Below are 56,774 nucleotides of genomic sequence, written 5' to 3'. Positions count from 1 at the left end.
ATGCAGGAAGCCGTTCGGCGCGAAGCGTTCGCGCAGGCGGCGGATCAGCGTGTCGGCTTTTTCACGCTTGGTCGGACCGACGGCGGCTGTGTTCCATTCGTCGGACTGGAAGTCGTCGATCGACACGAAGGTCGGCTCGCCGCCCATGGTCAGGCGTACGTCGTCTTCCTTGAGGATTGCATCGACCTTCTCGCCAAGCGCGTTCAAGGCATCCCAGCTTTCGTCGGAGAAAGGCTTGGTGATGCGCGGATGCTCGGCAACGCGGGCGACCTTCATGTCGAAGTCGAATTCGGTCTTGGCTTCGCCGAAATAGCCGCCCGAGATCGGCGCGGCATTGCGGTAATGCGGCGTGGCGGCAAGCGGAATATGGCTCTCCCCCGTCAGAAGACCCGAGGTCGGATCGAGGCCGACCCAGCCGGCGCCGGGAAGATAGACTTCTGCCCAGGCATGCAGGTCAGTGAAATCGACTTCGGTGCCGGAGGGGCCGTCAAGGGCCTTCAGGTCGGGTGTGAGCTGGATGAGATAGCCGGAGACGAAGCGGGCGGCAAGGCCGAGATGGCGCAGAACCTGAACGAGCAGCCAGCTCGTATCGCGACAGGAGCCTTTCGCCTTTTCCAATGTTTCCTCAGGCGTCTGGACGCCGGCTTCCATGCGGATGACATAGCCGATTTCCTGCTGCAGGCGCGTATTGAGGCCGACGACCATGTCGACGGTCTTCTGCTCCGAGCGGTCGAGCGTGGCTAGGAAGGCTTTCAACCTGGGGCCGGGTTCTTCCGGCTTCATGTAGATCGACAGATCCTCGCGGATGGTCTCGGGATAGTCGAAGGGCCATTTGGTGGCTTCCTCTTCGACGAAGAAGTCGAAGGGATTGTAGACCGTCATGTCAGCGATGAGATCGACCTCTATCTTCAGCTCGGTGACCGGATCGGGAAAGACGAAGCGGGCGAGATAGTTGCCGTAGGGGTCTTGCTGCAGATTGACGAAATGGTTTGACGGCGTGACTTTCAGCGAATGGCTGAGCACGCGCGTCTTGGAATGCGAGGCGGGTTTCAGGCGGATGATCTGGGGGCCGAGGCGGACCGGATTGTCGTATTTGTAATGGGTGAGATGATAGATGCTCGCCTTGATCGCCATATGTCTCTTCGCCTAGCCCGCATCGTTGTGCGGTGATTGCTGTTCCCTTGGGGCAGTGTGTGCAATGCAGCGAAAGAAAGCAAGGTGTCTCCCGGCGCTTCGGAAAGTCCTGCCGTGTAATGCCAAAACAAAACGGCGAGCTTTCGCCCGCCGCTCTGAAATCGCGATCCTGCTGCTTGCAATCAGCTTCTGCCGAACTCGTCGACGAGACGGATGATGTCGTCTTCGCCGAGATAGGATCCGGTCTGCACTTCGATGAGCTCCAGCAGGATCTTGCCCGGGTTGGCCAGGCGATGCACTTCGCCGAGCGGGATATAGATCGATTCGTTTTCGCGCAGCATCTGCACGTTTTCGCCGACCGTCACTTCGGCCGTGCCCTTGACGACGATCCAGTGCTCGGAGCGGTGGTGATGCTTCTGCAGCGACAGCTTCTTGCCCGGCAGCACGAAGATGCGCTTGACCTGGAAACGCTCGCCGTTCAGCACCGAGGTATAGCCGCCCCAGGGGCGGTACGAGGTGGGGTGCGTCTCGGTGAGCTTGGCCGTCTTCTTCTCGCTTGCGAGCATCTTGACGAGCTTGCCGACTTCCTGGCTATCCTTGAGATGGCCGACATAGACGGCGTCCTCGCTGGCGATGACGGCGACATCCTCAAGGCCCTGCACGGCGACGTGGAGGCTGTGCGACATGACGAGCGAATTCTTGGTGTTGACCAGCGTCGTGGCACCCGTCGACACGTTGCCGCTTTCGTCACGGCTGCCGACTTTCCAGACCGCATCCCAGCTGCCGAGATCGGACCAGGTGAAAGGCGAGGGAACGACGGCGGCATTGGCCGTCTTTTCCATCAGCGCGTAGTCGATGGAGATGTCCGGGCTCTTGGAAAAATTGTCGGCGTCGAGGCGGGTAAAATCGAGATCGCGCGTCGACTTGGACAGGGCCTTGCTGGCAGCCTTTTCTACATCAGGCGCAAATTCCTTCATTTCGGCGAGAAGCTGGGCCGCCGAGAACATGAACATGCCGGAGTTCCAGTAGAAGCTGCCGCTTGCCACCATCTCCTTTGCCTTTTCCAGGACAGGCTTCTCAACGAAACGCTTGACGGCATGGGCGCCGGTTGCGAGCGCCTTGCCGGTTTCTATATAGCCGTAGCCGGTCGCCGGCTCGGTCGGCTTGATGCCGAAGGTAACGAGCTTGCCCTGCAGCGCGGTATCGCGGGCCAGGCGCACGCAATCATAATACGTAGTATTGGCATCGATCTCATAATCGGAGCCGAGGACATGCATGATCGCCTCCTTGCCGAAGAGCTCGGTGACGAGCGCAGCGGCGGCGGCAACGGCAGCGGCAGTATTGCGGGCGATGGGCTCCAACAGCACGGCGGCCAGCTTCAGGTCGAGTTCGCGGGCCTGCTCTGCGACGAGGAAACGGAACTCCTCGTTGGTGAGAACGATCGGCGCTTCGTAGAGCTCGGGGTCGGCCACCCGCTCCAAAGTGTTCTGAAACAGCGTCCTGTCGCCGATGAACTGGATGAATTGCTTCGGAGCGGATGCGCGCGACAGCGGCCAAAGCCGCGTGCCCTTGCCCCCTGCCATAATCACCGGAACGATCTTTGCTGCCATATTCTGCCTCTCCTGGACACTTCAACCGAGAGCCGACCGTCAAGAGCGCAACCGTTGCGCTCTCCGCCATGCTCCTTCGACAACCTCAATCGCCATTGCGATATTTTTTGGCAAAACGCTAGCGCTAATATGCCAGCAGCGTAAACATTCGGCGATCTCGGCTCGGAAATCCCGATGAAAGTCCGCTGTGCGCGCCTTTCCGAAAGGGGGGCGAGGCAGAATCGATAAGTACGATCCTGCCCTCAGGATCCGCCATAGGCCAGCGGGCTATGGCGATGATCGTCATTATGTCGGAGGTCAAGCTTCCGCCCTGTCGTGCTCTTCATCGTGCACCGCCGCATGGTGGAGACCATTGCGCCTGTTGTACCGGATCGAGGACCAGAGCGAGATGCCGATCAGGGCCGCGCCGCCCAGACCGGTGATGACTTCCGGGATATGCGTCAGCGTCTGCACGTACATGATCACCGAAAGGATCAGTATGGCGTAGAAGGCGCCATGTTCGAGGTAGCGATAGTGGGCGAGCGTGCCTTTTTCCACCAGCATGATCGTCATGGACCGGACGTACATGGCGCCGATGCCGAGGCCGATCGCGATGATGAAGAGGTTCTGGGTAAGAGCGAAGGCGCCGATGACGCCGTCGAAGGAGAAGCTGGCGTCGAGGATTTCGAGATAGAGGAAAGCGCCAAATCCACCCTTTGCCGCCGCGCTCATCGTTCTTTGCGAGGCATCCAGAAAGCCAGCCAGAACCTCTACGAGCAGGAAGGTGAGGAGGCCGTAGATCGAGGCGTGCAGGAAGGTCGTGGCGTCGTCACCGTCGAGCACGGAGGTGAAGATGAGGACCATGATCAGCACGAAGGCGATCTCCACGCCCTTGACGGTGGCGAAATGCGCCATCCGCTTCTCGATGAAGCTTATCCAGTGCACGTCCTTTTCGTGATTGAAGAAATAGGTCAGGCCCACCATCATCAGGAAGGTGCCGCCGAAGGCGGCGATCGGCAGATGTGCCGCCTGCATGATCTCTGCATATTGCTCAGGCCTGGTGGCGGCGAGTTGCAAGGCTTCCCATGGACTGATCCAGGCGGCGATGGCGACGATCGCCAGCGGAAAGACGATCCGCATGCCGAAGACGGCGATGATGATGCCCCAGGTCAGGAAACGATGCTGCCAGACCGGCGTCATCTCCTTCAGCTTGTTGGCATTGACGATGGCATTGTCGAAGGAAAGCGAGATTTCGAGCACGGCGAGGACGGCACAGATGAAGAAGGCCGTGGCAAGACCGCTGAAGGTGCCGGTGGTGTTCCAGCCCAGCAGGGCACCGAGGGCAAGGCCGCCGACTGTAACGGCAAAAGCCCAGCCGAAATAGCCAAGTGCGGATTTTGAAGCGGTGCGCGAGCTCATGTGCGCGCCTCGCCGCAAAGGGAGTGAATCTGTCCGGATTGCGCGCATAGCCGCATACCGAAGACGGCATGCGGGTGAGGCATGGTCAAGCTGATCATGGAAACGAAGTCCGCCGGCTCATCTGCAGGCGGTACCGACATCGCGAGAGCGCCGTGAAAACTCTCGCCAGAGGGGCCCGGCACCAAAGTTCAATCCGTCGCCGATGTCAGGGAGGCGCGGAGATACTTCATAGTTAGTGAAGTTGCGATGCAGGTCAAGAGTTGAAATCGTGGCGGCAGCAACTGCCCTTGATAATTTAAAATTCGAGGAACCAAACAGGGAGGGCCGCGTTTGCCCGTCAAGCGGTCTTGTGCCGCCCCGCCGCTTCAAAACCTCAGGCGGATCGTTATCCCGACAACAGCGACAGACAGGAGAAGTTCCGATGAGCCCGACACCCATCCACCCCAAGTCGCAAACGCAAAAACCGGAACTGACGGAACGGCAGAAAAAGGCACGGCCGAATACGCTACGCCAAGCTCAGGTCCTGCCGCCGCATCAGGTGGATCTGACGTTGCATCCCGCCACCCACGAGGATGTGCACGTTCCTGCACACGTCAACGGCGCAGACCTGTCGCGCGAGGCGCCGGCCGATGCCAATCATGGTCGGAAGCAAAAGACCACGCCGCGGCATTAATTCGAGTGTTGGAGCTCGGATGGTGGCAGCGCGGCGAATGGCCGCTACTTGTGTCGCGGCGTCTTGCCGTCGGAGGTAAAGCTGCCGTTGAAGCTCATCTCGGTCGATTTTGCCGAGCACTCGATGGCGATCGGCTTGCCCGCATAGGGATTGGCGAAGGTGCAAGTGCCCTTGGCTTCGACCTGGCCCGATATCTTGCCGCCGGCACCGGTCGAGATGACGTCGATCGGCAACTGCGCCGTCCCCTTCTGGCTGCCTGCCTTGATGCCCTTGCCGTTGCCTTGGAAACCAAGCATCTTGCCGCCGGACGTGAAGATGAAGGTCACGGATCCATCCGGGCCGGTGACGCTGGCGATTTCGGCCTTGCATCCCTTGGAGGCATCGAGCTTGCCGACCACGAGCCTGGAGCATTTTCCACTAACGACGGTGACGCCTTTCGATGGGAAATCATCCACTGCGCCGGCCGAGGTTGCGGCCAAGACGGTCAATCCAAAAGCAATGCCTGCGAATCGCATAAGAGGGGCTCCTTTCAAGCCCGAGCAAATTCGCCGATCCAAATGTGGCAGTCAACCCGAAGCGGGGCGCAAACCCCAAAGCCACTGAAATCGCCCGGATTCACACCGGGCGTTTCAGCGTTTGACGTCATACATCTCTCTATCGCAAAGCCATCCGCTGTCCCTGCGCGAGTGCGTTAATGTTGCTGCGCCGATTCCGGAACGAGCGAGCCGATCAACTGCAGCAGGGCATTCTGGCGATTGCCGCCCCCGGCCAGGAATTCATAAAGGGTCATGCTCTTCTCGCTGCCGCCGTCGACGACATAATCCGCCTGGCGGATGACGTAGACCTCGCCGCTTTCGGTGTCGCGGGCGAGGTGAAACATATATTCATCGCCGTTGGGCTTATGGTTCTTATAGAACTGCCGCTTCACCACCGTCATCTCGTCCTCCCGTATGATCGATGCGCTGATATGACAGTAGGATGACGGCGCGGCCGGAAGTCAAGCGGCTTGTGGCGGGAACTTGTGTCGCGGGCCCCGTTCAACTCGCAATCGCAGCGAACAGCAGCATGTGATTGGCTATCTTCCAAAAGACTACTATTCTCGACCTGCGCTCGAATTTTTCGGGACGCGGCTAGTTGGAGATCGAAGCACATGAGAATGATGTTAGCGCTGGGAGCGATTTTGAGCCTGGCATGCGTCTCTGCCGGTGAGGCGCCTTCGAATTACCAGACCTACCATGGCGGCATTCGCGCCGACAGCGATCCGGTGGTGCTGGCAAGATATGACAGGGCTCTCAATCATTGCGAGCCCGAAGCCTATTCCTGGCGGCGTGGGTCGCCGGATGCGAACAGCACACTCTACTGGCTGGCTCTCAGGGATTGCCTCTACCGCCAGGGCTTCGTCGATCGTGGCGTCTATGCCTACCCGACGACGGCGGTGCTGCGGCATATTCTGGATCGCTGACGGTCGACAAACGGCCGCGGTCTGGGGAAACACTTTGCCCCCGCAAAACTTCGGCGACATGCGCAGATGTAGCCAAACGGCAGGAAATGAAAAAGGCCTTTCGATTTCTCGAAAGGCCTTGCTTTTCAGCGAATTAGGATGGTGGGCGTGACAAGGATCGAACTTGTGACCCCTACGATGTCAACGTAGTGCTCTCCCGCTGAGCTACACGCCCATCCGATGGCGGCGCATAGATCACAAAACCTTGGTCGCCGTCAATAGGCTTTTTTTCGGTTTTGTGACTGGGCCGCCGAAAGCCTTACGCAGCAAGGAGTTTGTTGACCTCGTCGACGAGCTCGCGAAGGTGGAAAGGCTTGGAAAGGACTTTTGCATCCTTCGGCGCCTTCGAATCGGGGTTCAAGGCGACGGCGGCAAAGCCGGTGATGAACATCACCTTGAGGTCCGGATCGAGTTCGGTGGCGCGGCGCGCGAGCTCGATGCCGTCCATCTCGGGCATGACGATGTCAGTCAAAAGCAGCGAGAACGGCTCTTCGCGCAGCCGATCGTAGGCGCTTGCTCCATTGTCAAAGGACAAGACCTTGTAGCCGGCTTTTTCGAGTGCCTTCACGAGAAAGCGACGCATGTCGTTGTCGTCTTCGGCAAGAAGTATCTTCTGGGTCATCATCTCTATCGCTAATCAACTTTGTCTGTTGGACTCGTCCAGCGTTTAGGGTACCGCGGCGCCGTAAACAAGCCGTGAATGACCAGCCAAAACGCGCCGTTCCAGCATTTGTTCGAAGCATAGGTGGATTCCACGAAAACGTCCTGCGTTTTCGCTAATCGGGCTTCCGAGATTCCGAATACGGTGTTTTGGATTAAGGCCATTTCGCTCAAGTTACTATGGACTTGCGGTCATGCAACTGGCAACATGATTACTGCGACAAGTTGTTGACATGGTAAAGACGTTGATGTCCGCAGAAATGCGCAGTTTCGAGATTTTCGAGGTATTGGAGCCAGCCTCCCAGACGATACCGTTTGTCTACAGCTCGCCTCATAGTGGTCGCATCTATCCCCCCGATTTCGTCGCCCAGTCCCGCCTGCAGGGCATCGCCATCCGCCGCTCCGAGGACCATTATGTCGACGAGCTTTTTTCGGCGGCAAGCTCTCTCGGTGCGCCGCTGCTGTTTGCCAATTTTCCGCGCGCCTATATCGATGTGAATCGCGAGCCCTACGAGCTCGATCCGCGCATGTTCGACGGTGCACTGCCATCCTATGCGAACATCAATTCGCTGCGGGTCGCCGGCGGTCTTGGCACGATCCCGCGAATCGTCGCCGAGAACATGGAGATCTATGCGCGCCGCGTCCCGGTCGAGGATGCGCTGAAGCGCATCGACACGATCTACAAGCCTTATCACGCCACGCTGCGGCGGCTGATCGCGCGCACCCATGTCAAATTCGGCTTCGGCGTGCTGGTCGATTGTCATTCCATGCCGGGCAATATCCGTATCGCCGGCAGCAACATGCGGCCGGATTTCATCCTCGGCGATCGCTACGGCACCAGCGCCTCCGCCGAGCTTTCGCGCGCGGCCATGCAGATTCTCGAGGAGCTCGGCTTCAACGCCGTGCGCAACAAGCCCTATGCCGGCGGCTTCATCACCGAACATTACGGCCGCCCATCCCGCGGACTGCATGCCCTGCAGATCGAGGTCAATCGCTCTCTCTATGTCGACGAGACAACGCTCGAGAAGCGTCCGGATTTCGACAAGGTCGCCGCCGCCATCACGCTTTTCATGAAGCGCATGGCCGAGCATGTGGAATCCTATACGGGCGATCCGGCGCTGGCCGCCGAATGATCGTTTTGTCGTCGTCGAGCTTGCCGAATTGACGCGCGGCCAGGCAAAATCTCTTTATGGGCGACACCGGAATTCGAAGCTGCCGATAGGCTGTGCGTAGTGGGTGGGCGATGCATCGGACTATCACTGTCACCTACACGGAAGAAATGGTGCGCGATGCCGTGACGGCCTTTGTCTGGCGGCGGCTGATTGTCAATAAGCGCCTCTGGGTCGCTGAAATTGCAATAATCCTGCTTTTTCTTTGGCAGCTTTGGAGTGATGGCACCGGATGGCTGACCGGCGTCTTCGCCAGCCTCGTTCTTCTCTGCCCGGCTATGATTATCGTCTTATGGATCGCGCATTACCGCAATACGGTCGGAAAGTTCCGCAAAATGTCGACACGACAGGCGGTGTTTGCTTTTCATGAGGAAGGATTTGACGTGGCGTCCGAGTTGGGGGCGGCCAAAGTTCCCTGGTCCACCGTTACCGAAATCTGGCAGCGGCCGACCTATTGGATGATATTTACAGCCATCAACCAGTTCATGACGCTGCCCACTCAGACGGCAGACAGCAATGATCTCGATTTTGTGAAATCGAAGGTGCCTTTCACAGTACCGCAGTGAATGCGGATTCCCTTGTAAAATAGGTAGGTCAGGCAAAAAAGAACCGCGCTCGTGGCGCGGCTAAGTCTAGGGAGGAAACACCCAAGGAGGGTATTTACAGTCAGAAGACTGCATGAGGATATTGCTGCTGCGCTGCACAAATGTCAAGCACTTTATTGCAGTGCAAAATATTTAGGCAAACTTAAAAATCCTGCCTGATCCGGAGGCATTGCGCCCAGTGCGTCATCATCCGGTTTGCTTAACGACTTATATGCGTTATGACATCGCCATCCCGTCACTTATCCGGATTCACCATGCTTCCCGATCGCCCGTTCTTCTATCGTCTGGCCGAAGCGGCCAAGGCCGAAACCCTGCCGCGCTTTCGTGCCGGCATCGATGTGGTCAACAAGGAAGCCAAGGGCTTTGATCCCGTAACGGAAGGGGACCGTGCGGCCGAACAGGCGATTCGCTCGTTGATCGAGGCCGAATTTCCGGAACACGGCATTCTGGGCGAGGAGCATGGCAATGTCGGGCTCGATCGAGAGCATGTCTGGGTGATCGATCCGATCGACGGCACGCGCGCCTTCATCTCAGGCGTCCCGGTCTGGGGAACGCTGATCGGCCTGCAGAAGAACGGCCGCGCCGTCATGGGCATGATCGACCAGCCTTTCACCGGCGAGCGTTATTTTGCCGATGGCAATGGCGCTACCTATTCCGGTCCTGATGGTGAAAGGCGGCTGCAGGTCCGCGATTGCGGCAGCCTCTCGAATGCCATCCTCTTCACCACTTCGCCGCATCTCTTCGTCGGCGACGAGCTTGCCAAATATCGCGAGATCGAAAGGCAGGTCCGGCTCTTCCGCTATGGCTGCGATTGCTATGCCTATGCGCTGCTTGCAGCCGGCCATATCGATCTCGTCATCGAAAATTCGCTGAAGCCCTATGATGTCGGCGGCATCATTCCGGTCATCGAGCAGGCCGGCGGCATTATGACCACCTGGGAAGGCGGCCGGCCGGAAATGGGCGGAACGATCATCGCAGCCGGCAGCCGCGCGGTTTACGAGCAGGCGCTTGCCATCCTGTCGCGCTGAGGATCAAGCTTCCGCCTCAATCTCATAGGCATTGGTTTCGGCATCGCTGCCGGGGATGAAGGCGTGGATCGCGGCAAGCGCCTGATTGCGATAGAGATCCCGTTCCTGCAGGATTTCATGCTTGGCGCCGTGAATTGGAACGAGCTGAGCGGCACGGAAATAGCGCGACAGCCGCTCCTGATCGGCATAGGGCACCACGCCGTCGCGCGTCGGCGCGATCAACACGGTGGGGACCTGAATTGAAAACAGGTGTTCGGGCCTGTTGACCCGTTCGATCGCCCGCAGGGCCTGCGACAGCCAGCGCGCCGTCGGCGGTCCCAGGCAAAGCTGCGGATAGGTGGTGCCGATGCCGATATTGCGGCGGTAGCGCTGCTCGTCCGTCGTCAACGGGTTTTCAGCAAATGGCCTTTCCTTGAACTTCTTGCTGAACTGCATCCGGCCTAGGCCGACACCGCTGACCGCGCCGGACAGAAAGCGGATAAAACCGGGGGAAGCGCCGTGGCCGGTCAAGCCGATGAAGGGAGCCGACAGCACCATGCGCTCGATGCGGCTTGCAAGCCTCGGCGCAGCTGAGAGCGCAATCAGCGCGCCCGTCGAATGAGCGAGGAGAAAGAAGGGCAGGCGGGTATCCGGCAGAACGATCTTGTCGAGGAAGGCGGTCAGATCGCGCTCATAATCGGAAAAGTGCCGGATATGGCCGCGCAACGGGTCCTTCAGCAGCCTCTGCGATCCGCCTTGGCCGCGCAGGTCGAAGGTCGCGACCCACAGACCCTTGGCTGTGAGGTCGTGGATCGTCTCGAAATATTTTTCGATGAACTCGTTGCGGCCCTGCAGCAGAACAACGGTTCCCTTGGCAACCGGCTGCTCGCAGCGGAAGACGGCATAGCGCAGCTTGCGGCCGTCGAAACTTTCGAAGAAGCCTTCGGTGCGGTTTTCCGGCACCGGATTATCTGCTGTGGAATAGAGGACCGAATCCATGACGGTGTCGCGCCTCGCTGACCAATGGCTCATCCCAAGGGGATAGCGCAGCCTCGCGGAATTGCAACAGGTTTATGGCTTTTCTCCGAACGGTGCGCACAAGGCCGACGCCATGGAGATCGTCCACATCAGCTCTTCGGTGCCGCCGCTCTCCGTTCCAGCGCCGTCTGGCGAATGATCTCGGCGATCTCGGGGCTGCTGCTCGATAGCATCTGGAAATCCGATGAATAGAGCGACAGCAGCGAGACCTCGGTCGCGGCGCTGACGGTTGCCGACCGGGGTTCGCCGGTGATCAGCGCCATCTCGCCGAAGAAGCTGCCGGAACCAAGTTCCACCGGATTCGGCGTGGCGACGCTGACGCGGCCCTCGACGATGAAATACATCTGGTCGCCGGCTTCGCCCTTGCGGCAGATGATGCCGCCGGCCGGCACGACGCGAGGTCTCAGCGCCCGTACGATCTCGATGAGAGCACCCGAACCGAGCTTCTGAAACAGCGGAACTCCCGCAACAAGTTGCCAGTTGCGCACGAAATCCTGGCGGCGAACCTCTTCGTAGAAGCCGGTGGCGAGAATGCCGGCCCATAAGGCAAAGATGCCGATTCCGCACATCATGACCAGTCCGGCAAGAGTGCGTCCGGCGAAACTTTGCGGGATCTCGTCACCATAGCCCGTGGTCGACAGCGTCGTCACTGCCCACCACATTGCAAGGGGGATGCTGCCGAACTTGTCAGGCTGGACATCGCGCTCGATGATGTAAGCCGCAAGCGCCGCGGCGAACAGGACGATTACGAAAATCGAGGTAACGCCGATCAGGTTGCGTGCTTCCTTGGTGATGACCCTGCTCAGCAGCCGGAAGAAGATCGAGCCGCGCAGCGGCTTCAAAAGCCAGATGGCGCAATAGAGGCTTTGGTCGCGCCCCCGAATGAGAAGGAATGCTGCCAGAGGGACCAGAACGGCCAGCACGTCGACGGCGATTTCCGGGATCCCGCCGCGAACGTCCCTTGTGCGATGTATGACCAGCGTCTCGATCAATTGCAGAACATAGATGGCCCAGACGCCAGCAAGCACGACTTCCAGGATGAGCCTGGTCTGTCCGACGATATCGGGCGTCGTAAGCACCGCCACTGTCAGCAGACCGATTGCAGCCAGAAGCGTATTCAGCGACGAGGAAATCTTCGAGAAAGAAAGCGCCGACATTATATCCCCCGGGCAATACCCCTTGGGGGGCAGCCACTCGCCCGAGAATAGGATGGCTTAGATCCAAACGTAAAGAGCGCAGGGATGTGCTGTCTCCTCCATGCCTGACCCGGCACTCTGTGCCTTGCACCGCTATCGCTGGCCGACCTCAAGCGGAAAGCCCTTAAAGGGCTTGATTTCCTTCAGCACGAATGTGGTCTGCATCTCCTTGATGCGCGGCAGGCGGCGCACCACCGCCATGGCGAAATCGGCGTAGCTGTCGAGATCGGCGGCTACGACCTGCAGCAGGAAATCCGCATCCCCGGCGATACTGTAGCAGGCCACGACCTCGTTGAGTTTCAGCACATCGCGCGAGAATTCCTCGGCTTCCGCCTCGCTATGGCTGTCGATCTTCACCCTAATAAAGGCAAGGACGCCGAGGCCGATCTGGCGCCTGTCGAGGGTGGCCGTATAACCCTGGATCACGCCCGTTTCTTCCAGCTGGCGCACGCGCCGCCAGCATGGCGACGTCGAGAGCCCGACTTCGGAGGAAAGCGCCTGATTCGTTAGGCGTCCGTCTTTCTGAAGGGCGCCGAGAATCTTCAAATCAATGGGCTCAAGAGAATTGGGCATATCCAACCGTATATTCGCAGAAAGGAGGTAGATGCTACCATATTATTCAATTATGCGGCAATAAAAGGCAAGATTGTCCCCGATGCGCGAGATATCCTGCGACCACTTTTGTCAATGGCAGTAGGTCTCCATGCTTCCCGATATTCGTCTAGCCATCGTCATCAATCCGGCATTGCCGCTCGGTCTGATCGCCAACACCGCCGGCGCCATCTCGATCGGCCTGGGCGCAAAGTTTCCTGCGCTCGCGGCCAGGCAATTGACCGACAGGGAGGAGCGTACCATCGACATCAGCTCGAACATGCCAGTTCCGATACTGCAGGCGGACGCGGAAACGATACGATCTCTGTTGCTGAAAACCTTGCCGGTCGAAAACGACCGCGCAATCGTTCCTTTTCCTGCCTTTGCCCGCTCGCTGCACGATTACAGGGAATATGAGGCAACGTTTCCGGATCGCGATCTTGCCGGCGAGGCGATCGACGGTCTTGGGCTGGCCGGCCCTTCGAAGTGGGTGAAATCGCTGACCGGTTCACTGAAGTTGCTGCGATAGTGTCCGGAAAGAAAAAAGGCCGGCTTGCGGAGATAGAGAGATCCGCTTCGCCGGCCGAGCAAGGACTGAAGAAGAAGGGACGATACACTTCAGTCATCGGACGATGGTGTTCCGATGGTTTGGACGATAGGCCAGCCAGCCTGAACGGGTTCCGAACCATCCGTTCATCTGCGGTTCACGCAGCGATTTTCCGCAAAATGGGAGGCGGGCACAGGGGCTTGAACTCCGCAAAAGCGATCCCCATCTCTTTTTCGCGGGTGCCAAACGGGCCTGCGAAACCGTCCCGAGGCCGCCGAGAGTGGGGTCATGGGACAGAATTGAAATCGCAATTGTCGCTCACAGGAGGACTTCCATGCGTCACGTAGACTTCTCTCCCCTTTATCGTTCCACCGTCGGTTTCGACCGTCTCTTCACCATGCTCGACAGCCTTGGCCAGCCGGATCAGGCCCAGACCTATCCGCCCTACAATATCGAGCGCACGGGTGAAAACACCTATCGCATCACCATGGCCGTTGCCGGTTTCGATGAAAAGGAACTGAGCATCGAAGCCCACGCCCATGTCCTTCAGGTCAAGGGTGAAAAGAGCGAAGAGCCGGCTGAAACCAGCGAATATCTCTATCGCGGTATCGCCAAGCGTGCCTTCGAGCGTCGTTTCCAGCTTGCCGACCATGTCGAGGTCCAGGCAGCTTCACTGAAGAACGGTCTGCTGCACATCGACTTGCTGCGCAACATTCCCGAAGCCATGAAGCCCCGCCGTATCTCCATCGCGGCCGAGCCCGTGGAAACCCCGAAGGCCATCGAGGCTCATATCAACTAAGTACGGCTGACGGTCTTGGACCGTCATGCCGGGCTGGCGGTCTCTGGCCGCTAAGCTCCTGATCCTCCCAAGATCAAAAGAAGCGGCGCTCCATCGGGGCGCCGCTTTCGTTATATCGATAAATAAACCTCCACCTACGGTGGAGGACTGGACGAGTTCTACACGGTAGTTGAGAGACCTCCTGCTTGAACCGCTGGGGTGGCCCAGACTTCGAACAAGGAGGTTTTATGGATGAGCAGACGCTCTCGCATGCGACGTGGGACTGCAAGTATCACATTGTTTTTGGCAGCAAATACCGCACGAAAAGACTTTACGGGGACGTGCGGCGTGAGTTGGGAGAACTCTTGCGTCGGCTGGCACAGCAGAAAGGCTGCCAGATCGAGGAGGGTCATCTGATGCCCGACCATGTGCATATGTTGATATCGATCCCACCGAAATACTCGGTTTCGCATATTGTCGGCTTCTCGAAGGGCAAGACGGCCCTTTACGTAGCGAACAAATATGCGCGCAAGCGCCGCTACAAAGGGTATCACTTTTGGGCACGCGGATATTTTGTATCCACGACGGGCTACAATGAGCAGGTCGTCAGACAATATATCCGTAATCAGGAAAAGGCCGACAAAGCTTCCGACTTTGCCGACCTCTTCAATCGTAGCTACTAAGCGCTAACAATACCGCTTCTAGCGGTTCAAGCGCAGCGTTTCAAACCTCCACCTCTGGTGGAGGTCATGACTTTTTGTCTGATATCGGACGGCTCAGGCCGCGTTCGTCGCTTCGCCGGACTTTGCGCCGGCCTGTGCCTTCGCAGCCTCGCGCCGCTTGGCGGCATCGGCGTATTTCTGGGCAAGCACGGCGCAGGTCATCAGCTGGATCTGATGGAACAGCATGAGCGGCAGCACGATGGCGCCGATACTCTGGCCGGCGAAGATGACGTTTGCCATCGGCACACCGCTTGCCAGCGACTTCTTCGAGCCGCAGAAGGTGATGGTGATCTCGTCAGCCTTTTCAAAACCGAGGGCACGGCTGCCGAACATGGTGATGCAGATCACCATAGCCAGAAGCACCATGTTCGCGATGATGACCGTGACGATGTCGAGGACGGAGAAGGTATGCCACAGCCCTTCCACCACGGCCTCGCTGAAGGCGGAATAGACGACCATGAGGATCGAGCCGCGATCGACCGGCATCAGGATCTTTTTCTTCGAACGGATCCAGTCGCCGATCCATGGCTGCAGCAGCTGGCCGGCGATGAACGGGGCGAGCAGCTGGAGCATGATCTGCCACAGAACATCCCAGGAAAAGCCACCGCCCTGGCCGCCGACCGAAAACAGAATGCCGACGAGCAGCGGCGTCAGGAACATGCCGAAGATATTGGAGGCCGATGCCGAGCAGATCGCAGCCGGAACATTGCCGCCGGCGATGGAAGTGAAGGCGATCGAAGACTGCACGGTCGAAGGCAGCACGCTCAAAAACAGCATGCCGGTATAGAGCGATACGGGGAGGATGCTGTTCGGAACGATATGGCCCATGGCCAGCACCAGCAGCGGGAAGATACCGAAGGTCGTCAGCAGGATGACAAGGTGCAGCCGCCAGTGCAGCATGCCGGCGATGACGACATCGCGCGAGAGGCGCGCGCCATGGAGGAAGAACAGCAGCCCGATGGCGAAGTTGGTGGCAATGCTGAAATAGTGAGCGCTGGCCCCCTGCACCGGAAAGAAGGACGCCGTCAGAACGGTGAGCACCAGCAGCATGGTGAAGGTGTCTGGAAGAAAGCGGCGCATCGTGCCTACCCCAATCGCATTGCAAGTCTTGATGATTATTCCTTGCAGATAGACCTATTGTGATCCACGATGCAAGGAATAACAGTTATCACATTATAGGATAATCCATGCTGGATCTCACGCAGTTGCGCAGCTTCGTCGCCGTCGAGCAGATGGGTAGTTTCACGCTTGCGGCCGAGCGGCTGGGGCTCGGGCAGTCAACGGTCAGCCAGCATATACAGCGGCTGGAAGCCGAATTGGGGAGAAAGCTCTTGGCTCGCGATACCCATCGCGTCGTCTTGACCGGCGACGGCGAGGCGCTGCTCGGCCATGCGCGCCAGATGCTGTCGATCGAAGGGGAGGTGCGTCAGCTTTTTGCCGGCAACAGCCTGCGCGGCAATCTCCGGCTTGGAGTTTCCGAGGATTTCGTTACCAGCCAACTCCCGGACGTATTGGAGGAATTCGTGCGTTCGCATCCATCCGTCGATCTCGAGCTGACGGTCGCGCTCAGCGGTGTGCTTTATGAAATGCAGGATAATGGCGATCTCGATCTGGTGCTTGCCAAGCGCAGGCTCGGCGACGTGAGGGGCAAGCTTGTCTACCGCGAGCCGCTGGTCTGGCTGGCCCGCGACCCGGATCGCATCCGCAGGCTTGCAGGACCATTGCCGCTGATCGCCTTTCCGACACCGAGCGTGACGCGTGCGGTCGCGCTGGAGGCATTGCGACGACAGCATATGCCGTGGCGCATCGTCTGCACATGCGGCAGCTTGAGTGGCCTGACCGCAGCAGCGCGCGCCGGCATGGGTGTTCTCGTGCAGCCGAAAAGCATGGCGCCGGCGGGATTGATCGAGATAGCCCCGGGCTGGCTGCCCATCCTTGAGGACGTGGAGTTCGTGCTTGTGCCGCGCAAGGGCGCGGACCAACTTTTGGTTAGTGCGCTCTCTGACGACATACTCTCCAAGGTGCGGGGGCCTCGATCAAGCTGACAGCGAAATCGTCTATCAGCTATCGTTAAAAGCCGTTTCCCATCATGCAGATGAGATCCGTGTTTATTTCGCCGGCTGATTTATTGCGCGCCCGTTTTCAGGCGGAAGTCAGCTTCTTCTGCTATCTCAGGTGGCGATGAGGGAATTGCGGAGGAATAGTCGCGCGATGATCTATGGTGCCATCTTCATTTCCGGGCTTGTCGCCTGCGTCGTGGCAATGACGATGATTATACACAACGCACCGGCATCCGATCGCGACGATCTATCGAACTTCGCAATGATCGCCCATCGAAATCAAAATTGATCTCTTGCCCCATTGCGAGCGCCGTCTGGCCTGAAAGCTAGTCACGGCGCTCTTTTCATGCGGGTCAGGCCAGGCAGGCAAGGAAATTCGTCACATCGGCCTCCGTGGTGGCGAAGCTGGTCACGAGGCGAATCAGCGTTTCATCGCTGCCGACCAGATCCGGCTGCGATTCCGGGATCGGCCATTCGTAGAACTTCGCTCCCTTGTCTTCTGCGGTCTTGGCGGAGGATTTTGGGATGATCGCAAAAACCTCGTTCGAGGCAGTCGGCCAGGCGAGACGAGCGCCGCTGGTCTTTTCGATGCCGGCGCGCAGGCGATCGGCCATCTCGTTGGAATGACGGGCGAGGTCGAGCCAGAGGCCGTCCTGGAAATAGCCATCGAACTGGGCGGCGATGAAGCGCGACTTGGAGAAAAGCTGGGCGGCGCGCTTGCGGATGAAATGCATTTCCCTTGCCTTTTCCGGATCGAAGAAGACGATCGCCTCGGCGCACCAGCAACCGTTCTTGGTGGCGCCGAAGGAAAGAATGTCGACGCCGCGCTTCCATGTCATTTCGGCAGGCGTCGTGCCGAGCGCGACCAGTGCGTTGGCGAAGCGCGCGCCATCCATGTGCAGCGGTAGCCCGTTTGCCTTGGCGATGGCGGCGATGGCGTCGATCTCATCCAGCGAATAGACCGTGCCGATTTCCGTCGCCTGCGTGATCGTCACGGCGGCGGCGCGGCCATGATGCACGGCATCCTGCGGGAAACGGGCGATCTTGGTGGCGAGCGCCTTGGGATCGATCTTGCCGAGAGCGCCCTCGACGGTGGCAAGACGTGCGCCGCTGAAGAAATCAGGAGCACCGCATTCGTCCTCGGCTACATGCGCTTCGGTATGGCAGAAGCTGATGCCGCCCGGTTTCTGGAGGCTGGCAAGCGACAGCGAATTGGCGGCCGTACCGGTTGCGACAAAGAAGACCGCGACCTCGCGCTCGAAGATCTCGGAGAATCTGGCTTCGACACGCTGATCGAGCTCGCTTGTGCCGTAGGCGGAGGCAAAACCACTCGACGCGGCGAGCAGACGTTCGGCGACTTTGGGATGGGCGCCGGCCCAGTTATCGGAAGCAAAGAACATGAAAATGCACCAGATGAAGATTGAATGGCGGCTGGATTAGATAGGGTCGGCCGGACATTACGCCAATGCAAAAACCTATCAAGAGCATGAGTTTGAAGAAGGCATCACAGAAATTGATTGACGCAATCAACAAATAAAATGATGCGTCGCAGCGAAACTTTATTGCTCTATTCCTGCAACAAAGGCAATCTTCCGTCTTTCGTTGACGAAATTTTGCCGTTTTGCTCTTGCGAAGGCGCAAGCTTTCTGGCATAGAGCTGATGAATTAGGACAGGGTTGCTGTCCTATTTTGGCCGCCGAGGCCGAAGATGTGCCCCCAGGGTCCTGACGATGTCGGGATTTCGAGCTATAGTTACCAGGAGCATGCCCTTTCAAGCCTTTTGAGGCGCGGGCAATGCGGCGGTGGAATAGCAGGGCGCGGAACGCTGACGACGGGCTCCACTTAAAGGAGCTGCGGTTCGCGGCCGGATCTTCACAATGCAACAGCGCTGTCGCGCGTCGGCCCCGGAAACGGACCGCGCGGGACGAAGGAGCGCCCGCGACGCGGGCCTTACCGGAGGGAAGACCATGACGAACAGGACGACGTTGACGAGTTTTGACCAGACTGCTGCAGTGAACGCTGCCGCTACGGCCAAGACGTCGAAACGCGCTGTTGGCATCCCGCCGAAACAGGGCCTTTACGATCCGCGCAACGAGCATGACGCCTGCGGCGTCGGCTTCGTCGCGCATATGAAGGGCCAGAAGTCGCACCAGATCGTGCGCGACGGCCTGTTCATTCTCGAAAACCTGACGCATCGCGGTGCCGTCGGCGCCGATCCGCTGATGGGCGATGGCGCGGGCATTCTCGTGCAGATTCCCGATCGCTTCTTCCGTGAAGAGATGGCGAAGCAGGGCGTGATCCTGCCGAAGGCGGGCGAATATGGCGTCGGCCATTTCTTCCTGCCGCGTGACGAAGCGCTGATCGAGCATTTCAAGACCGCCATCACGCAGGTCGTTGCCGAAGAGGGCCAGGTTCTGCTCGGCTTCCGCGACGTGCCGGTCGATAATTCCTCGCTGTCGAAGGCGCCCGATATCGCCGCCACCGAGCCGCATCATGTGCAGGTCTTCATCGGTGCCGGCCGCGATGCCGGCACCAACGAGGAATTCGAGCGCCGCCTCTTCACCCTGCGCAAGGTGATCTCCAACCGCATCTATGCGGAATATGAGGGCGAGGAGAGCAGCTTCTATCCCGTGTCGCTGTCGAGCTCGACCATCGTTTACAAGGGCATGTTCCTCGCCTATCAGGTGGGCGCCTATTATAAGGACCTGTCCGATCCGCGTTTCGAGACGGCGGTTGCCCTTGTGCACCAGCGTTTCTCGACCAACACCTTCCCGTCGTGGAAGCTTGCCCATCCATACCGCATGGTCGCGCATAACGGCGAAATCAACACGCTGCGCGGCAACGTCAACTGGATGGCCGCCCGCCAGGCCTCAGTCTCTTCGCCGCTGTTCGGCGAGGATATTTCCAAGCTCTGGCCGATCTCTTATGAAGGTCAGTCGGACACCGCCTGTTTCGACAACGCGCTCGAATTCCTCGTGCGCGGCGGATACTCTCTTGCCCATGCCATGATGATGCTCATCCCTGAGGCCTGGGCCGGCAACCAGCTGATGGCGCCGGAACGCAAGGCGTTCTACGAGTATCATGCCGCCCTGATGGAGCCATGGGATGGCCCAGCCGCCGTTGCCTTTACCGATGGCAAGCAGATCGGCGCGACGCTTGACCGTAACGGTCTGCGTCCGGCCCGCTATCTCGTCACCAGCGACGATCGCATCATCATGGCGTCCGAGGCCGGCGTTCTGCCTGTCGAGGAAGAGAAGATCATCCAGAAGTGGCGCCTGCAGCCGGGCAAGATGCTGCTGATCGACATGGAAAAGGGCCGCATCATCTCCGACGACGAGGTGAAGTCGGAACTATCGGGCAAGCATCCTTATCGCAGCTGGCTGAACCGCACGCAGCTGATCCTCGAAGACCTGAAGCCGGTGGAGCCGCGGGCGCTGCGTCGCGACGTGTCGCTGCTCGACCGCCAGCAGGCCTTCGGCTACACGGCTGAAGACACCAAGCTCCTGATGTCGCCGATGGCGACGACGGGGCAGGAAGCCGTTGGCTCCATGGGCACGGATACGCCGATCTCGGCCATGTCCGACAAGCCGAAGCTGCTCTATACCTACTTCAAGCAGAACTTCGCGCAGGTGACGAACCCGCCGATCGATCCGATCCGCGAAGAGCTGGTCATGAGCCTCGTGTCGTTCATCGGCCCGCGCCCCAACCTGCTCGATCACACCGGCATGGCCAACGCCAAGCGCCTGGAAGTGCGCCAGCCGATCCTGACCAATGGCGATCTCGAAAAGATCCGCTCGATCGGTCACACCGAGGATCGCTTCGACACAAAGACGCTCGACTTCACCTATGATGTCGAACGTGGCGCCGAAGGCATGCCCGAGATGCTCGACCGTCTCTGCGAGCGGGCGGAAGCGGCGGTTCGCGGTGGTTACAACATTATCGTGCTGTCAGACCGCCAGATCGGACCGGACCGCATCGCGATCCCGGCCCTTCTGGCGACCGCTGCCGTGCACCATCACCTGATCCGCAAGGGCCTGCGCACATCGGTCGGCATCGTCGTCGAAACCGGCGAGCCGCGCGAAGTGCATCATTTCTGCTTGCTGGCTGGTTATGGTGCCGAGGCGATCAACCCGTACCTCGCCTTCGACACGCTGCTCGACATGCATCAGCGCGGCGAATTCCCGAAGGAAGTGGACGCGACCGAAGTCGTTTACCGCTACATCAAGGCTGTCGGTAAGGGCATCCTCAAGGTCATGTCGAAGATGGGTATCTCGACCTATCAATCCTATTGCGGCGCGCAGATCTTCGATGCCGTGGGCCTGCAGCAGGAGCTGGTCGACAAGTATTTCTTCGGCACCGCGACGATGATCGAAGGCATTGGTCTCGAGACGATCGCCGAGGAAACCGTCTCCCGTCACAAGGCTGCCTTCGGCCGCGATCCGCTGCTGGCAAGCACGCTCGACATCGGCGGCGAATATGCCTACCGCATGCGCGGCGAAAGCCACGCCTGGACGCCGGATGCGGTGGCTGCCCTGCAGCACGCCGTGCGTGGGAATGCCGAGGACCGCTATCGCGAATTCTCCGAGATGGTGAACGAGTCGGCGCTTCGAATGAACACCATCCGCGGCCTCTTCAAGATTAGGGGTGCGGAAGCGCTCGGCCGCAAGCCGATCTCGATCGACGAGGTTGAGCCGGCCGCCGATATCGTCAAGCGCTTCTCGACGGGCGCCATGTCCTTCGGCTCCATCAGCCGCGAGGCGCATACGACGCTGGCGATCGCCATGAACCGCATCGGCGGCAAGTCGAACACCGGTGAAGGCGGTGAGGAAGCCGATCGCTACATGCCGCTCTTCGACGGCTCGCCGAACCCGGAACGCTCCGCCATCAAGCAGATCGCCTCCGGCCGTTTCGGCGTGACGACCGAGTATCTGGTCAATGCTGACGTGCTGCAGATCAAAGTCGCGCAGGGCGCCAAGCCCGGCGAAGGCGGCCAGCTGCCGGGCCACAAGGTCGATGCGACGGTTGCCAAGACCAGGCATTCGACGCCGGGCGTCGGCCTCATCTCGCCGCCGCCACATCATGACATCTATTCGATCGAAGATCTGGCACAGCTGATCTACGACCTGAAGAACGTCAACCCGACCTCGGATGTCTCGGTCAAGCTCGTCTCTGAAGTCGGCGTCGGCACGGTTGCCGCCGGCGTCGCCAAGGCGCGCGCCGACCACATCACCGTCTCGGGCTATGATGGCGGCACCGGCGCTTCGCCGCTGACCTCGCTGAAGCATGCAGGTTCGCCCTGGGAAATCGGCCTTGCCGAGACCCAGCAGACGCTGGTGCTGAACGGGCTGCGCTCGCGCATCGCCCTGCAGGTGGATGGCGGTCTGAAGACCGGCCGCGATGTCATCATCGGCGCGCTGCTCGGTGCCGACGAATTCGGCTTTGCGACTGCGCCGCTGATCGCTGCCGGCTGCATCATGATGCGAAAGTGCCATCTCAACACCTGTCCGGTTGGTGTCGCCACCCAGGACCCGGTCCTGCGCAAGCGCTTCAAGGGCACGCCGGAGCATGTCATCAACTACTTCTTCTTCGTGGCGGAAGAAGTGCGCGAGATCCTCGCCTCGCTCGGCGTTGCCAAGCTGGATGATATCATCGGCGCTTCCGAGCTTCTGGAGAAAGACGAGATGCTCGCCCACTGGAAGGCGAGGGGCCTCGATTTCAGCCGTATCTTCCACAAGGTCGATGCGCCGAAGGAAGAGACCTACTGGACGACGGTGCAGAAGCACCCGATCGACGACATTCTCGATCGCAAGCTGATCGAGAAGGCTGAACCCGCCCTGTCTTCCAAGACGCCGGTCGCCTTCGAAGTCGACATCAAGAACGTCGACCGTTCGGCCGGCGCCATGCTGTCGGGCGCAGTCGCCAAGCGCTATGGCCATCGCGGCCTGAAGGACGACACGATCAACGTCACCCTGAAGGGAACGGCCGGTCAGTCCTTCGGCGCGTTCCTGGCGCGCGGTGTCACCTTCAACCTCGTCGGCGACGGCAACGATTATGTCGGCAAGGGCCTTTCGGGCGGCCGCATCATCATCCGTCCGCCGGAGAATTCGAAGATCGTCGCCGAAAACTCGATCATCGTCGGCAATACCGTGCTTTACGGTGCGACCGAGGGCGAGTGCTACTTCCGCGGTGTCGCGGGTGAGCGCTTCGCGGTCAGAAACTCCGGCGCGATCGCCGTCGTCGAAGGCGTGGGCGACCACGGTTGCGAATATATGACCGGCGGCGTCGTCGTCGTGCTCGGCGAAACCGGGCGCAACTTCGCGGCCGGCATGTCGGGCGGCGTGGCCTATGTTCTCGACGAAAAGGGCGATTTCGCCCGTCGCTGCAACATGGCGATGGTCGAGCTGGAGCCGGTTCCGGAGGAAGACGAGCTGCTGGAGAAGCTGCATCATCACGGTGGCGACATCATGCATAAGGGACGCGTCGACGTCTCCGATGACATGACGCGCCACGACGAAGAGCGTCTGTTCCAGCTGATTTCGAACCACGTCCACTATACGGGCTCGACGCGAGCCAAGGAGATTCTCGATCACTGGGCCGACTACCGCCCAAAATTCCGCAAGGTCATGCCGGTCGAATACCGCCGCGCCCTTGAGGAAATGGAGCGTAGCCGGATGAGCGTGGCGGCGGAGTAATCCGCCCCGGTTCCGAAACCAGCCGAGGGTTTCGCCTCGCATTGCGATCGCCGTTACGGCGATCGCGACTGTCGAATAGCGGAATCGGATTTGAATTAAAGTGCCAAGCAGGGAAACCGAGACGGCCCTCCGGCACGGGAGCCATGAGCTCCTCTTTTAGAGTGAGGAAACGAAAGCATGGGCAAGGTAACAGGCTTCTTGGAAATCGACCGGCAGGTGGCGAAGTATCAGCCGGCGTCGGATCGCATCCGGCATTTCCGTGAATTCACGATCCCCATGTCGGACCAGGAAGTGCAGAAACAGGCAGCCCGCTGCATGGACTGTGGCATTCCCTATTGCCACGGCCCGACCGGCTGCCCGGTGCACAACCAGATCCCCGATTGGAACGACCTCGTCTACAACAACAATTGGGAACAGGCGATCCATAACCTGCATTCGACCAACAACTTCCCGGAATTCACCGGCCGCGTCTGCCCCGCGCCCTGCGAGGAGGCCTGCACGCTGAACCTGGAAGATGCGCCGGTCGCCATCAAGACTGTCGAGCAGGCGATTGCCGACAAGGCCTATGAGCTCGGCTTCATCCGGCCGCAGCCGGCAACCGTGCATACGGGCAAGAAGGTCGCGATCATCGGCTCCGGCCCTGCCGGCATGGCAGCCGCCCAGCAGCTCGGCCGTGCCGGACACGACGTCCATGTCTACGAGCGCGAAAGCAAGCCGGGCGGCCTGCTGCGCTATGGTATCCCGGACTTCAAGATGGAGAAGAACTTCATCGATCGCCGCGTCGAGCAGATGAAGGGCGAGGGTGTCACCTTCCATTGCGGCGTCAATGTCGGCGTCGATGTCAAGGTCGAGCAGCTTCTGGCGGAGCACGATGCCGTGCTCTATTGCGGCGGCTCGGAAACCCCGCGCGAAGCCGGCATTCCCGGCACGACGCTGGCAGGCGTCCATGACGCCATGCCTTATCTCGTGCAGCAGAACCGCCGTGTCGGCCGCGAAAATATCGACAGCGTCGGCTGGCCTGCCGATCCGATCCTGGCCGGTGGCAAGCATGTCGTCGTCGTCGGTGGTGGCGATACGGCATCCGACTGCGTCGGCACGGCTTTCCGCCAGGGTGCTGTGAAGGTGACCCAGCTCGACATTCGCCCGCAGCCGCCGGAGAAGGAAGACAAGCTCGCCGTATGGCCGTTCTGGGCGACGAAGATGCGCACGTCTTCCTCGCAGGCCGAAGGCGCGGTTCGCGAATTCCAGGTCGCTACGCTGGAGTTCATCGGCGAAGACGGCGTGCTGACCGGCGTGAAGTGCTGCGAAGTGGACGAACGCCGCAAGCCGATCGCCGGCACGGAGTTCGTCATCCGCGCCGATCTCGCCTTCATCGCCATCGGCTTCCGCGGTCCGCTCACCGACAGCGTGCTCAAGGAACTCGACGGCAAGCTGACATTGAATACCGACCGCCGCGGCTCGACCAACGTCGTTGCCAACGACAAGGACTACAAGACCTCTGTCGACAAGCTCTGGACCGCCGGCGACGTTCGCCGCGGCCAGTCGCTGGTGGTCTGGGCGATCCGCGAGGGACGTCAGGCCGCGCGCGCGATCGACGAGGCTCTGATGGGTTCGACGGTTCTGCCGAACTAAGTTTCGCCGTCCGTTCGCGCAAAGTTATTGAAGGCCGGGTTCTCGATGAACCCGGCCTTTGTCGTTACCGGCTTGCGGCGATATTCCAGTTGTAGACGCAGCGGTCGAGACCGATGGCGATTTCGAGCACCGTGACGTCATGGTCTATCGCGGCGCCCTTCTTCGGCTGGCTGCGGTAGCGCTGGGGGAAATCCGTGCGTTTCGAGATCGAGCAGACCTCCATCCATTTATCGCCGTTGTCTACCTCGATATCCATCGTCACCTCGGAATAGGCCGGGAGCCGATCGGATGGGACGATCCGCGTCGGCAGATGCACGACCGAGGCGATCATCCGGCGGACCGGTTCGAGGGAGGTGGCGTGATAATCATTGCCGCTATCTGCAGTAAAGGCGCATTGGAATTCGAGCTGCCAGAACTCCTTGAGTCGCACATGCTTGCTCGGCTGGTCCTGTTCCCGGCGATAGGATTTTCCGGCCTGCCAGACGCATAGCGGCAACCTTGTTCTGGAATGGTTTCCAAGAAGATGCTGCATGTAGGCATAGGTTGAAGGTGTCGTTTCCGGCCGCAACACAAGTTCGGTCTCGGTGTTCGACATTTGCTCCTGCACCCATATGTCTGAGTTGGAATAGGCGTCCGAAACAAGGTTTCGAGGCATCAGAGCCGGTGCTTCGACCCTTCGCGTACTCCAGGCGGGGTTTATCGATCGCAGGAAGTTCGCGACTTCATCGGAAAAGAAGCGGATGAAATCGTCGCGCAGTTTAATGTCCCGCTCTTCCCAGTGAACGAGCGAATTGACGTTATAGATATTGAGCACGTGCCATTCTCCATGGACAACGTTGATGTCTTGAGGTTGGGGCTTTACGTCCAGCAGCCGCCGGACGCATCAACGCCTCCGGCTGTCACGACTGGACGCGGAGACCTCGTCCGGAGAAAGCGCGCAAAACCACAACCTGCGGGCAGGTGCGGTAACGATCGATCTGATCTGCGCTTTTGGTGCTCATGCAGTTCTTCTATTGGCGGGGCGTCGCGTTGTCAAACCGCCTCCGGGTCGCCTATCGTGCAACCGATCCCGGCAATCGGTAGTCGTCTACGCGCCCAACTGGCGCCGGGTCCATCAGGCCTTTTTCGACCAGAAGATCGCGTGGCGATGAAGTCGTTGCGGCAGGCGCGGGGCTGCTGCCGAGAAGCTGCGAGCCGCCGTCGAGATCGGGATCGGAGAGGCTCATCGGTTGCGTGCGGGTAATCTTTTCCGGTTCTGCGCCAGGAAGATTGGTCTGTTGCGCCGGCAGCGGATTGCCCGTGTCCAGGCGCGTGATGTCCGGGCTTGCCTGATCGCCCAGGATCCGGCGTGCGGATTTCTCCAGATAGAAGGCGACCTTGCGCTTGCCGGCTGCCGTCAGATTGACGCCGTCGGTCGTTCTCAACCGGACCTGCTGGCCGTTGATATCGGAGCCGGTGACGATGAACTCGCCGTTCTGGTCGGTAAATCCGTCCCATATGTCGATGAACTCACCGCCGACGCTGGTGGTCTGGCTTTGATAGATCTGGTTGAGCTTGACAGCGCTGGCGGTCAGCTGATCGGATCCGAAGGATGGCAGGCCGACCCAGAGCAGCGGAATATGGCGGCTCGTCACCAGCTTGGCGAATTGCTGCACGCGTTCTTCATAGGCAAGGAACCACGGGTCGGTGCCGTATTTCTCGTTCAGCCCGTCGCCGATCATCTGCTGGCGGTCATTGGCGCCGATCATGACCACGACCATGGCCGGTTTCAGCTGATCGATCATGCCAGGCAATTGCTGTGGCCAATTGTAATAATCCTGCCGCACGAGACCGGAGGCGACGTTGCCGCGGGACTGGATGACGACGCCGGGGGAGGTGGAGAAGGCATCCTCCAACCCGGTTGCCAAGCCGCTTGCCAGAAAATCGCCGACGACAAGGATGGTCTTGGCATCGGGGAGCTTTTCTGCGGGCGGTGGCGTTTCAGGCTGCGCAACCGGCTGGCGTGGCGGCGGGGTTGGCCGCTTTTTCGGCTGCACCTTGCGCCGTGGCGGCGGCTGCTCGATGGGCTGATCCGGGTAATCGGGCTCGCGGGTGCCGAACAGCATATCGAACAGGTTCCGCCGCGGCCGCTCCTGCGCCTGCGCCATATTCTGCAGGCAGCCAAACGCGATGACGACGCTGAGAAATGCCGTCAGAACAATCCTTAGAGTTGCCGTGGTCGCGCGGGCAGAGTGTTTCATCATCGCTTCTTTTCCGCTCACGAGTCCCGGCCGCGAAATGACGAGTTCATCGTCCTGACGATCCCGGATTCGCTGGAGGCGGCCTACTTGCGCAATGCTTTCAGCAGGCTCATCGAAGGCTCGCCGTCCGCATCCATGCCCATGCGCTGCTGGACCGCCGATATCGCGGCCTTCGAGCCCGAGCCGAAATTCCCGTCGACCACGCCGTCATAATAGCCGAGCTCCTTCAGACGCGTCTGCAGTTCGAATTTCTGCTTGACGTCGAGCGCGCCGCTCGGACGCGGCCAGGATTGCTGCATGCCGCCATATCCGGCGATCTGGTCCGCGAGCAGACCGACGGCCAATGCATAGCTGTCGGAGGCGTTGTAGCGCTTGATGGTGAAGAAGTTGCCGGTCATCAGGAAGCCGGGACCGTTCGGCCCGCCGGGCATTTTCAGCTGCGCACGGTCGGAGGTCGTGCGGAAACCCTTGCCGTTGGGACGCACGAAACCGAGTGCGACCCATTGCGCGATCGTATGCGTCTTGCCTGCCTGGGCGCTGCCGCCGGGCGGCACGACCACCTCGTAACCCCACGTCCGGCCGGTATCCCAACCATTCTTGGCGAGAAGATTGGCTGTTGTCGCCAGGGCGTCCGGAACGGAATTCCAGATATCGGCATGGCCGCTGCCGTCGGCATCGACGGCATAGAGCAGATAGCTCGTCGGAATGAACTGCGTATGGCCCATGGCGCCGGCCCAGGAGCCGTTCAGGTCCTTGCGCGAGATATCGCCCTTCTGCAGGATTTTCAGGGCGGCGATGAGCTGCTTCTTGGCGTAGTTCGCCCGCTTCGGATCGGCATAGGCAAGGGTCGCCAGCGCGCGGGGGACATAATGCAGCCGATCGTTCTTGGCGAGAACCTCGCCGTAATTCGACTCCATCGACCAGATGGCCAGCATGATATTGCGATCGACGCCGAAATGTTGTTCGAGCGTGCGCAGTGTGGACCCGTACTTGACCGCCATCTTGCGGCCAATATCGACCGTATAGGGATTGACACGGGAGTCGAGGTAATCCCAGATCTGGGACTTGAATTCCGGCTGGTATTGCGCCTTTTCAAGCACCGTGGGGTCCGGATCGGTTACACCGGCAAATGCATTGCGATAGGTGGATTGCGTAATGCCGCTCTTTGCGGCGGTGGCGTAGAAGCCCGCGATCCATTTCTGGAACCCAGGGTCAGCATTGGCGTTAACGGGAAGGAATCCCGCCAAGGCGCCGAGCGCGAGCGCCAGAGCGAGACCACGAAGGGAGTGTTTGCGGTTTACGGTCATCTACAGCCTTGTCCATCAATCGTTGGATTTCGGTGCGGCGATGCGCGTTGCATCGGCCCATGCGTGACGCTAAACGAACGAAGTCAACAAATTCTTTACCATGGAAGTTTGCGTCAGTCATTATTTGCAAAACAGTAGCAAATCTAATCTACTGACCTTTAGAATGGCTTTGTGCCAACTGATTTAATGCCCAGGAGGTATGCGTGGGACAGCATAAGAAGGTTCGTAAGGCAGTATTTCCGGTCGCCGGACTAGGGACGCGGTTCTTGCCGGCGACCAAGGCGGTGCCGAAGGAAATGCTGACCGTCGTGGATAAGCCGGTGATCCAGTATGTCGTCGACGAGGCGATGGAAGCGGGCATCGAGCATTTCGTGTTCGTCACCGGCCGCAGCAAGCATGTTATCGAAGATTATTTCGATATTCAGTTCGAGCTTGAGCAGACGCTGCGCCAGCGTAACAAGAATGCCGAATTGTCGCTGCTGAGCGGCCTGCTGCCGAAGGCCGGCACGGCAAGCTTCACGCGCCAGCAGGAGCCGCTCGGTCTCGGCCACGCCGTCTGGTGCGCCCGCGAGATCGTCGGCGACGAGCCGTTTGCGCTGCTGCTGCCCGACATGGTCATGCGCGCCGAAAAGGGCTGCATGAAGGGCATGATCGAGCTTTATGAGCACAGCGGCGGCAATGTCATCGCCGTCGAGGAATGCGCGCCGGATCAGACTCATAAGTATGGTATCGTTGGCGTCGGCGAGACGATCGGCAGCGGCTTCCGCATCACGGAAATGGTCGAAAAGCCGGCCAAGGGCACGGCTCCGTCCAACTTCTTTATCAACGGTCGCTACATCCTGCAGCCGGAAATCTTCCGTATCCTCGAAAGTCAGGAGCGCGGCGCCGGCAACGAGATCCAGCTGACGGACGGCATGCTGAAGCTTGCCAAGACGCAGGATTTCGCCGGCTATCATTTCCGCGGCCAGACATTCGATTGTGGTGCAAAGGACGGCTTCATCCTTGCCAACGTCGCCTTCGCCCTGGCGCGTGACGACATCCGCCCGACCATTGAGGATGAGTTCAAGGCGCTGATCGCAGCCCTGAAATAGGGATCCGACCTTTTGAGAAAATCTTGAGGTCCGGCATATGCTGGGCCTCGATTCATTTGAGCGGGTAGTTTGGATCTAAGCGAAGGCGGTGCTTAGCGTTTTACCGTCAAACCGAGGCCGGCCTGGAACTGCCGGGTGCTGTCGCCCACATCCCTCGTTGTCAGCTGATAACCGACATTGCTGGTAAGATCGAGATAACGGTTGATCCCCCAGGTTAGCCCGAAAGCGGCGTCGTATTCGATTTCGTCGGCGGCGCTGCCATTGGAGGGGTAATTGCGCCACGTCGGGCCTCCCGTCAGCTTGGCGGTGAGATCGTCGCGCAGCTGATGGCTTATGGTGCTCGTGAGCTGATAAGCGGTGTAGCCGCTGAGGCCGGCCGTGGTCGAAGGTTGTACGGTCGTCGAAAGGCCGACGCTGATATCGGTGCCGCGCTGTGGCGACCAGGCGAGGCTGCCATCGATCGTCGGCGAGTCGACCGAGCCCAGGCGCGAATCGTCGAATTGCGTGTGCTGGTAGCCGAAACCAAGCTCACCCTTGAATTTTTCACCGAGGTCGAATTCGACACCGCCCTTGCCGCCATAGCTCTGGTTCGAGCGGGCATAACCGTTGCTGTCGCGCGTCTGATCGTAGACGGCGCGACCGAGAGTGACTTCGACGAAGGGAATGATGGCGGGTGACAGCTCGTAGCCGATGCGGCCGCGCCAGGTTCCGGCCGTCTGATTGCGATCGCTGAGGGTGACCGTCGTCCCATCCGAAAGCACGGCGTCAGAATAGACGCTGCGTGTCAGCGCCACGGCCGTCGTGCCGCGCAGCAGGCCGAAATCGCGTTCCAACGAGAGCCCGGCCGTGTACTGGTTGACGGCGGATTGCTTCGAGGCGCCGGCAATCGCATTCGGATCGCTCGTGTCCTCACGGAAGAATTGATAGCCGGCGGTGACATGCGCAGTCGTGTCGGCGGGAAGATCCAGACGCAGATCGGCATTGAGGTTGACGGTTGGCTTTTCCTCGCCGGTGCCGCTGATGTTCTTCTGCCAGACGCCCTCACCGGTGACGGTCAGGGCATGTCTGTCCCAGTCCGAAGTCAGGGTACTGCGCAAGTCGGTCTGCAAAAAGCCGCGGTTATCCTTGGTGTCGCCGGTGCGATCCCGCTCGATGTTGATCGACTGGTTGATCGAAGGCTTCAGAGTGAAGGTGCCGAGCGGGATGCCCTGTGCATCTGCCCGATCCGGATACCGGCGGGCTCTCAGGTCATCAACGCTTGGTTCGCGCAGGTTCACGCGGCGCAGATCGTTATCCAGCGTCGAGCCGGTGGTTGTAGGGTCGATGCCGGTGAGGCGCAGCGGCGCGTTCAAGGGTGCGTCGCTGGAGGTCGACGCCTGGTTTGTTGGCGTGGCCGCCTGGTTGTCGGTGTTGGGTGCGGCATTCGGATCGGTCGGAGATGCCGTCGTCGACGCCGGCAAGGTATCGTCGGCGTTCTGGTCGGATGGCAAGGATTGCGCGTTGACCGGCAGCGGTGCGGCAAATGCGATACCCCAGCCGAGCACGGCGGAGGTCGCCCATGCCGCCAGCCGGAAGGCACCATGACCCGCCTTGTCCTTGCCGATGCCCATGTTGTTTATATCTGACCCTGCTGGAAATGACCTAAATTCTTACCCAAGTGTAAAGCCGCGTGGTTAACGCTTGGTTGCCAAGTGATGGCGACAAGAAAGGGTTCGATAATATTTGTCGGGAAGGCGCTGCAGGCTGTCGTATCGCCATAAGTCGATCTTTGGTGGACAGATTTGCAGAAAAGCGTTAGGCCTCGCTCATGAATAAGAGAGCTGTAAGACTCATCGAGAACGGTGCGATCGAATCCGCGATGCGAACGATCGAGACCGAGAGACGGGGCATGGAAGCGCTGGAACGCGCACTGACCAATGGTCTGGCCGAGCCCTTCAGCCGCGCTGTCGAGCTCATCGGCGATATCAGAGGTCGTGTTGTCATCACCGGTGTCGGCAAGAGCGGCCATATCGGCAACAAGCTGGCCGCAAGTCTGGCTTCCACGGGTACGCCGGCTTTCTTCGTTCATCCGGTCGAAGCCAATCACGGCGATCTCGGCATGATCACCCAGGATGATGTCATCATTGCCATCTCTTGGGGCGGCGAAAGCGCCGAACTTCGCGGCATCATCAGCTATTCCCGGCGCTTTTCGATCCCGATGATCGCGATCACCGCCGGTGAGACATCGACGCTCGCGCGCGAATCGGATGTGGTGTTGCTGCTGCCTAGGGAGCAGGAAGCTTGCCCGCACGGTCTGGCGCCGACGACATCGACGCTGCTGCAGCTTGCGATCGGCGATGCGCTGACCGTCGCTCTTCTGGAAGCGCGCGGCTTTACGGCCGAGGATTTCCGCACCTTCCATCCGGGTGGCAAACTCGGCGCCAGCCTCTCGCATGTGGCCGATATCATGCACAAGGGCGACCGTGTGCCGCTCGTCAAGCTCGGCACCGGCATGCCGGAGGCGGCGATGACGCTTTCGCAAATGCGCTTCGGCTGTGTCGGTGTGATCGATGACGACGGTTGCCTCTGTGGCATCGTCACCGATGGCGATATCGCCCGCAATCTCGGCACCAGCCTCGCCGAGATGCGCGTGGACGAGGTGATGACCCGCAATCCGAAGACGGTCAAGGAAACGACGCTGGCGACAAGCGCCATGGCCGTGCTCAATCGCCACAATATTTCGGCGCTGATCGTCGTAGACGATGCGCGCCGGCCGATCGGCGTCGTGCATTTCCACGATCTGCTGCGTATCGGCGTCGCCTGATCAGACCGGTTCGACGGTGAGGTCGCGGCCGTTGCTGGCGACCACTTTGACGCGGGTGCCGACCGGCAAGTCCGGTCCGTTGACCGTCCAATAAGTGTCATTGAGGCGAATGCGCCCGCGGCCTTCGGCTATCGGCTGGTCGAGCGTTGCCGTGCGCCCGACCAGACTGGCGCCGCGCTGGTTCAGGAACGGCTCGTCGGTCACCTGGTTGTTGTTATAGAGATAGCGGCGGCCGAGCAGGGTGACGATAACAGCCATGGCAGCGAAGACCAGCCCTTGAACCTGCCAGACCCAGAAGCTGTTTTCCCAAAACAGAAGCGACAAGGCGCCGACGATGATCGCGGCGAGCCCGATCCATACCAGGAAGAAGCCGGGCAAGACGAGTTCGGCGGCAAGCAGCGCCAGACCGGCGAGCCACCAGCTCCAGGGGCCGAGTTCGACGATGAGATTGTCGAACATCTCAGCTCTCCTTCGGTGGCAGCGGATTGATCGTTGGCGTTGTGCGGGCGGGGCTGGAACGCGGGCGGGCCGGCTGCGTCGCGCCGTTGCCGTCGCCATTGTCGCCGAAGACTTCGCGGGCGATGGCGCCGATACCGCCGAGCGAGCCGATGATGGAGCTCGCCTCCACCGGCATGAGGACGATCTTCGAATTGCTGGCGGAGCCGATCGCGGTCAGGGCTTCGGTGTATTTCTGGGCAACGAAGTAGTTGATCGCCTGCACGTTACCCTCGGCAATCGCTTCGGATACCACGCGGGTCGCCTTGGCTTCGGCCTCGGCCAGGCGCTCGCGCGCCTCGGCATTGCGGAAGGCGGCTTCGCGCTGACCCTCGGCTTGTAGGACCGCCGCCTGTTTGGCACCTTCGGCGCGCAGGATCTGGGCGTTGCGCAGGCCTTCCGCCTCCAGGACCTGGGCGCGCTTTTCGCGTTCGGCCTTCATCTGCCGACCCATGGCGTCGACGAGATCCTTTGGTGGTTGGATGTCCTTGATTTCGACGCGTGTCACCTTGATGCCCCAGGGCTCTACCGCCTCATCGACCACGCGCAGCAGTCGTTCGTTGATGGCATCGCGATTGGACAGAAGCTCGTCCAGATCCATGGAGCCCATGACGGAGCGGATATTGGTCTTGGTGAGGTTGAGGATCGCGGTTTCCAGATTGGTGATCTGATAGGCGGCCTGCGCCGCATTCAGTACCTGGAAGAAAGCGACTGCATCGGCGGAAACGCTCGCATTGTCCTTGGTGATGACCTCCTGGGTCGGCACGGCCAATACCTGCTCCATCACGTTCATCCGCACCCCGATTGTTTCGATGAAGGGCACGATCAGGTTGAGTCCCGGTTCCAGCGTCCGGATATAGCGGCCGAAGCGCTGAACTGTGTATCGATAGCCCTGAGGTACGGTCTTGATGCCCGCAAACAGCACCAGAATGACGAAGACCACCAAGGCAATCACAACGATGCTGAAACCACCCACTACCATCGAACTCCTCCATGGACGCGGCTGTCTGAGGAGGCTCGCGTCGCCTAAACCGCCACCGTTCGCCTCGCTATGCTCGGTCGAGCTCACGAGACGGCAGCTCAATCTTATGTGGTGGGTTAGCATGTTCTCAGCAAGTGAGGAATGGGGCTACAGCAGGCGTTTTGCTATGAGGCAGGTCAACCAATCACCGTCTGGGTCTTGCGCCCGCCGATTGATATTCATACTTTATATGGAGATTTCCGGCCTCGCTGCCAGGCAGCTTCCCGGGCCAAGCCTTAGCGCATTATCAGGGTGAAGCTATGAACTTAGATAGGACCTTGCGGTCGGTTGTGGCCGTGCACGCCTCAATTCCGGAAGATGCCTTCACGGCGGCAACGCTCGGCACCCGCAGAGAGGGCAGTGGCGTCGTCATTCGCGGAAACGGCCTGGTATTGACGATCGGTTATCTCATCACCGAAGCCGACGAGGTCTGGCTCACGACCAATAGCGGTCGCGTCGTGCCCGGTCATGCGCTTGCTTACGATCAGGAAACGGGTTTCGGCCTCGTGCAGGCGCTCGGACCTCTCGATGTGCCCGCCCTCGAATTCGGCGATACCGACAAGGCTGAGATCGGTGACGAAGTCGTCATCGCTGACGGGATCGGACAGTTTGTCGAGGCGAAGATCGTCGCAAAGCAGGAATTCGCCGGCTATTGGGAATATCTGCTTGACGAGGCAATCTTCACGGCACCCGCCCATCCATCCTGGGGAGGTGCGGCTCTTATCGACGAGGACGGCAAGCTTCTCGGCATCGGCTCGCTACACTTGCAGATGGCGACGGAGAAGGGCGACAGCGCCGATATCAACATGATCGTGCCGATCAACCTTTTGATGCCGATCCTGGACGATCTGATCAAGCGCGGTCGGGTCAACAAGCCGCCGCGGCCTTGGCTCGGTGCCTTCTCGGCCGAAAGCAATGGCGAAGTCGTCGTCATGAGCGTCACCGAGGGGGGGCCGGCCGCCAAGGCTGGCTTGCGTCGCGGCGATGTCATTTCCGAAATCCGGGACGGCGAAGTCGATGGGCTCGCCGATTTCTACCGCAAGATCTGGGAGAGCGGTCCGGCTGGTTCCGAGATCCCCATGCGTGTGTTGCGCGATGGCCGCGAGGCATGGCTGCGCGTCAAGTCCGCTGATCGCGGCAGCTTCCTCAAAAAGCCGCAGCTTCAGTAGGCGCGCGTCGCCGGGATCAATCCCGGCGCTCCGGTCAAACCCAGCCGAGCAACTCCCGCCGTACGACTTTTTCCAGCACGTTCATGCCGTCTTCGCTGTCGTTGAGACAGGGAATGTGAGTGAATTTTTCGCCGCCATTGTGGTGGAAGGATTCGGCCGCCTGCTCGGCGATCTCTTCCAGCGTCTCCAGGCAGTCGGAGACGAAGCCGGGATTGAGCACCGCGAGGCGCTTGGTGCCGTTCCTGGCAAGCTCTTCCACCGTCTTGTCCGTATAGGGTTGTAGCCATTCCTCCGGGCCGAAGCGGGACTGGAATGTAACCATGAACTGATCTTCGGATAGGCCAAGCTTCTCGCGCAGCAACCGGCCGGTCTTCTGACAGAAACAGTAATAGGGGTCGCCGAGTTTGAAGTAGGACATGGGGATGCCGTGGAAGGAGGCGATGATCTTTTCCGGCTGCCAGTCCAGCGTCGAGAGGTGCCGGGTCACGGAATTGGCGAGCGCCTCTATATAGGCCTCGTCGTCGTGATATTGCGGGACGGTGCGGATGGCCGGCTGCCAGCGCATCTTCTGTAGTTTCTCGAAGGCCTTGTCGTTGACCGTCGCCGTCGTTGCCGCCGCATATTGCGGATAGAGCGGAAAGAGCACGATGCGCTCGCAGCCATCGTCCTTTAGCGCCTGGATGCGATCGGCGATCGAGGGCTGACCGTAACGCATGGCCCAGTCGACCTTGACGTTGGGCAGGTCGCGCAGCCGCTCGGCCATCAGGTCGGACTGGTTGCGCGTATAGGTGCGCAGATAGCTCTCGTTCTTATCCTTGTTCCAGATCGTCTCATAGGCCTTGCCGACCTTTTGCGGTCGGGTATTGAGGACGATGCCAAACAGGATCGGGTACCATTTCCAGCGCGACCACTCGATGACCCGGCGGTCTGTCAGGAATTCACGGAGGTAGCGGCGCATCGAGGAGTAATCGGTGCCGTCAGGCGTTCCCAAATTGATGAGCAGAACGCCGACCTTGCCGTATTTCACGCTGGGATGACCGGGCGAAAGCGTGGTCAGGTCTGCTGTCATCGATTGAATTCCTCTCAAAATACGAAGCACTTCACATAAGAACAAAAGCCGGTCCGGGAAAGCCCGGACCGGCTGGAGCAAGCGAGATAAATCGTCTTACTTGGCCGGAATCTTCAACTTTTCGCCAACCGTCAGATGATGTGGCTTGATATTGCGATTGGCGGCAACGAGTTTGTGCCATTGTTTGGCATTGCCGTAATAAGTCTTGGCAAGATCCCAGAGCGTGTCGCCGGCAACGACAATGTGGGTTGCCGGCGTCTTTGGCGGCTCGTTGACCTTGGCCTCCGGCGTCGCTGTTGCCGGAGCTGTGGTTGCAGGTGCAGCCGGAGTTTCCGCTGCTGGAGCTGATGTGACGGGCGTCGAGGCTGCCGGATCCGATTTTGCCGGGGCGGACGGCGCAGCCGCCGGATTCGCCGGCATGGTGGTGTTTGGCGTTGTCACCGTGGGAGGCGAGGAGGCCGGAGGCGTCGTCGTGGACGACGCGCCACCGCTATCGCCAGCGGCCGCTGCCGGCTTCTGCTCCGGCGCTGTCTGCGTGGTATCGGCGGGCTTTGCGGGTTCCGGCTGCGCAGCCGGCGCTGCCGCGGCTATCTGGGTTATGCGGCCGTCCGTGTAGGGCTTGTACGGATTGTGTGCGCCAAGATAATCGGCGACCACCGATTCCAGATTGGGGCCGAAATCGTAGGCGTTCTTGCCGTCCTTTGCGAAGACGGCGTAGCCGTCGCCGCCGGCGCGCATGTAGTTGTTGCTGACGACGCCATAGGTCTTTTCGGGATCGATCGGCTTGAACTCGGTGCCTTCCTGCACGTCGACGGAGACAAGTCGGCTGCCCGGCGGCTTTGACTTGTCGAAGCTATATTTGAGGCCGGCGACCTGCGGGAAGCGGCCGGCGCCGTCATCGATCTGGCTGAGGCCGTTTTCGAGTGCCGCTTTCACGTCTGCTCCGGTCAGCTGGAAGGTTGCGACCGTGTTCTGGAAGGGCAGCACGGTCAGCACGTCGCCCATGCTGACATCGCCTGCGGCGATCGAGGCGCGCAGGCCGCCGCCGTTCTGGATGGCGATGGAAATGCCCTGCGTCTTGGTGCGGTCAAGCATCGCATCGGCGACAAGATTGCCCATTGAGCATTCCCGAACGCGGCAGACTTCTCGCGCGCCTTCGATCGGCCCTTGCGAATTGCCGATGACCTTCTTGCGCAGTTCCTCGATCGGCTTTGCCATCTCCTGCACGCGGGCGAGGATTGTCGGATCCGGCTTGATGGCGGAATCGAGCAGGATCGGATCGCCTTTGGCGTCCTTGACGGCGCCATTGTCATCGAAGGTGACGACGATGTCCCCGAGATATTTGCTGTAGGACGCGGCCTGAACGACGGGCACCTTATAGCCTGCCGGATTGTCGACCATGGTCGGATAGGGGCCGGCTGCCTTCGGATCGGTATTCGACAGGAGCGTATGCGAGTGGCCGCCGACAACGACGCTGACGCCGGCGATCTTGGCGATCTTCTCGACATCGCGGGGATAGCCGACATGGGTGAGCGCGATGATCTTGTTGACGCCCTGCGATTTCAGCGCGTCGACTTCGGCGCTGATTGCGGCGGCATCATCGGTGATCTTCACATGCGGGCCGGGGGAGGCGAGTTCAGGCGTTTCGGTGGTCACCGCACCGACGATGCCGATCTTCTGGCCGCCGATATCGAGCACGATCGACTTCTTGATGCGGTTGCCGAGCTTCGACTGGTCGTCGACCACCAGATTGGCTGTTACAACGGGGAACTGCGCCTTGTCGAGGAAGGCGGCCAACGGGCCTTCGCCATCGTCGAATTCGTGATTGCCGACCGTCATGGCGTCGATCTTCATGTCGTTGAGAAACTCGACTTCGGCCGCACCCTTGTAGGTGGTGTAGAACAGGGAGCCCTGGAAATTGTCGCCGGCGTCGAGGACGACTACGTTCTGGCCGGCAAGGGCGGCACGCCGCTGGTCGATGGCGGCTTTCAGCCGTGCCGCACCGCCGAAGCACTCGTTCTTGGCTTCCTCGGCTGCAGAGCAGGTGGCGTCGAATTTATTGATCGATTCGACGCGCGAATGGAAATCGTTGAAGTGCAGGATGTTGAGCTGATAGTCCGCGAAGGCGGCGCTGGTACTAAGCGCCAGCAGCGTGGCGGCCAAAAGACCCACTCCGAAGGGCTGCTTCATCTGTCTCTCCTGTTGGTCATTGCAATCCGGCCCGCCAATGCCCCAAGGCGGTCCCCCACGGCAATGTTTTCATCACGACGGAGCGAGTGCAAGCAAAAGCTGTTGGCGTTATTAGGATTTTTACAAAGCGGCGAAATGCGCTGCCGGATCAGGCGCATGCCTCGGCGGAGGCGGGTCCATAGGACTCCCGCAATGCCGCAGCGGCATTCCAGCCGATAGAGCAGAAGACGAGCACACAGCGGAGGGCGGTGACAAGATGAAGGCGTCGATTCCGCTTTCGGTAGAGCAGAATAGCGCTGGCGCGGAAAATGAGCAAAGCCGGTACGGCGAAAAGGAGGACGCTCGCGGGGCCATCGCAATCAAGGGCGTCGATGCCCTGGGTTTGATAGCTATTTGCGGGGAGGACCGCCGCCAGAATGGCGACGGATAATGCTGCGATCAGTAACAGATAGAGGATCGGCATTTCGCGCATGATGCCTTATCCGTCCATCAGGCCTTTATCAGCCCTGGCGATTGAGCGAGAAGTGTCCGCCGGTTTCGGAGGTGCAGTTGAGCTGGCTGGGATTGGCCAGGAAGCAATTGACCTTCGACGAGGTGCGCTTGATGTTCGAATAGAGGTTGATCTGGATCATGCCCGACGGATCGGTCGTATAGGTTCCGGAGGCCATCTGCTGGTTCGTGCCATCCGTGGTGTGCGTTTCGAATCGGCCGCCGGTAAATGTCGAGTTCAAACCGTTGGAATCGGCCCAGCTGCCTTCCACGGAATTCGTGCGCGGCTGGCCGCCGCCCGGATTCATCGTCATCGGCGGCGGTCTGGAGCCGCCAAAATCCACGCAGGCAGATAAAGCTGCCGCAGCAGCGAGGAGGGCAAGAACGGTTCTCATCTTCATAAATATCTCCCGCGAATAGAGGCGGTCTAAAGGCGTAGCGGTTGCAAGGAAGATGGCGCGGCCATCGAGCTAAAGCAAGCCTTCACAGGCGATCTGCTTGATTTATCTGGCTTGCGTAACAAAAATGCCCGCACGACCTGTGCGGGCATTCGCTCTTGCATCAAGCTGACACTATACCCTTAGCGGACCAGAATGTTCCGGAACTGCCAGGGATCCTTGGTGTCGATGTCTTCCGGGAAGAGGCCCGGGCGACCATCGAGCGGGGTCCAGTCGGTGTAGTGACCTTCGACCGGGCCGAGATAGGGCAACTGTACTTCGAGGCAGCGCTTGTAGTCGATTTCGTCGGCTTCGACGATGCCGGCTTTCGGATTCTCCAGCGCCCAGACCATGCCGGCGAGAACGGCCGATGTCACCTGCAGACCGGTAGCATTCTGGTATGGAGCGATGCGGCGCGTCTCTTCGAGAGACAGGCGCGAGCCGTACCAGTAGGCGTTCTTGGCATGGCCGTAGAGCAGCACGCCGAGTTCGTCGATGCCGTCTTCCAGCTCGTCCTCGTCGAGAACGTGATGAACCGGCTGCGGCGTGCCGCCGTTGCCGAACATTTCGTGCAGCGAAAGCACGGCGTCGTTGGCCGGATGATAGGCGTAGTGGCAGGTCGGGCGGAAGGTGACCTCGCCGTCCTTGTCGCGCACGGTGAAATAGTCGGCGATCGAGATCGACTCGTTATGGGTGACGAGGAAGCCGTATTGCGGGCCGGGCGTCGGGCACCAGGTGCGCACACGGGTGTTGGCGCCCGGCTGCTCCAGATAGATGGCGGCCTTGCAGCCCTTCTTGTGTTTCTTGGCGTTCTTCGGCATCCAGTTTTCGTGCGTGCCCCAGCCGAGTTCTGCCGGCTGCATGCCTTCGGAGATGAAGCCTTCGACCGACCAGGTGTTCCAGAAGACGTTGAGCGGCTTCGGATGCTTGGTGCGCTGCGTGTCGCGTTCGGCGATGTGAACGCCCTTGACACCGACCTTCTTCATCAGCTTGGCCCAGCCTTCGCGATCGTGCTGATCCGGCTCTTCGAATTTCAGGCCAATATCCTTGGCGAGGTTGACGAGCGCCTGCTTGACGAACCAGGAAACCATGCCCGGGTTTGCGCCGCAGGTGGAAACGGCCGTCGTGCCGCCCGGGTTCTTTTCCTTCTCCTTGCGCATGGTTTCGCGCAGGGCATAGTTGGTGCGGTCGGCGTTCTTCAGGCCCTTGTCGAAGTAGAAGCCGAGCCAGGGCTCGACGACGGTATCGATATAGAGCACGTCGAGCTTGCGGCACAGCTTGACCAGATCGAGCGAGCCGGTATCGACCGAGAGATTGACGCAGAAGCCCTGGCCGCCGCCTTCCGTCAGGAGCGGCTTCAGAAGATCCTTGTAATTGTCCTTGGTGACATATTCCTTGATATGACGGACGCCGTGCTTTGCCAGGATTTCCATATCTGCTGGCTCTTCACGCGGGTCGATGACGACCATCCGGCTCTTGTCGAATTTGAAATGGCGCTCGATCAGGGGCAGAGTGCCACGGCCAATGGAGCCAAAGCCGATCATTACGATCGGACCGGTAATTTCGGCATATACCGGATAGTTTTGTTTCGTCATTCTTTTCTCCTTCGAAAGGCAAGGGCGCCGTTCGGTTCACGAAATCTAGTTAGAGTTGGCGCGAAAGCGCTGGCAGAGTTTGCGCGAAAACGCGAGGTGAGCGGCTCTAATCATAATTTGATGTCACAATAAAGAGCTGTTGAGGGTTAGCCGGCCAAAGTCAAGTCGAGGCCAACATACACGCCATATGCGACGAGTTTGTTGCTCTCAGGGTTGGTTTTCGCTGACATAAACGGAATGGAGCGGAAGGCAAGCGCCTTCCGCCGCTTAGGCCTTCAGGCTTTCCAATCCGTCGGTAACCGTGGTCAGAGCGATTTCCTGGACTTCGTAAATGGCGACGCCGTGGATGGTAAAGGGGTCGGCAGCGACATAGGCCTCCAGTTCCGCTCGCTCGCCGCGGGCGAAGATGACGCCGCCTGTGCGCGGCACCTTGCGGCCGGAGGCGAGGAACCAGCCCCTGGCATAGCCTTCCTTTACCCAGGCCATATGCGACCCCATATGCTTATCGGCTTCGTCATTGCCCTTGAGGTAGGTAAGCGACAGAATGAACATTCAATCAATTCCATGGAGTTGCGCGCGGACCAGGCCGCGCAGTGAGTTTCCGACATAGAGGGGGCGATCTCTCAGGTCGTCGAGCCGGATGCGGCCGACACGGGCCTTGCGCTGGCAGATGAGTTCGGTGCGAAGGACACCGGCAAGCAGACCGGATGATATGGGGGGAGTGCGGAGAAGGTCCTCGCTATCCTCGAGGAAGACCGAGGTTATGGTCCCCTCGCAAACCTCATCCTTTTCATTGAGGAGCAGGACTTCGTCTGCCTCGTCTGGCCGATATTCCGCGCGCGCGGCTTCATAGATGCCTCGTCGCGTGGTTTTGAAACGCAGCAGCTTATCGGAGGAATCGAGCCGGGTCGCAGCGACGCGCAAGCGCCAGACGGTATCAGGCAAAAGCGGGACGAAGGGAGCGGTCGTCACCTCCGTTTTGCCTTCGCGGTCCAGTGTCAGCCGAACCCTCAAGGGCGCAGCGGTACCGGCAATCGCCTGTTCCAGTTTTCCGAGCACGTTCTTTGGAGCTGAAAAGCCGAGGCGGCGGGCGGAGCGCTGCAGACGGGCGAGATGCAGGCGCAGGCGAACGAAGCCGGTTTCCGGCTCGTAGCGCAGCGTCTCGATCAGGGAAAAGTCCTCTACCGGTCGATCCATCGGTCCCCCACGGCGAAGCGCGCCTTAAGGAGGCATTCTTCATATTCCGCTTCCGCCGTCGAATCGAAGACGATGCCTCCGCCGACATTGAACACCGCGCGACCGTCTTCGAAAAGCGTGATCGTGCGGATCGCCACGGAAAAACGCATGGCGCCGCCAGGCGAGATCATGCCGACCGCGCCGCAATAGGCGTCGCGCGGGCCGTCTTCCAATTCATGCAGGATTTCCATCGCCCGCATTTTCGGCGCACCGGTGATCGAGCCGCAGGGAAAGAGTGCTGCAAGGATATCGCGGATCGATATGCCCGGAAGCAGCTTCGCCTGCACATGGCTGACCATCTGGTGCAGGGTCGGGTAAGTCTCGATCTCGAAGAGTTTCGGCACATCCAGCGTGCCGACCTCAGTGATGCGGGAGATATCGTTGCGAAGCAAGTCGACGATCATGCGGTTTTCGGCCCGCGTCTTCTCGTCGGCGAGCATGGCGGTGATGATGCGCTCGTCCTCGGCAGCATTTGCGCCGCGCCTGGCCGTGCCCTTCATCGGATGCGTCTCGATCCAACCGTCCTCGTCCGTGCGGAAGAAAAGCTCCGGCGAACGAGAGAGGATGATCGGGCCGCCGAGATCGACGAGCGCGCCGTATTTCACCGGCTGCCGTTCGATCAGCGACCAGAAGGCGGCGCGGGGGTCGCCGTTCCAGCGAGCCTGGATCGGCATGGTCAGGTTTGCCTGATAGCAGTCACCCAAGCGCAGATGTTGGTGCAGCCTCTCGAAGCGCGCCTTATATGTATCGAAATTCCAGGCCGCTTTAGGCTCGGTCAAGAATTCCTGGTTTTCCACGCGCTGGGCCGGCTGGCAGAGCGGATGGTCGGCCGCAGCGGGACCGCCGAAAATGCCGAAGCAGAGCAGGGGCGTTTCCCTGTTCTCTTCGGCAAAAGAGGCGAGCTTTTCCTCGAAAAGATGCCCTGCCTCATAGGCCATGTAGCCGGCAAGCCATTGTCCCTGCCGCTTGGCCTCCTCCATCCGATCGAGAGCATCGAAAAATTGCGCGCGCGTATGGGCGACAATGATCTCGGCCGGTTCGGCGAAGATCATCATCTGTCCTGTGCTGTCGTCCCTGAAAAGGACGTAGGGTACGGCATCGGCCATGCGCGGATTTCGATCGGATCGTTGTGGTGTCACTTGTCAGGCACGTCCACCATTGCCGTGACTTCCGCGCCTGTCCTGCTTCTCTTCGGCTCAGTTCTTATCTAACGCTTCCAACTCGTCGATCAGCCCTTCGATCATCGACAGGCCCTTGCTCCAGAACGACGGATCGGTCGCGTCGAGGCCGAAAGGCTTCAAAAGTTCGGAATGGTGCTTGGTGCCGCCGGCCTTCAGCAGTTCGAAATATTTCTCCTGGAAGCCCTTTTCGGCGTTTTGATAGACGGCATAGAGCGAGTTCACCAGGCAATCGCCGAAGGCATAGGCATAGACGTAGAAGGGCGAGTGGATGAAGTGGGGGATATAGGCCCAGTAGGTCTCGTAGCCCTCGGAAATCTTGATCGCGGGACCTAGGCTCTCCTCCTGTACCGAGAGCCACAGCTCGCCGATATTGTCCGACGTCAGCTCGCCATTCTTGCGGGCGGTATGAACCTTGCGCTCGAATTCGTAGAAGGCGATCTGGCGCACGACCGTATTGATCATGTCCTCGACCTTCTGCGCGAGCATCGCCTTGCGTTCGCGCTTGTCGGTGGTCTTGTCGAGCAGTGCGCGGAAGGTCAGCATCTCGCCGAAAACGGAGGCGGTCTCAGCTAGAGTCAAAGGCGTCTGACACATCAGCGCGCCCTGGCCTCCGGCCAGCACCTGATGCACGCCATGGCCGAGCTCATGCGCCAGCGTCATGACATCGCGCGGCTTGCCCATATAGTTGACCAGTACGTAGGGATGAGCCGACGGCACGGTCGGATGAGCGAAGGCGCCCGGCGCCTTGCCGGGGCGCACCGGCGCATCGATCCATTCCTCGTCAAAGAAGCGCTTGGCGATATCGGCCATTTCGGGGGCGAAATTGCCATAGGCCGATAGAACCGTATCCTTCGCATCGGTCCAGGGGATCAGCGCGTTGGGCGTTTCCGGCAGCGGCGCATTGCGATCCCAGAAATTCATCTGGTCCATGCCGAGCCACTTGGCCTTCATCTTGTAATAGCGATGCGAAAGCCGCGGATAGGCTTCTCGCACTGCGGCGGCCAGCGCATCCACTACCTCGCGCTCGACGCGGTTGGCGAGATGCCTGCTGTCGGCAATATCCTCGAAGCCCCGCCAGCGATCGGAAATTTCCTTGTCCTTGGCGAGCGTATTGGTAATCAGCGTGAAGGTGCGCAGGTTCGCCTTGAAGGTTTCGGCAAGTGCCATGGCGGCCTTGCGGCGCACTTCCGGGTCCTGCTCCTGCAGCATGTTCAAGGCGACTTCCAGCGGCTGCTTCTCGCCGTCGATCTCGAAGCGCAGCTCAGCCATCGTTTCGTCGAACAACCGGTTGAATGCGGCGGCGCTCGTCATGGATTTTTCCAGGAACAGCTGCTCCAGCCTGTCGTCGAGCTGATGCGGCTTGTCTTTGCGCAGGTCGACGATCCAGGGACGATAATGGCCGGCGGCGGGGTCGTTCGCCATGCAGGCGTCCATCACCGTATCGTCGATGCGGTTCAGCTCCAGCGGGAAGAATAAAAGGTGAGAGGAATAGTCCGTGAGCTTTGCCTGGACGTCACCATACAGCTTGCCGTTGTTCGGATCGATGGTATTGGAGAAGTAGGTAAGCCCGGCGAACGAGCCGAGACGGCCCATGATATCGTCAAGCGCTTCATACTCCTTGATGGCCGCGCCGATACCGGCGTCGCCTGTCTTGGCGGCGGCATCGGTAAGCCTCCCCTTCCATTTTTCCTCGAAGGCAATGGCCATCCTGCCGGCCTTTTCCAGATCTCCGACGAACTCGGGGGACGTGGAGGAAGGATAGAGATCGCTTAGCTTCCAGGCCGGCAGGTCTCCAAGCGCCTGGCCGGCTGCCGGGGTTGCCGAGAATTTAATGGCCGAGAAATTAATGAGGGGGTGGAGCGAGGTCGAGCTCATGGGCGAAATTTCCTCTGCTTTATTGTTCGGATCGTCCGATCCATTCGTGTCTAGTCGGCTGGAAAGACCACCGCAAGGCCTGATTTTCCCGCGCCGACCGTTGATTCATAAGCGATTTTATATTCGTCATAATGATTAAAATGCGATGGTTTGGCAAAACTTCATGTTCAAGCCTTTCTGCGAATCTCCGCGTCAGGTTTCGCATGAAGTGAGGCACCAATGACCGTTTACAATAGCGCCAAGGGAGGCGCGCAGATTCTCGTTGTTGAGGATGATCCGATTCAACGCCGTCTGCTGAAAAATGCCATCGAGCGGCACGGACACGTAGCCCATCTGGCAGAAAATGGCCGTCTCGGCCTGGAGTTCCTGAAGCGTGGCAATGATCAGATCAATGTGATCGTGCTCGATCTCATGATGCCGGAAATGAACGGCATCGAGTTCCTGGGCGCGCTGAACGATATGGGCATCGACTTGCCCGTCATCGTGCAGACCGGGCAGGGCGGCATCGATACCGTGGTGCAGGCCATGCGCGCCGGCGCCTTCGATTTCGTCGTCAAGCCGGTATCGCCAGAGCGTATCGCGGCATCCATCGCCAATGCTTTGAAGCTCGACCAGCGCGAGGCGAAGGCCCGCGCCGGGCGCAAGTCGCGCTCGAGCAGCATCACCTTCGACGACATCGTCTCGGCAAGCCCGGCAATGATGCGGGTGATCGATCTCGCCCATCGCGCGGCGCAATCGAACATTCCGGTGGTGCTGGAAGGTGAATCGGGCGTCGGCAAGGAACTGGTGGCCCGTGCCATTCAGGCCGCCAGCGATCGCGCCGGCAAGCCGTTCGTAACCGTCAATTGCGGCGCGATCCCGCACAATCTCGTCGAAAGCATCCTTTTTGGACACGAGAAGGGCGCGTTCACCGGTGCGACCGAACGCCATGTCGGCAAGTTCATGGAAGCCGATGGCGGCACGCTGTTCCTCGACGAGATCGGCGATCTGCCGCTGGAAGTCCAGGTCAAGCTGTTACGCGCCGTACAGCAGGGCGAAATCGAGACCGTGGGCGCGCGTGTCGCGCAGAAGGTCAATGTCCGGCTGATTTCGGCGACCAACAAGGATCTGATCGAAGAGGTCAAGGCCGGGCGCTTCCGTGAGGATCTCTATTATCGCTTGAACGTCTTTCCGATCACCATGCCGGCACTGCGTCGCCGCAAGGAGGACATCCCGCATCTCGCACGCGCTTTTGCCGATCGCTTTGCACTGGAGCAGAAGCTCGATCATTCGCTCGGGATCAGCAATGACGCGCTTGCACTGCTGACCGCCTATGATTGGCCGGGCAATATCCGCCAGCTCGAAAACGCTGTTTTCCGCGCGGTCGTCCTGTCCGAGGGACCAGAACTGCTCGACACGGATTTCCCGCAGATCGCCGCACAGTTGCCCGGCTATTTTGCCGCCGAGCATCCAACCTTGGTTGTGGATAATTCGCATGCCTCTTCGGCCGAGCTTCTGGCGGCTGAACGAAGCGAACGAGTCCCCTACGGGGTTTCGCACGGGTCGGCTGCAACCACTCCGCTTGCCTCAGCCGATGCGTCGGCTGGTGCTTCCGACAATGTCATCGTCAGCACGAATACCTCGGGGGATGTCAGGAAACTGGCGGATGTCGAGGAGGAATTGATCCGATTTGCCCTCAAATTCTATCGTGGGCAGATGAGTCAAGTCGCGAGAAAGCTCGGCATCGGCCGCTCAACTCTCTACCGGAAGTTGAAGGATTATGGCATAGACCCGGATGACCCGCAAAAAAACGCGGCATGAAGGAAAGCTTAACGTTTAGGCAAGCATATTTTGTTACCCGTCGTAAAGCACTTGTTAGTGCATCGTTCACCATGTATGAAGGGGGCGACCATGTGTGGCATTTTTGCCATCGTGTCACCGCAATTGACAGCCATTTGGAACACGATGCGACATTGTCTGTCGGACGGGGATCGAATTGCCGAATTTGAGTGCAAATACCAAGCCTAATAGCTTGAGCTGGCATTCTGCGTGCTCTAACCTATTTAGCAAGGTGGCCAAGGTTGTAGCCGTTGGCCTCCTTGCTTTGTCCGTTTCTACCCCTGTTTTCGTCGGCACTCCCTCTCAGGCAGGCGGTGAAACCCGCAGCCTCAAGATCTACTACGTCCATACCGGCGAGAAGGCCGTCATCACCTACAAGCGCAACGGCAAGTTCGATCCGGACGGCCTGGAGAAGCTGAATCGCATCCTGCGCGACTGGCGCAAGAATCAGCCGACCAAGATGAACCCGCGCCTGTTCGATCTGATCTGGGAAGTCTACCGCGAAAGCGGTTCGCATGAATTCATCTATGTGATCTGCGGTTTCCGTTCGCCCGGCACCAACGAGATGCTGCGCACGCGCTCCGCCCATACCGGCGTCGCCAAGAAGAGCCAGCACATGCTCGGCAACGCGATGGATTTCTATCTTCCGGACGTCAAGCTTTCCAAGCTGCGCGAAATCGGCATGAAGCTGCAGGTGGGCGGCGTCGGCTACTATCCGACCTCGGGCTCGCCTTTCGTGCATATGGATGTCGGTGGCGTGCGCGCATGGCCGCGCATGGATCGCCAGGATCTCGTCCGCCTCTTCCCGGATGGCAAAACGATGCATATTCCGGCGGACGGCCGGCCGTTGCCGGGCTACCAGCAGGCAGTCGCCGATTACAAGCGCCGCATGTCGTCCGACGATATCCAGATCGCCAGCTCCTCTTCGCCGCGTCGCGGCTTCTTTGCCCGCCTGTTCGGTGGTGGCGGTGCGGATGAGGAAGAGGATAATGCAGATAGCGGAACGACGGCGGCACCGGTGGCTGTCGCCTCAGCTGCCCGGAAGGGCCAGCCGGCTCCGGCTGCCAGTGATGATGGTGACGAGGCCGCCGCTCCGGCTCCGGCCCAGGTTCAAGTTGCCAGCGTAAACGCGCCCGTTCCGCAGGTTCGCCCGGCATTTGGCAATCAGCCTGCCGGCAGCGATGTGGCTTCCGCTCTCGTCTCACCGTCGCGTAACGCGGCTCAGGATGCGCTTGCCGCCGCCATGCCGGATACGGGCGACCAGCCGCAATATGCCGACCTTCGCTCCTATCATGTGCCCGTGCCGTCCCTGCTTGACCGTCGTTCACCCGGGGATGCCGAAGTGGCATCGGCCGAGGCTGACATGAAAGGCCAGCTGGCTGCCGTTCCGGTGCCGGCGCAGCGTCCGGAATTGGCCGAAAGCCTGCTGGCATCAGCCGATGCCGATCAGGAGGCCGCCGACGACCAGGCTGACGCAAGTGCACTTTCGCCTTCGGTCATTGCAGCTCTCGAGCAAAGCCGTCCTGATCGATCGGATGCCAACAATGCGGTTGCGGTGATGCAGCCGTCGAACAACGTCGCGTCCAAGGATCAACTGGCGCCCGCAGGCAACGGCATGGCTGCCGGTAACAATGCGGCGCAGGCAATTGCCGCCGTCCTGCCGCAACAGAGACCGGCACAGCAAATGCCGATGCAGGTGGCCGCGCTTGCACCGGTCCGCAACGAGGTGAAGGCCAGCAGCCGTCGCTTCAACGACGGGTTCGAGCCGACTACGCCGCAGGAACGTCCGATTGCGGCCGGTATCGCGACCAAGGGCGGCCGGCCGAACAAGCAGGACGCCGTGGTGGCCGATTCGGGCCGCGCAACGGTGACGACCGCGCCGACGCTGACGGAGAAGATGATCTCGCAATGGGCGATCGCGAAGGCCCGGGTCGAGATCGTGAACCGCCCGGTCAAGGCGCCGCGCTTCGTGAGCCCGACGCTCCGTGCCCAGCCGACTGCCGTTTACACGGATGGTTTCAAGGTACAGACGGCTTCGATCGATCCCGAACGCTTCAGCGGAAGTGCAGTGAATTTCCTTCAGGTGAAGAAGTTCAATTCGGTCGAATAGGCCGCATCCACTTCAGCGTGATTTCAAGGAGCCCGTTTGGGCTCCTTTCTGATTCGACAGGATGCTATTTCGGCAGGATGCTATCCGTTTGCGATCGCGATCGGGTTTGCGTGGCCCGCGGGCGGCATGCAAAACTGAGCTGAGGCCCGGTTTTCAGGCACTGCTGTTGCTTGTAGGTGACATTGCGACGGCTTTCAGGTTCGTGTCAGGATTTATGCATCCTCCCCCGATCCGGTATTCAGTTTGGCTTCATTTGGCTCCGTTAGGTCGGCGATTTCAGACCTGATGGATATTCATATTTGACCCGCAAGACGGCAATCATCATTGGCAATGGCAAGCTGCGGCGTGACCTCTCCGAGGTCGTGGACAATGCAGAATTTGCGATGCGTTTCAACGAGCCGAAGGCTTCGATCGGCATGAGCGGTTCACGCACCGATATTCTGATGCTTGCAGCTTCCAGCAAGCCGATGCAGCGCCGATTGACGGATCCGGCCTTTCTGACCAGTCCGACTTTCATCGCCGCCAAAGAGGTCGTGCTGGCCTATCATCCCGATATCATCCGCAAATATCACCCTAAGCCCAATCTTCTTTCGCGCCTTAAAGGCAGGAAGAGCGATTGGACGATGCGGACGATCGAATTGGTCGGTGCTGCCGGCAAGGAAATCCGCATCATGCCGCCGCAGTTTTACATCGAGGGCTGCGAGGAACTCGGTGTGAGCCAATGCCGGATGCATCAGCTCTTTCCGAGCACCGGCTTCTTCGGCATCCGATATGTGCTGTCACGATTGCCTGCAGACGAGTGGGAGGTGAAGCTGTGCGGTTTCAGTTGGGAAGGGTGGAAACGCCATGCCTGGCTGGATGAACGCCGCTGGGTTGAAGACAAGATGGCGAGCGGTCGCATCAGCATGCTCGTCTAGCTTCCTTCAGTCTTCAGTTGTTCAGATCCGTTGAAAACAACCATTTTCAGTTTCGGCTCAGGTTTGCCTAAGCTCGCTTTCATTCAGGGTTGCTAGAGCCTCGCGAAATATGACCTCGAGGTATTCATTCATGCAAGCCCACGAATTCAACCCGTCTTCGGCGATGCCGCTCGAAAGATCTCATACGGGATTCGAGTTCGCTCCTGCATCCAGTTCGGTCGGTGCTGTTCTGGACACGCCCGGCCAACCCGTCATTCGTGGCTTCATCATCCATCTGGATCGCGCCCGTGACCGCATGCCACAGGTCGAAAGGCTTGCTGCAAAGCTTCCGGTGCAAAGCGAGATCATCGAGGCAGTCGATGGCCGCACTCTGAGCGCCGTCGAGATCGACAGTTTCTATCGTCCGCGGTTGCAGAAGCCATATTATCCGTTTGCCATGAGCGCGGGCGAAATCGCCTGCTTTCTGTCGCATCGCAAGGCTTGGGCTGCCATTGTCGAGCAGAATATCGATGCTGGTCTTGTCTTTGAGGACGATGTCGAGATCGACGACGCGTTCCACGCAGCCTTTGCTGCTGCCAAGGCCTGCCTGAAGCCAGGTTCTTTCATTCGCTTCCCGTTTCGCATGGGCAAGGAGCATGGCAGATCTGTTCTTTCCCAAGGGGAGACCGATGTCATTCAACCGAAGAGGATAGGTCTCGGCATGGTGGCCCAGCTCGTCAGCCGAGACGCGGCCATCCGCCTGCTGGAGGCGACCTCCGTCTTCGACCGGCCCGTCGATACCACCGTGCAGATGAGCTGGTTTACGCGCGTATCGCCGCTCTCGGTCCTGCCTGGCGGCGTGCGTGAAATTTCCCCTCAGCTCGGCGGCAGTACGATCAAGAGTCGCAAGACATTGGCGGAGCGGCTCTCAAGAGAGGTGTTGCGGCCGCTCTATCGCGCCAAGATCGCGCTTCGCTCGCGCCGCATCATCTGAGACGCTCCATCGTGGCTGTTCCAATCCTCGCATATCATCAGATTGCGGTGCCGCCGTCGCGCAAGGCGCCGTTCAGAAGCATGGTCGTCCATCCCGAAGCCTTCCGCCGGCAGATGGAATGGCTGAAAAAGCTTGGAATTCAGGGTGTGTCGCTGCGTGAAGCAATGCCTTACATCCGGGGCGAGAAGGCCGGCAAAGTTGCCGCCATCACCTTCGATGACAGTTATGCCAATGTCCATGAGAACGCCTTGCCCGTGCTGCAGGAGTTTGGCTTCACCGCCACGAATTTCGTCGTGGCGAACCAGATCGGCGGCAGCAATGTCTGGGATGCCCCCCTTGGCGTCGCGCAGGCGTCTTGCATGTCGGTCGAGCAGCTGAAGCATTGGCACAGCCTCGGGCATGAGGTGGGATCGCATACGCTCGATCACGTTCGCCTGCCGCAATTGCCGATGGAAGAGGCGCGCCGTCAGATCACGCATTCGCGCGAGCTGCTCGAGGATTTGCTTGACGAAGGCGTTTCGTCCTTCTGCTTTCCGTATGGCGACGAGACGCCGCTCGATCGCGTGCTTGCCTATGAAGCCGGTTACAGCGCCGCCACGACAACACGCCGGGGTCGGGCGCGGCCGGGCGACGATCCGTTCGGCCTGCCGCGCGCGACCATCCGGCGCAACGACAGCTGGCTGCATTTCGTCAAGAAGTGCGTCGTCGGATAGCCGGCCCTGTAACCAGGATGCTGCCGTAAAGCTGTAGCTGCCTTTGGTCCTGTGGCGTCTGTGGAAGGGTCTGCCATTTGATGGTGTATTTGCCGGGTGCGAGCTTATCGCTGACGGGCACCGCCAGCGTTTTTCCGCTATCGGTCGGTTTGGCTGCGGCTACAGCTACAGCTACAGCTACAGCTATGGCTGCTTTTTCGGCGCGGAATCGGCAATCGGCTGACCATTGCCGTCGTTGAGTGTGACAGCTCCGCCGACATGGTGCTGTGCTGTCGCGGCCGGCGGCATGAGGCTCCAGGTGAAATAGGCGATCAGACCGCAGACGCCGAGCAGGAGGACGGTGAGGATCACAGGTATGGACCACTCCTTCGTGAACATCGGTGTTTCCGGATGCGACTTGAAAGAGGTGCGACGTGTGGTTGCCGTCTTATTGAGCTGCGTTGGCACGAGCGCCTCCATTACTACGCGTCCCGGTCGAGAGTGTTGTTGCGAAGGTTCGTTTCCGCACGATCTTCCTCATTATCTACCTGGATGAAGCACGTACGACATTCGTCATTTCGGCTCAATGCGGCAATTTGGTATGCCCATCATTGTGACCGTTTACAGGCCGCGCTGAGGTCGGCTACAGATGAGTGACAGGGCTCGTGCCGGGGGATTGGCGAGCCTGATATCACTAAGTCGCGGGGCCGGATTATTCTCCAGCGCTTGCGCGAAAAGGAATTGGAATGCCCATCGAATCCTGGAGAGGCGACGAGGTCGATGTTGCTGTGATCGGCGCCGGCGCAGCCGGTGTAGCTGCAGCCCGGCAACTGCAATTGCTTCGGCCGGATCTCTCGATCCTCCTGCTCGAGGCTTCCGATCGCGTCGGCGGCCGCGCCCGCTCGATCCACCCATTCGGCACCGATGCCGCCGCGCTCGATCTCGGCTGCGGCTGGCTGCATGGCGCGCGCACCAACGCCTGGACTGATATTGCCGAAGAGGTGGGTTTGACCGTCGATCGCACGCCTGCGCCCTGGAGCGACGGCGGCCATCGGTTGGAACAGAACGATCCCGATGCGAAGGCTGCGGCTGCCGCCGTCAACGCCTTCTTCGAGCGGGTCTATGAGTATGAGGGAGATGCAGATGCCGATCTCTCGGCCATGTTGTCGCCTGATGATCCGTGGAATGAAAGGATTTACGCCGTCGGCGCCTTCATGACCGGGGGAGAGCTCGACAAGTCCTCGGTGATCGATCTTGGCCGTTACGATCCCGGCCCTGGTCCTGACTGGCGCGTGCGGCAGGGCTACGGCACTTTGGTTGCGACCTACGGCTTGCCGGTGCCGACCGTTCTCGGCGCCGCGGTCAGCCGCATCGACCATAGCGGCGCCGGCCGTGTCGTGCTTTCGACCGGCAAGGGCGAGCTGCGGGCGAGGGCCGTCGTCGTCACGGTTTCCACCAATATGCTTGCGGCTGGACGTATCGCCTTCTGGCCGCCTCTCCCGGAGAAGATCGAAGCGGCGTCGCGCCTGCCGCTCGGTCTGGCAAACAAGCTTTTTCTCCGTACCGCCGAACCTGAAATGTTCCCGGAGGATGTGCATGCGATGGGATCGCAGCATAGCCGCCGAACGGGAGCGTATCAGCTGAAGCCATTTGGTGCTTCGGTTATCGAGGCCTATTTCGCCGCCGACCTTGCGCTCGATCTCGAAAGGCATGGCATCGATGCGATGTTTGATTTTTCGGTGGAACAGCTGAAGCGCGTCTTCGGCGCCGACGTCGGCAAGACGCTGTCGCCGCTGGCTGCGTCAGCCTGGGCGGGAGAGCCCTTCTTTGGCGGCTCCTATTCCTATGCGACACCCGGTGCGTCCAACCTGCGCAGCGTCCTCGCCGCTCCCCATGACGGGCGTTTATTCTTCGCCGGGGAAGCCTGTTCGAAGACGCGTTATTCTACCGCGCACGGTGCCTATGAAACCGGCGTCGTCGCCGCCGAAGCCATGGCGAAAACGCTCTGATGGAAGCCCGATGAGACGGAGACCCAGCTTGCGAGCGAGAAATAGCGATTCGCCTCATAATTTTATGCAAATCGCTCTTAAACTTGCGTGAGAACAGGCGTAAACGCAATCAAATACCACCCGATTTGATTTACACCATCCTTCGGGAGATGGGCGGCGAAAGCCGCGGCAAAAGAAGCATTGGAGGAGCCATGAGCACCGGCGAAACATTAACCTTCGACATCCAGAAAAACCCTAATCCCGCGACAGCGAGCGAGCGGGAAGCGCTGCTGCAGAACCCGGGCTTCGGTCGCATCTTCACCGACCACATGGCGACGATCCGCTATTCGCAGGATCGCGGCTGGCACAGCGCCAAGATCGAGCCGCGCAAGGCGCTTGCTCTCGATCCGGCAACCGTAGTGCTTCATTATGCCCAGGAAATCTTCGAAGGCATGAAGGCTTATCATCTGCCGGACGGCGGCGCGGCCCTTTTCCGCCCGAGCGCCAATGCGCGCCGTTTCCAGAATTCGGCGGAGCGGCTGGCGATGCCGCGCTTGCCGGAAGAGCTCTTCGTCCAGTCCGTCCGTGAACTGGTCAAGATCGATCGCGAATGGATTCCGACCGCCGAAGGGGCGTCGCTCTATCTCCGCCCGTTCCTGATCGGCACGGAAGTCGCTCTCGGCACAAAGCCATCGGCGGAATACATCTACTGCGTCATTGCTTCCCCGGTCGCTTCCTTTTTCAAGGGCGGCGGGTCGGCCGTCACGCTCTGGGTCTCCGAGAATTTCACCCGCGCGGCTCCAGGCGGCACCGGGGCTGCCAAGTGTGGCGGCAATTATGCCGCAAGCCTCTCAGCACTTGCCGAAGGCCAGCGTGAAGGCTGCGATCAGGTCGTATTCCTCGATGCCGTCGAGAAGCGTTGGATCGAGGAGCTTGGCGGCATGAACGTCTTCTTCGTCTTCGACGACGGATCGCTGCAGACGCCGCCGCTCACCGGCACGATCCTGCCGGGTATCACTCGCGATTCGCTGATCAAGCTCGGGCGCGACATGGGCCTGACCGTGCGCGAGGAACCCTATTCGATCGAGCAGTGGCAGGCGGATGCCGAGAGCGGGCGCCTGCGCGAATCCTTCGCCTGCGGCACGGCGGCTGTCGTGACACCGATCGGCAAGGTGAAGGGCCGCCAGCACACATTCACCATCGGCGATGGCAATGCCGGCGCTACGACGCAGCGCCTGAAGGCAGCGCTGACCGACATCCAGTTCGGCCGCGCGCCGGACAAGAACGAGTGGCTGGACCGCCTGTTCTAAGCGAACCGTGAACCCATACCCGGCGGGAAAGGGATATGAACTCTCCCGCCGGCTCTGACACAAGAAATCGCATAGTCACCCGAACCATCGGAGTTGTTGTGATGACCAGCGTCAGCGAACGTCCCGGCGGCGAGCCGGGCGCGGAGATTGGTTTTATCGGTCTTGGCGTCATGGGGCAGCCCATGGCCCTTAATCTCGCAAAGGCAGGCACCAGGCTTGTCGTGTGGAACCGCTCTGCGGCAGCGGCCGATCCGTTGCGGGAGGCGGGTGCTGTCGTTGCGGCGACTGTTGAAGAGGTTTTTGCGCGCACGCGCATCGTTATCCTGATGCTGGTCAACGAAACGGTGCTGGACGAGGTGTTGTGGCGGGGTACACCGGACTTCGCCAAGCTGGTGTGCGGACATATCGTCGTGTCGATGGGGTCCAATCCGCCCGGCTATTCGCGCGGGCTTGCCGCCGATATTCTTAGCGCCGGCGGGCGTTATGTCGAAGCCCCGGTTTCGGGGTCGAGGAAGCCTGCCGAGACGGCGCAACTCGTCGCGCTGCTCGGCGGCGATGCGGAGACGGTTGCCGAAGTGCGGCCGCTGCTTGCGCCGATGTGCCGCGAAACGATCCTGTGCGGCCCGGTCGGCAATGCGCTTCTGATGAAGCTGACCGTCAATCTCTATCTCTGCACGATGCTGGCGGGGCTTGCCGAAGCCGCACATTTTGCCGAGAGCAACGGGCTCGATCTTGAAACTTTTCAGGCGGCTATCAATTCCGGTCCCATGGCCAGCGATTTGACACGCGTGAAAATTCCGAAGCTTGTTGCGGGGGATTTTTCAGTGCAGGCGGCGACGGCCGATGCGTTCAACAGCACGAAACTGATCGCGGAAGCCGCGCGCGCCGCGAACATGGCATCGCCCGTCCTCGATCTCTGCCGCACTCTCTATGGTGAAAGCGTCGAACTCGGCAATGGCCGTCTCGACATGGTGTCGGTGATCAAAGCGATCGAGGCCCGCACCGAAGCGCTTGGTCGCTCCTAGCAACTCATCGCGCAGCCCCTATGTCGGGTTAAGATTTGGGCAGGTATTTCCGGAAGGACGGTCCTATGGACAGCAATCTTTTTCAACAGCTGGGCTTGAAGCATCCATTGATCGTCGCACCGATGGCCGGCGGTCCTTCGTCGGTAGAACTCGTGGCTGCGGCTTCCGCCGCCGGTGCCCTCGGCGCCATGGGTGGCGCCTATTTAAATGCCGCGACGATCGAAACCTTTGCAGCTCAGGTGCGCCAGCGAACCGACAAGCCGTTTTCGATCAATCTCTTCATTCCGCACTCAATCCCCGAGGTTGGCACCGATCGGCTTGAGCGCGCCGTGGCTGCGACCGCCGGATATCGCCAGGAGTTGGAACTGCCGTCGCCGCAGCTTTCTCCTCCCTACGAAGAGGATTTCGATGCGCAATTCGAAGCTGTCTTGCGCATCAAGCCGGCCTGTTTCAGCTTCGTCTTCGGCCTGTTGCCGGCCGACCATGTACGAGGGGCGAAAAAGGCTGGTATCCCGCTGATCGGCACGGCAACGACACTCGACGAGGCGAAGGCGCTGGAAGAGAGCGGGGTGGATGCGATCGTGCTGCAAGGCTTCGAAGCGGGCGGTCATCGCGGCATTTTCGATACGAGGGCAGCGGATCCGGAAATCGGCATGCGAGATCTCCTGGCGCAATGCGTTGGCACCATTCGCGTGCCGCTGATAGCAGCCGGCGGCATCATGACCCCGAG

At 60.1% G+C, this 56,774-nt stretch carries 50 protein-coding genes and 1 tRNA gene (2 of these 51 only partly in view); 23 read left to right on the top strand and 28 right to left on the bottom strand.

Going from position 1 to position 56,774, the window contains the following annotated elements; translation table 11 throughout:
- The 3 genes from I8E17_RS13190 to I8E17_RS13180 form a co-directional block, all read right to left on the bottom strand.
- Positions 1-1,134 carry the beginning of a transglutaminase family protein gene (locus I8E17_RS13190; protein WP_069613284.1) on the bottom strand. 2,187 nt of this gene lie to the left of the window's left edge, so 1,134 of the gene's 3,321 nt are visible here — the first part of the coding sequence; its start codon is at positions 1,132-1,134; its stop codon lies off the left edge, out of view.
- Positions 1,135-1,316: 182 nt separating this feature from the next.
- On the bottom strand, positions 1,317-2,744 hold the full coding sequence (locus I8E17_RS13185; protein ID WP_069613283.1) for a mannose-1-phosphate guanylyltransferase/mannose-6-phosphate isomerase: 1,428 nt from the start codon (positions 2,742-2,744) through the stop codon (positions 1,317-1,319).
- 297 nt (positions 2,745-3,041) lie between these two features.
- Positions 3,042-4,142, bottom strand: a complete 1,101-nt coding sequence (locus I8E17_RS13180) for a DUF475 domain-containing protein (protein WP_069613282.1) — start codon at positions 4,140-4,142, stop codon at positions 3,042-3,044.
- 421 nt (positions 4,143-4,563) lie between these two features.
- Here I8E17_RS13180 and I8E17_RS13175 point away from each other — a divergent pair, with 421 nt between their 5' ends.
- Complete coding sequence (locus I8E17_RS13175; protein WP_069613281.1) at positions 4,564-4,815, top strand: hypothetical protein; 252 nt, start codon at positions 4,564-4,566, stop codon at positions 4,813-4,815.
- A 44-nt stretch (positions 4,816-4,859) separates the two neighbouring features.
- Here the strand turns inward: I8E17_RS13175 and I8E17_RS13170 are convergent, their stop codons facing one another.
- On the bottom strand, positions 4,860-5,330 hold the full coding sequence (locus I8E17_RS13170) for a hypothetical protein (RefSeq protein ID WP_069613280.1): 471 nt from the start codon (positions 5,328-5,330) through the stop codon (positions 4,860-4,862).
- Between the two features lie 176 nt (positions 5,331-5,506).
- Entirely contained in the window at positions 5,507-5,752 is a 246-nt protein-coding gene (locus I8E17_RS13165; RefSeq protein ID WP_069613279.1) for a hypothetical protein, read from the bottom strand.
- A 213-nt stretch (positions 5,753-5,965) separates the two neighbouring features.
- On the opposite strand from I8E17_RS13165, the gene I8E17_RS13160 reads away from it, so the two are divergent.
- Positions 5,966-6,277: a hypothetical protein gene (locus tag I8E17_RS13160; protein WP_069613278.1), complete on the top strand. Its 312-nt coding sequence runs from the start codon at positions 5,966-5,968 to the stop codon at positions 6,275-6,277.
- A gap of 139 nt (positions 6,278-6,416) precedes the next feature.
- Here I8E17_RS13160 and I8E17_RS13155 read toward each other — a convergent pair.
- Together I8E17_RS13155 and cpdR1 are read right to left on the bottom strand one after the other, a co-directional pair.
- Positions 6,417-6,491: transfer RNA gene (locus tag I8E17_RS13155), tRNA-Val, on the bottom strand.
- Positions 6,492-6,575: 84 nt separating this feature from the next.
- Positions 6,576-6,938, bottom strand: a complete 363-nt coding sequence (cpdR1, locus tag I8E17_RS13150; protein WP_004117561.1) for a response regulator CpdR1 — start codon at positions 6,936-6,938, stop codon at positions 6,576-6,578.
- Between the two features lie 286 nt (positions 6,939-7,224).
- Between cpdR1 and I8E17_RS13145 the strand changes: the two genes are divergently transcribed.
- The 3 genes from I8E17_RS13145 (at position 7,225) to hisN (ending at position 9,778) form a co-directional block, all read left to right on the top strand.
- The gene (locus I8E17_RS13145) at positions 7,225-8,109 is read left to right on the top strand and encodes an N-formylglutamate amidohydrolase (protein ID WP_069613332.1); all 885 of its coding nucleotides are present in this window, start codon (positions 7,225-7,227) and stop codon (positions 8,107-8,109) included.
- Positions 8,110-8,255: 146 nt separating this feature from the next.
- Entirely contained in the window at positions 8,256-8,711 is a 456-nt protein-coding gene (locus tag I8E17_RS13140) for a YcxB family protein (RefSeq protein WP_069613277.1), read from the top strand.
- 293 nt (positions 8,712-9,004) lie between these two features.
- Positions 9,005-9,778 (top strand): histidinol-phosphatase, encoded by a 774-nt coding sequence (hisN, locus tag I8E17_RS13135; RefSeq protein ID WP_069613276.1) that lies wholly within the window; start codon positions 9,005-9,007, stop codon positions 9,776-9,778.
- 3 nt (positions 9,779-9,781) lie between these two features.
- Here hisN and I8E17_RS13130 read toward each other — a convergent pair whose 3' ends face one another.
- The 3 genes from I8E17_RS13130 to I8E17_RS13120 form a co-directional block, all read right to left on the bottom strand.
- The gene (locus tag I8E17_RS13130; RefSeq protein ID WP_113367406.1) at positions 9,782-10,756 is read right to left on the bottom strand and encodes an alpha/beta hydrolase; all 975 of its coding nucleotides are present in this window, start codon (positions 10,754-10,756) and stop codon (positions 9,782-9,784) included.
- 128 nt (positions 10,757-10,884) lie between these two features.
- Entirely contained in the window at positions 10,885-11,952 is a 1,068-nt protein-coding gene (locus I8E17_RS13125) for a cyclic nucleotide-gated ion channel (RefSeq protein WP_069613274.1), read from the bottom strand.
- Positions 11,953-12,084: 132 nt separating this feature from the next.
- A complete protein-coding gene (locus tag I8E17_RS13120; RefSeq protein ID WP_069613331.1) occupies positions 12,085-12,564 on the bottom strand; it encodes an Lrp/AsnC family transcriptional regulator in 480 nt (159 codons plus the stop codon).
- 130 nt (positions 12,565-12,694) lie between these two features.
- Between I8E17_RS13120 and I8E17_RS13115 the strand changes: the two genes are divergently transcribed.
- The 3 genes from I8E17_RS13115 to tnpA all read left to right on the top strand — a co-directional run bounded on the left by I8E17_RS13115 (position 12,695) and on the right by tnpA (position 14,590).
- Positions 12,695-13,111: a DUF2000 domain-containing protein gene (locus I8E17_RS13115; RefSeq protein WP_069613273.1), complete on the top strand. Its 417-nt coding sequence runs from the start codon at positions 12,695-12,697 to the stop codon at positions 13,109-13,111.
- Between the two features lie 352 nt (positions 13,112-13,463).
- Entirely contained in the window at positions 13,464-13,928 is a 465-nt protein-coding gene (locus tag I8E17_RS13110; RefSeq protein ID WP_015341097.1) for an Hsp20 family protein, read from the top strand.
- 227 nt (positions 13,929-14,155) lie between these two features.
- Positions 14,156-14,590 (top strand): IS200/IS605 family transposase, encoded by a 435-nt coding sequence (gene tnpA, locus I8E17_RS13105; protein ID WP_069613272.1) that lies wholly within the window; start codon positions 14,156-14,158, stop codon positions 14,588-14,590.
- A gap of 93 nt (positions 14,591-14,683) precedes the next feature.
- Here tnpA and I8E17_RS13100 read toward each other — a convergent pair whose 3' ends face one another.
- On the bottom strand, positions 14,684-15,709 hold the full coding sequence (locus I8E17_RS13100; RefSeq protein ID WP_069613271.1) for a bile acid:sodium symporter family protein: 1,026 nt from the start codon (positions 15,707-15,709) through the stop codon (positions 14,684-14,686).
- A gap of 107 nt (positions 15,710-15,816) precedes the next feature.
- Here I8E17_RS13100 and I8E17_RS13095 point away from each other — a divergent pair, with 107 nt between their 5' ends.
- On the top strand, positions 15,817-16,674 hold the full coding sequence (locus I8E17_RS13095; RefSeq protein ID WP_069613270.1) for a LysR family transcriptional regulator: 858 nt from the start codon (positions 15,817-15,819) through the stop codon (positions 16,672-16,674).
- Positions 16,675-17,042: 368 nt separating this feature from the next.
- Here I8E17_RS13095 and I8E17_RS13090 read toward each other — a convergent pair whose 3' ends face one another.
- On the bottom strand, positions 17,043-18,089 hold the full coding sequence (locus I8E17_RS13090; protein WP_069613269.1) for a low specificity L-threonine aldolase: 1,047 nt from the start codon (positions 18,087-18,089) through the stop codon (positions 17,043-17,045).
- A gap of 567 nt (positions 18,090-18,656) precedes the next feature.
- On the opposite strand from I8E17_RS13090, the gene gltB reads away from it, so the two are divergent.
- Both gltB and I8E17_RS13080 read left to right on the top strand, forming a co-directional pair.
- The gene (gene gltB, locus I8E17_RS13085) at positions 18,657-23,381 is read left to right on the top strand and encodes a glutamate synthase large subunit (protein ID WP_113367407.1); all 4,725 of its coding nucleotides are present in this window, start codon (positions 18,657-18,659) and stop codon (positions 23,379-23,381) included.
- A gap of 177 nt (positions 23,382-23,558) precedes the next feature.
- Positions 23,559-25,013, top strand: a complete 1,455-nt coding sequence (locus I8E17_RS13080; RefSeq protein ID WP_069613267.1) for a glutamate synthase subunit beta — start codon at positions 23,559-23,561, stop codon at positions 25,011-25,013.
- Between the two features lie 64 nt (positions 25,014-25,077).
- On the opposite strand, the gene I8E17_RS13075 is transcribed toward I8E17_RS13080, so the two are convergent.
- The 3 genes from I8E17_RS13075 to I8E17_RS13065 all read right to left on the bottom strand — a co-directional run bounded on the left by I8E17_RS13075 (position 25,078) and on the right by I8E17_RS13065 (position 28,560).
- A complete protein-coding gene (locus I8E17_RS13075) occupies positions 25,078-25,827 on the bottom strand; it encodes an aminoacyl--tRNA ligase-related protein (protein ID WP_069613266.1) in 750 nt (249 codons plus the stop codon).
- 238 nt (positions 25,828-26,065) lie between these two features.
- Positions 26,066-27,256: a DUF459 domain-containing protein gene (locus I8E17_RS13070; RefSeq protein ID WP_069613265.1), complete on the bottom strand. Its 1,191-nt coding sequence runs from the start codon at positions 27,254-27,256 to the stop codon at positions 26,066-26,068.
- An 80-nt stretch (positions 27,257-27,336) separates the two neighbouring features.
- On the bottom strand, positions 27,337-28,560 hold the full coding sequence (locus tag I8E17_RS13065; protein ID WP_069613264.1) for a lytic murein transglycosylase: 1,224 nt from the start codon (positions 28,558-28,560) through the stop codon (positions 27,337-27,339).
- 203 nt (positions 28,561-28,763) lie between these two features.
- Here I8E17_RS13065 and galU point away from each other — a divergent pair, with 203 nt between their 5' ends.
- On the top strand, positions 28,764-29,651 hold the full coding sequence (gene galU / locus I8E17_RS13060) for a UTP--glucose-1-phosphate uridylyltransferase GalU (RefSeq protein ID WP_069613263.1): 888 nt from the start codon (positions 28,764-28,766) through the stop codon (positions 29,649-29,651).
- A gap of 92 nt (positions 29,652-29,743) precedes the next feature.
- On the opposite strand, the gene I8E17_RS13055 is transcribed toward galU, so the two are convergent.
- Positions 29,744-31,261 (bottom strand): outer membrane beta-barrel protein, encoded by a 1,518-nt coding sequence (locus I8E17_RS13055; RefSeq protein WP_069613262.1) that lies wholly within the window; start codon positions 31,259-31,261, stop codon positions 29,744-29,746.
- 197 nt (positions 31,262-31,458) lie between these two features.
- Here I8E17_RS13055 and I8E17_RS13050 point away from each other — a divergent pair, with 197 nt between their 5' ends.
- A complete protein-coding gene (locus I8E17_RS13050) occupies positions 31,459-32,454 on the top strand; it encodes a KpsF/GutQ family sugar-phosphate isomerase (RefSeq protein WP_069613261.1) in 996 nt (331 codons plus the stop codon).
- On the opposite strand, the gene I8E17_RS13045 is transcribed toward I8E17_RS13050, so the two are convergent.
- Together I8E17_RS13045 and I8E17_RS13040 are read right to left on the bottom strand one after the other, a co-directional pair.
- Positions 32,455-32,913, bottom strand: coding sequence for an NfeD family protein (locus I8E17_RS13045; protein WP_069613260.1), 459 nt, complete (start codon positions 32,911-32,913; stop codon positions 32,455-32,457).
- Position 32,914: 1 nt separating this feature from the next.
- A complete protein-coding gene (locus I8E17_RS13040) occupies positions 32,915-33,931 on the bottom strand; it encodes an SPFH domain-containing protein (RefSeq protein WP_069613259.1) in 1,017 nt (338 codons plus the stop codon).
- A gap of 299 nt (positions 33,932-34,230) precedes the next feature.
- Between I8E17_RS13040 and I8E17_RS13035 the strand changes: the two genes are divergently transcribed.
- The gene (locus I8E17_RS13035; protein WP_069613258.1) at positions 34,231-35,139 is read left to right on the top strand and encodes a S1C family serine protease; all 909 of its coding nucleotides are present in this window, start codon (positions 34,231-34,233) and stop codon (positions 35,137-35,139) included.
- A 34-nt stretch (positions 35,140-35,173) separates the two neighbouring features.
- Here I8E17_RS13035 and hemH read toward each other — a convergent pair whose 3' ends face one another.
- From hemH to I8E17_RS12990, 9 genes are all read right to left on the bottom strand, one after another.
- Positions 35,174-36,208 (bottom strand): ferrochelatase, encoded by a 1,035-nt coding sequence (gene hemH / locus I8E17_RS13030; protein ID WP_069613257.1) that lies wholly within the window; start codon positions 36,206-36,208, stop codon positions 35,174-35,176.
- A gap of 96 nt (positions 36,209-36,304) precedes the next feature.
- The gene (locus I8E17_RS13025) at positions 36,305-38,398 is read right to left on the bottom strand and encodes a 5'-nucleotidase C-terminal domain-containing protein (RefSeq protein WP_113367573.1); all 2,094 of its coding nucleotides are present in this window, start codon (positions 38,396-38,398) and stop codon (positions 36,305-36,307) included.
- A 148-nt stretch (positions 38,399-38,546) separates the two neighbouring features.
- On the bottom strand, positions 38,547-38,870 hold the full coding sequence (locus tag I8E17_RS13020; RefSeq protein WP_069613255.1) for a hypothetical protein: 324 nt from the start codon (positions 38,868-38,870) through the stop codon (positions 38,547-38,549).
- Positions 38,871-38,898: 28 nt separating this feature from the next.
- Positions 38,899-39,288 (bottom strand): hypothetical protein, encoded by a 390-nt coding sequence (locus I8E17_RS13015; RefSeq protein ID WP_069613254.1) that lies wholly within the window; start codon positions 39,286-39,288, stop codon positions 38,899-38,901.
- Between the two features lie 179 nt (positions 39,289-39,467).
- Positions 39,468-40,919: a homospermidine synthase gene (locus tag I8E17_RS13010; RefSeq protein WP_069613253.1), complete on the bottom strand. Its 1,452-nt coding sequence runs from the start codon at positions 40,917-40,919 to the stop codon at positions 39,468-39,470.
- A 267-nt stretch (positions 40,920-41,186) separates the two neighbouring features.
- Entirely contained in the window at positions 41,187-41,471 is a 285-nt protein-coding gene (locus I8E17_RS13005) for a YciI family protein (protein ID WP_069613252.1), read from the bottom strand.
- Complete coding sequence (locus I8E17_RS13000) at positions 41,472-42,116, bottom strand: aminotransferase class IV family protein (RefSeq protein WP_069613251.1); 645 nt, start codon at positions 42,114-42,116, stop codon at positions 41,472-41,474.
- Positions 42,101-43,261 carry an aminodeoxychorismate synthase component I gene (locus I8E17_RS12995; protein ID WP_069613250.1) on the bottom strand — a complete coding sequence of 387 codons (1,161 nt, stop codon included), beginning with the start codon at positions 43,259-43,261 and terminating at the stop codon, positions 42,101-42,103. The genes I8E17_RS13000 and I8E17_RS12995 overlap by 16 nt, the downstream gene beginning before the upstream one ends.
- A gap of 90 nt (positions 43,262-43,351) precedes the next feature.
- On the bottom strand, positions 43,352-45,211 hold the full coding sequence (locus I8E17_RS12990) for a M3 family oligoendopeptidase (RefSeq protein WP_113367572.1): 1,860 nt from the start codon (positions 45,209-45,211) through the stop codon (positions 43,352-43,354).
- A gap of 219 nt (positions 45,212-45,430) precedes the next feature.
- On the opposite strand from I8E17_RS12990, the gene I8E17_RS12985 reads away from it, so the two are divergent.
- The 5 genes from I8E17_RS12985 (at position 45,431) to I8E17_RS12965 (ending at position 51,742) form a co-directional block, all read left to right on the top strand.
- Positions 45,431-47,011, top strand: a complete 1,581-nt coding sequence (locus I8E17_RS12985; RefSeq protein WP_069613248.1) for a sigma-54 dependent transcriptional regulator — start codon at positions 45,431-45,433, stop codon at positions 47,009-47,011.
- A gap of 175 nt (positions 47,012-47,186) precedes the next feature.
- Positions 47,187-49,139, top strand: coding sequence for a DUF882 domain-containing protein (locus tag I8E17_RS12980; protein ID WP_069613247.1), 1,953 nt, complete (start codon positions 47,187-47,189; stop codon positions 49,137-49,139).
- 299 nt (positions 49,140-49,438) lie between these two features.
- Complete coding sequence (locus tag I8E17_RS12975; protein WP_069613246.1) at positions 49,439-50,056, top strand: hypothetical protein; 618 nt, start codon at positions 49,439-49,441, stop codon at positions 50,054-50,056.
- Between the two features lie 295 nt (positions 50,057-50,351).
- Positions 50,352-51,029: a glycosyltransferase family 25 protein gene (locus tag I8E17_RS12970; RefSeq protein WP_229002116.1), complete on the top strand. Its 678-nt coding sequence runs from the start codon at positions 50,352-50,354 to the stop codon at positions 51,027-51,029.
- An 11-nt stretch (positions 51,030-51,040) separates the two neighbouring features.
- On the top strand, positions 51,041-51,742 hold the full coding sequence (locus I8E17_RS12965; protein ID WP_069613244.1) for a polysaccharide deacetylase family protein: 702 nt from the start codon (positions 51,041-51,043) through the stop codon (positions 51,740-51,742).
- A 183-nt stretch (positions 51,743-51,925) separates the two neighbouring features.
- Here the strand turns inward: I8E17_RS12965 and I8E17_RS12960 are convergent, their stop codons facing one another.
- Positions 51,926-52,189, bottom strand: a complete 264-nt coding sequence (locus I8E17_RS12960) for a hypothetical protein (protein WP_141720057.1) — start codon at positions 52,187-52,189, stop codon at positions 51,926-51,928.
- Between the two features lie 278 nt (positions 52,190-52,467).
- Between I8E17_RS12960 and I8E17_RS12955 the strand changes: the two genes are divergently transcribed.
- The 4 genes from I8E17_RS12955 to I8E17_RS12940 all read left to right on the top strand — a co-directional run.
- Positions 52,468-53,730, top strand: coding sequence for an NAD(P)/FAD-dependent oxidoreductase (locus I8E17_RS12955; RefSeq protein WP_069613242.1), 1,263 nt, complete (start codon positions 52,468-52,470; stop codon positions 53,728-53,730).
- A 191-nt stretch (positions 53,731-53,921) separates the two neighbouring features.
- The gene (locus I8E17_RS12950) at positions 53,922-55,019 is read left to right on the top strand and encodes a branched-chain amino acid aminotransferase (protein WP_069613330.1); all 1,098 of its coding nucleotides are present in this window, start codon (positions 53,922-53,924) and stop codon (positions 55,017-55,019) included.
- A 101-nt stretch (positions 55,020-55,120) separates the two neighbouring features.
- Positions 55,121-56,044, top strand: coding sequence for an NAD(P)-dependent oxidoreductase (locus I8E17_RS12945; protein ID WP_069613241.1), 924 nt, complete (start codon positions 55,121-55,123; stop codon positions 56,042-56,044).
- A gap of 65 nt (positions 56,045-56,109) precedes the next feature.
- Positions 56,110-56,774 carry the 5' portion of a nitronate monooxygenase gene (locus tag I8E17_RS12940; RefSeq protein ID WP_069613240.1) on the top strand. 376 nt of this gene lie beyond the right edge of the window, so the window shows 665 of its 1,041 coding nt (coding positions 1-665); its start codon is at positions 56,110-56,112; its stop codon lies beyond the right edge, outside the window.

The sequence above is a fragment of the Rhizobium sp. AB2/73 genome (assembly GCF_020871915.1).
Classification (GTDB): Bacteria; Pseudomonadota; Alphaproteobacteria; order Rhizobiales; family Rhizobiaceae; genus Rhizobium; species Rhizobium dioscoreae.
The sequence above is the reverse complement of the archived record's forward strand: the minus strand, read 5'-3'. Positions and strand labels throughout refer to the sequence as shown.

What these genes read in the sequence shown, in the direction of transcription:
- hisN (WP_069613276.1), top strand. Translation starts at nt 9,005, where the DNA reads ATGCTTCCCGATCGCCCGTTCTTCTATCGTCTGGCCGAAGCGGCCAAG.
- I8E17_RS13000 (WP_069613251.1), bottom strand. Translation starts at nt 42,116, where the DNA reads ATGGATCGACCGGTAGAGGACTTTTCCCTGATCGAGACGCTGCGCTAC.
- I8E17_RS13110 (WP_015341097.1), top strand. Translation starts at nt 13,464, where the DNA reads ATGCGTCACGTAGACTTCTCTCCCCTTTATCGTTCCACCGTCGGTTTC.
- I8E17_RS12955 (WP_069613242.1), top strand. Translation starts at nt 52,468, where the DNA reads ATGCCCATCGAATCCTGGAGAGGCGACGAGGTCGATGTTGCTGTGATC.
- I8E17_RS12950 (WP_069613330.1), top strand. Translation starts at nt 53,922, where the DNA reads ATGAGCACCGGCGAAACATTAACCTTCGACATCCAGAAAAACCCTAAT.
- I8E17_RS13065 (WP_069613264.1), bottom strand. Translation starts at nt 28,560, where the DNA reads ATGACCGTAAACCGCAAACACTCCCTTCGTGGTCTCGCTCTGGCGCTC.
- I8E17_RS13160 (WP_069613278.1), top strand. Translation starts at nt 5,966, where the DNA reads ATGAGAATGATGTTAGCGCTGGGAGCGATTTTGAGCCTGGCATGCGTC.
- I8E17_RS13125 (WP_069613274.1), bottom strand. Translation starts at nt 11,952, where the DNA reads ATGTCGGCGCTTTCTTTCTCGAAGATTTCCTCGTCGCTGAATACGCTT.
- I8E17_RS13185 (WP_069613283.1), bottom strand. Translation starts at nt 2,744, where the DNA reads ATGGCAGCAAAGATCGTTCCGGTGATTATGGCAGGGGGCAAGGGCACG.
- I8E17_RS13080 (WP_069613267.1), top strand. Translation starts at nt 23,559, where the DNA reads ATGGGCAAGGTAACAGGCTTCTTGGAAATCGACCGGCAGGTGGCGAAG.
- I8E17_RS13170 (WP_069613280.1), bottom strand. Translation starts at nt 5,330, where the DNA reads ATGCGATTCGCAGGCATTGCTTTTGGATTGACCGTCTTGGCCGCAACC.
- I8E17_RS13140 (WP_069613277.1), top strand. Translation starts at nt 8,256, where the DNA reads ATGGTGCGCGATGCCGTGACGGCCTTTGTCTGGCGGCGGCTGATTGTC.
- cpdR1 (WP_004117561.1), bottom strand. Translation starts at nt 6,938, where the DNA reads ATGACCCAGAAGATACTTCTTGCCGAAGACGACAACGACATGCGTCGC.
- I8E17_RS13100 (WP_069613271.1), bottom strand. Translation starts at nt 15,709, where the DNA reads ATGCGCCGCTTTCTTCCAGACACCTTCACCATGCTGCTGGTGCTCACC.
- gltB (WP_113367407.1), top strand. Translation starts at nt 18,657, where the DNA reads ATGACGAACAGGACGACGTTGACGAGTTTTGACCAGACTGCTGCAGTG.
- I8E17_RS12945 (WP_069613241.1), top strand. Translation starts at nt 55,121, where the DNA reads ATGACCAGCGTCAGCGAACGTCCCGGCGGCGAGCCGGGCGCGGAGATT.
- I8E17_RS13165 (WP_069613279.1), bottom strand. Translation starts at nt 5,752, where the DNA reads ATGACGGTGGTGAAGCGGCAGTTCTATAAGAACCATAAGCCCAACGGC.
- I8E17_RS12990 (WP_113367572.1), bottom strand. Translation starts at nt 45,211, where the DNA reads ATGAGCTCGACCTCGCTCCACCCCCTCATTAATTTCTCGGCCATTAAA.
- I8E17_RS13090 (WP_069613269.1), bottom strand. Translation starts at nt 18,089, where the DNA reads ATGTTCTTTGCTTCCGATAACTGGGCCGGCGCCCATCCCAAAGTCGCC.
- I8E17_RS12985 (WP_069613248.1), top strand. Translation starts at nt 45,431, where the DNA reads ATGACCGTTTACAATAGCGCCAAGGGAGGCGCGCAGATTCTCGTTGTT.
- I8E17_RS13115 (WP_069613273.1), top strand. Translation starts at nt 12,695, where the DNA reads ATGCTTCCCGATATTCGTCTAGCCATCGTCATCAATCCGGCATTGCCG.
- I8E17_RS13025 (WP_113367573.1), bottom strand. Translation starts at nt 38,398, where the DNA reads ATGAAGCAGCCCTTCGGAGTGGGTCTTTTGGCCGCCACGCTGCTGGCG.
- I8E17_RS13095 (WP_069613270.1), top strand. Translation starts at nt 15,817, where the DNA reads ATGCTGGATCTCACGCAGTTGCGCAGCTTCGTCGCCGTCGAGCAGATG.
- tnpA (WP_069613272.1), top strand. Translation starts at nt 14,156, where the DNA reads ATGGATGAGCAGACGCTCTCGCATGCGACGTGGGACTGCAAGTATCAC.
- I8E17_RS13120 (WP_069613331.1), bottom strand. Translation starts at nt 12,564, where the DNA reads ATGCCCAATTCTCTTGAGCCCATTGATTTGAAGATTCTCGGCGCCCTT.
- I8E17_RS13175 (WP_069613281.1), top strand. Translation starts at nt 4,564, where the DNA reads ATGAGCCCGACACCCATCCACCCCAAGTCGCAAACGCAAAAACCGGAA.
- I8E17_RS12995 (WP_069613250.1), bottom strand. Translation starts at nt 43,261, where the DNA reads ATGGCCGATGCCGTACCCTACGTCCTTTTCAGGGACGACAGCACAGGA.
- I8E17_RS13005 (WP_069613252.1), bottom strand. Translation starts at nt 41,471, where the DNA reads ATGTTCATTCTGTCGCTTACCTACCTCAAGGGCAATGACGAAGCCGAT.
- I8E17_RS13045 (WP_069613260.1), bottom strand. Translation starts at nt 32,913, where the DNA reads ATGTTCGACAATCTCATCGTCGAACTCGGCCCCTGGAGCTGGTGGCTC.
- I8E17_RS13055 (WP_069613262.1), bottom strand. Translation starts at nt 31,261, where the DNA reads ATGGGCATCGGCAAGGACAAGGCGGGTCATGGTGCCTTCCGGCTGGCG.
- I8E17_RS13130 (WP_113367406.1), bottom strand. Translation starts at nt 10,756, where the DNA reads ATGGATTCGGTCCTCTATTCCACAGCAGATAATCCGGTGCCGGAAAAC.
- I8E17_RS12970 (WP_229002116.1), top strand. Translation starts at nt 50,352, where the DNA reads ATGCCACAGGTCGAAAGGCTTGCTGCAAAGCTTCCGGTGCAAAGCGAG.
- I8E17_RS13145 (WP_069613332.1), top strand. Translation starts at nt 7,225, where the DNA reads ATGTCCGCAGAAATGCGCAGTTTCGAGATTTTCGAGGTATTGGAGCCA.
- I8E17_RS13180 (WP_069613282.1), bottom strand. Translation starts at nt 4,142, where the DNA reads ATGAGCTCGCGCACCGCTTCAAAATCCGCACTTGGCTATTTCGGCTGG.
- I8E17_RS13010 (WP_069613253.1), bottom strand. Translation starts at nt 40,919, where the DNA reads ATGACGAAACAAAACTATCCGGTATATGCCGAAATTACCGGTCCGATC.
- I8E17_RS13035 (WP_069613258.1), top strand. Translation starts at nt 34,231, where the DNA reads ATGAACTTAGATAGGACCTTGCGGTCGGTTGTGGCCGTGCACGCCTCA.
- I8E17_RS13050 (WP_069613261.1), top strand. Translation starts at nt 31,459, where the DNA reads ATGAATAAGAGAGCTGTAAGACTCATCGAGAACGGTGCGATCGAATCC.
- I8E17_RS13015 (WP_069613254.1), bottom strand. Translation starts at nt 39,288, where the DNA reads ATGAAGATGAGAACCGTTCTTGCCCTCCTCGCTGCTGCGGCAGCTTTA.
- I8E17_RS13070 (WP_069613265.1), bottom strand. Translation starts at nt 27,256, where the DNA reads ATGATGAAACACTCTGCCCGCGCGACCACGGCAACTCTAAGGATTGTT.
- I8E17_RS13040 (WP_069613259.1), bottom strand. Translation starts at nt 33,931, where the DNA reads ATGGTAGTGGGTGGTTTCAGCATCGTTGTGATTGCCTTGGTGGTCTTC.
- hemH (WP_069613257.1), bottom strand. Translation starts at nt 36,208, where the DNA reads ATGACAGCAGACCTGACCACGCTTTCGCCCGGTCATCCCAGCGTGAAA.
- I8E17_RS13020 (WP_069613255.1), bottom strand. Translation starts at nt 38,870, where the DNA reads ATGCGCGAAATGCCGATCCTCTATCTGTTACTGATCGCAGCATTATCC.